Origin of the sequence: Pseudomonas rhizoryzae (assembly GCF_005250615.1) — a bacterium.
In the GTDB taxonomy this organism is placed as follows: domain Bacteria; phylum Pseudomonadota; class Gammaproteobacteria; order Pseudomonadales; family Pseudomonadaceae; genus Chryseomonas; species Chryseomonas rhizoryzae.
In genome coordinates, this window is record NZ_SULM01000018.1 from 1 (window position 1) to 56,693 (window position 56,693).

General features: G+C 64.1%; 54 protein-coding genes and 2 tRNA genes (1 of these 56 running past the window's edge). 17 read left to right on the forward strand and 39 right to left on the reverse strand.

Going from position 1 to position 56,693, the window contains the following annotated elements:
* Positions 1-441: 441 nt before the first annotated feature.
* Positions 442-1,641, reverse strand: a complete 1,200-nt coding sequence (gene tyrS, locus FAZ11_RS22460) for a tyrosine--tRNA ligase (protein WP_058766946.1) — start codon at positions 1,639-1,641, stop codon at positions 442-444.
* A gap of 167 nt (positions 1,642-1,808) precedes the next feature.
* Here tyrS and FAZ11_RS22465 point away from each other — a divergent pair, with 167 nt between their 5' ends.
* Both FAZ11_RS22465 and FAZ11_RS22470 read left to right on the forward strand, forming a co-directional pair.
* A complete protein-coding gene (locus FAZ11_RS22465) occupies positions 1,809-3,248 on the forward strand; it encodes an OapA family protein (protein WP_058766945.1) in 1,440 nt (479 codons plus the stop codon).
* Position 3,249: 1 nt separating this feature from the next.
* The gene (locus FAZ11_RS22470; protein WP_058766944.1) at positions 3,250-4,335 is read left to right on the forward strand and encodes an anhydro-N-acetylmuramic acid kinase; all 1,086 of its coding nucleotides are present in this window, start codon (positions 3,250-3,252) and stop codon (positions 4,333-4,335) included.
* Positions 4,336-4,353: 18 nt separating this feature from the next.
* On the opposite strand, the gene erpA is transcribed toward FAZ11_RS22470, so the two are convergent.
* Positions 4,354-4,704 carry an iron-sulfur cluster insertion protein ErpA gene (erpA, locus tag FAZ11_RS22475; RefSeq protein ID WP_058766943.1) on the reverse strand — a complete coding sequence of 117 codons (351 nt, stop codon included), beginning with the start codon at positions 4,702-4,704 and terminating at the stop codon, positions 4,354-4,356.
* 187 nt (positions 4,705-4,891) lie between these two features.
* Here erpA and hemJ point away from each other — a divergent pair, with 187 nt between their 5' ends.
* The 4 genes from hemJ to coq7 all read left to right on the forward strand — a co-directional run bounded on the left by hemJ (position 4,892) and on the right by coq7 (position 7,248).
* The gene (gene hemJ / locus FAZ11_RS22480) at positions 4,892-5,317 is read left to right on the forward strand and encodes a protoporphyrinogen oxidase HemJ (protein WP_058764254.1); all 426 of its coding nucleotides are present in this window, start codon (positions 4,892-4,894) and stop codon (positions 5,315-5,317) included.
* Between the two features lie 34 nt (positions 5,318-5,351).
* Positions 5,352-6,140, forward strand: coding sequence for an SDR family NAD(P)-dependent oxidoreductase (locus tag FAZ11_RS22485; protein WP_058766942.1), 789 nt, complete (start codon positions 5,352-5,354; stop codon positions 6,138-6,140).
* An 80-nt stretch (positions 6,141-6,220) separates the two neighbouring features.
* Positions 6,221-6,562, forward strand: coding sequence for a histidine triad nucleotide-binding protein (locus FAZ11_RS22490; protein WP_017642985.1), 342 nt, complete (start codon positions 6,221-6,223; stop codon positions 6,560-6,562).
* Positions 6,563-6,600: 38 nt separating this feature from the next.
* A complete protein-coding gene (gene coq7, locus FAZ11_RS22495) occupies positions 6,601-7,248 on the forward strand; it encodes a 2-polyprenyl-3-methyl-6-methoxy-1,4-benzoquinone monooxygenase (RefSeq protein ID WP_058764258.1) in 648 nt (215 codons plus the stop codon).
* 59 nt (positions 7,249-7,307) lie between these two features.
* Here coq7 and pcaG read toward each other — a convergent pair whose 3' ends face one another.
* From pcaG to pcaQ, 3 genes are all read right to left on the reverse strand, one after another.
* Positions 7,308-7,919 carry a protocatechuate 3,4-dioxygenase subunit alpha gene (gene pcaG / locus FAZ11_RS22500; protein WP_058764260.1) on the reverse strand — a complete coding sequence of 204 codons (612 nt, stop codon included), beginning with the start codon at positions 7,917-7,919 and terminating at the stop codon, positions 7,308-7,310.
* Between the two features lie 10 nt (positions 7,920-7,929).
* A complete protein-coding gene (gene pcaH / locus FAZ11_RS22505) occupies positions 7,930-8,655 on the reverse strand; it encodes a protocatechuate 3,4-dioxygenase subunit beta (protein ID WP_058764262.1) in 726 nt (241 codons plus the stop codon).
* Positions 8,656-8,755: 100 nt separating this feature from the next.
* Positions 8,756-9,679 (reverse strand): pca operon transcription factor PcaQ, encoded by a 924-nt coding sequence (gene pcaQ / locus FAZ11_RS22510; RefSeq protein WP_058766941.1) that lies wholly within the window; start codon positions 9,677-9,679, stop codon positions 8,756-8,758.
* Positions 9,680-9,795: 116 nt separating this feature from the next.
* On the opposite strand from pcaQ, the gene FAZ11_RS22515 reads away from it, so the two are divergent.
* From FAZ11_RS22515 to FAZ11_RS22535, 5 genes are all read left to right on the forward strand, one after another.
* Positions 9,796-10,488, forward strand: a complete 693-nt coding sequence (locus FAZ11_RS22515) for a TetR family transcriptional regulator (RefSeq protein WP_058764266.1) — start codon at positions 9,796-9,798, stop codon at positions 10,486-10,488.
* A gap of 98 nt (positions 10,489-10,586) precedes the next feature.
* Positions 10,587-11,087: an urease accessory protein UreE gene (ureE, locus tag FAZ11_RS22520; protein ID WP_058764268.1), complete on the forward strand. Its 501-nt coding sequence runs from the start codon at positions 10,587-10,589 to the stop codon at positions 11,085-11,087.
* Positions 11,084-11,755 (forward strand): urease accessory protein UreF, encoded by a 672-nt coding sequence (locus tag FAZ11_RS22525; protein WP_058764270.1) that lies wholly within the window; start codon positions 11,084-11,086, stop codon positions 11,753-11,755. The genes ureE and FAZ11_RS22525 overlap by 4 nt, the downstream gene beginning before the upstream one ends.
* Before the next feature lie 10 nt (positions 11,756-11,765).
* The gene (gene ureG, locus FAZ11_RS22530) at positions 11,766-12,380 is read left to right on the forward strand and encodes an urease accessory protein UreG (RefSeq protein ID WP_058764273.1); all 615 of its coding nucleotides are present in this window, start codon (positions 11,766-11,768) and stop codon (positions 12,378-12,380) included.
* 173 nt (positions 12,381-12,553) lie between these two features.
* Complete coding sequence (locus FAZ11_RS22535; RefSeq protein WP_058773792.1) at positions 12,554-13,126, forward strand: HupE/UreJ family protein; 573 nt, start codon at positions 12,554-12,556, stop codon at positions 13,124-13,126.
* Between the two features lie 4 nt (positions 13,127-13,130).
* On the opposite strand, the gene FAZ11_RS22540 is transcribed toward FAZ11_RS22535, so the two are convergent.
* Complete coding sequence (locus tag FAZ11_RS22540; protein WP_058773791.1) at positions 13,131-14,387, reverse strand: metallophosphoesterase family protein; 1,257 nt, start codon at positions 14,385-14,387, stop codon at positions 13,131-13,133.
* A 10-nt stretch (positions 14,388-14,397) separates the two neighbouring features.
* Positions 14,398-16,026, reverse strand: coding sequence for an ArnT family glycosyltransferase (locus FAZ11_RS22545; protein WP_058773790.1), 1,629 nt, complete (start codon positions 16,024-16,026; stop codon positions 14,398-14,400).
* 255 nt (positions 16,027-16,281) lie between these two features.
* Here FAZ11_RS22545 and FAZ11_RS22550 point away from each other — a divergent pair, with 255 nt between their 5' ends.
* The 3 genes from FAZ11_RS22550 (at position 16,282) to FAZ11_RS22560 (ending at position 18,127) form a co-directional block, all read left to right on the forward strand.
* Positions 16,282-16,809, forward strand: a complete 528-nt coding sequence (locus FAZ11_RS22550; protein ID WP_058773789.1) for a DUF3455 domain-containing protein — start codon at positions 16,282-16,284, stop codon at positions 16,807-16,809.
* Between the two features lie 83 nt (positions 16,810-16,892).
* Positions 16,893-17,420, forward strand: a complete 528-nt coding sequence (locus tag FAZ11_RS22555) for a sigma-70 family RNA polymerase sigma factor (RefSeq protein ID WP_058764284.1) — start codon at positions 16,893-16,895, stop codon at positions 17,418-17,420.
* On the forward strand, positions 17,417-18,127 hold the full coding sequence (locus FAZ11_RS22560; RefSeq protein WP_058773788.1) for an anti-sigma factor: 711 nt from the start codon (positions 17,417-17,419) through the stop codon (positions 18,125-18,127). Before FAZ11_RS22555 ends, FAZ11_RS22560 begins: the two co-directional genes overlap by 4 nt.
* Here FAZ11_RS22560 and FAZ11_RS22565 read toward each other — a convergent pair.
* From FAZ11_RS22565 to amaB, 9 genes are all read right to left on the reverse strand, one after another.
* Positions 18,124-18,882 carry an SDR family oxidoreductase gene (locus FAZ11_RS22565; protein ID WP_058764287.1) on the reverse strand — a complete coding sequence of 253 codons (759 nt, stop codon included), beginning with the start codon at positions 18,880-18,882 and terminating at the stop codon, positions 18,124-18,126. The two genes, FAZ11_RS22560 and FAZ11_RS22565, sit on opposite strands and share 4 nt — an antisense overlap.
* Before the next feature lie 249 nt (positions 18,883-19,131).
* Positions 19,132-20,853 (reverse strand): cis-3-hydroxy-L-proline dehydratase, encoded by a 1,722-nt coding sequence (gene lhpI / locus FAZ11_RS22570; protein WP_058773787.1) that lies wholly within the window; start codon positions 20,851-20,853, stop codon positions 19,132-19,134.
* A 2-nt stretch (positions 20,854-20,855) separates the two neighbouring features.
* Positions 20,856-21,572, reverse strand: coding sequence for an ABC transporter ATP-binding protein (locus FAZ11_RS22575; RefSeq protein ID WP_058764291.1), 717 nt, complete (start codon positions 21,570-21,572; stop codon positions 20,856-20,858).
* A complete protein-coding gene (locus FAZ11_RS22580) occupies positions 21,569-22,444 on the reverse strand; it encodes an ABC transporter ATP-binding protein (protein WP_058764293.1) in 876 nt (291 codons plus the stop codon). The genes FAZ11_RS22575 and FAZ11_RS22580 overlap by 4 nt, the downstream gene beginning before the upstream one ends.
* Positions 22,441-23,721, reverse strand: coding sequence for a high-affinity branched-chain amino acid ABC transporter permease LivM (gene livM / locus FAZ11_RS22585; RefSeq protein WP_027599108.1), 1,281 nt, complete (start codon positions 23,719-23,721; stop codon positions 22,441-22,443). The genes FAZ11_RS22580 and livM overlap by 4 nt, the downstream gene beginning before the upstream one ends.
* 3 nt (positions 23,722-23,724) lie before the next feature.
* Positions 23,725-24,639: an ABC transporter permease subunit gene (locus tag FAZ11_RS22590; RefSeq protein WP_058764294.1), complete on the reverse strand. Its 915-nt coding sequence runs from the start codon at positions 24,637-24,639 to the stop codon at positions 23,725-23,727.
* 96 nt (positions 24,640-24,735) lie between these two features.
* Positions 24,736-25,857 carry a branched-chain amino acid ABC transporter substrate-binding protein gene (locus FAZ11_RS22595; RefSeq protein WP_058764297.1) on the reverse strand — a complete coding sequence of 374 codons (1,122 nt, stop codon included), beginning with the start codon at positions 25,855-25,857 and terminating at the stop codon, positions 24,736-24,738.
* A 492-nt stretch (positions 25,858-26,349) separates the two neighbouring features.
* Positions 26,350-27,627 carry an L-pipecolate oxidase gene (gene amaA / locus FAZ11_RS22600; protein WP_058773786.1) on the reverse strand — a complete coding sequence of 426 codons (1,278 nt, stop codon included), beginning with the start codon at positions 27,625-27,627 and terminating at the stop codon, positions 26,350-26,352.
* A 26-nt stretch (positions 27,628-27,653) separates the two neighbouring features.
* Positions 27,654-29,144, reverse strand: a complete 1,491-nt coding sequence (gene amaB / locus FAZ11_RS22605; protein ID WP_058773785.1) for an L-piperidine-6-carboxylate dehydrogenase — start codon at positions 29,142-29,144, stop codon at positions 27,654-27,656.
* A gap of 117 nt (positions 29,145-29,261) precedes the next feature.
* Between amaB and FAZ11_RS22610 the strand changes: the two genes are divergently transcribed.
* A complete protein-coding gene (locus FAZ11_RS22610; protein WP_058764304.1) occupies positions 29,262-30,146 on the forward strand; it encodes a LysR substrate-binding domain-containing protein in 885 nt (294 codons plus the stop codon).
* A gap of 326 nt (positions 30,147-30,472) precedes the next feature.
* Here FAZ11_RS22610 and pnp read toward each other — a convergent pair whose 3' ends face one another.
* From pnp to ftsH, 14 genes are all read right to left on the reverse strand, one after another.
* Positions 30,473-32,575 (reverse strand): polyribonucleotide nucleotidyltransferase, encoded by a 2,103-nt coding sequence (gene pnp / locus FAZ11_RS22615; protein WP_058764306.1) that lies wholly within the window; start codon positions 32,573-32,575, stop codon positions 30,473-30,475.
* 174 nt (positions 32,576-32,749) lie between these two features.
* Positions 32,750-33,019, reverse strand: coding sequence for a 30S ribosomal protein S15 (rpsO, locus tag FAZ11_RS22620; protein WP_058764308.1), 270 nt, complete (start codon positions 33,017-33,019; stop codon positions 32,750-32,752).
* Between the two features lie 93 nt (positions 33,020-33,112).
* Entirely contained in the window at positions 33,113-34,027 is a 915-nt protein-coding gene (truB, locus tag FAZ11_RS22625) for a tRNA pseudouridine(55) synthase TruB (protein ID WP_058764309.1), read from the reverse strand.
* Position 34,028: 1 nt separating this feature from the next.
* Positions 34,029-34,412 carry a 30S ribosome-binding factor RbfA gene (gene rbfA, locus FAZ11_RS22630; protein ID WP_058766928.1) on the reverse strand — a complete coding sequence of 128 codons (384 nt, stop codon included), beginning with the start codon at positions 34,410-34,412 and terminating at the stop codon, positions 34,029-34,031.
* A gap of 132 nt (positions 34,413-34,544) precedes the next feature.
* On the reverse strand, positions 34,545-37,103 hold the full coding sequence (infB, locus tag FAZ11_RS22635) for a translation initiation factor IF-2 (RefSeq protein ID WP_058773784.1): 2,559 nt from the start codon (positions 37,101-37,103) through the stop codon (positions 34,545-34,547).
* Positions 37,104-37,129: 26 nt separating this feature from the next.
* Positions 37,130-38,602 carry a transcription termination factor NusA gene (gene nusA, locus FAZ11_RS22640; RefSeq protein WP_058764316.1) on the reverse strand — a complete coding sequence of 491 codons (1,473 nt, stop codon included), beginning with the start codon at positions 38,600-38,602 and terminating at the stop codon, positions 37,130-37,132.
* Between the two features lie 49 nt (positions 38,603-38,651).
* The gene (gene rimP / locus FAZ11_RS22645; protein ID WP_058764318.1) at positions 38,652-39,110 is read right to left on the reverse strand and encodes a ribosome maturation factor RimP; all 459 of its coding nucleotides are present in this window, start codon (positions 39,108-39,110) and stop codon (positions 38,652-38,654) included.
* Positions 39,111-39,238: 128 nt separating this feature from the next.
* Positions 39,239-39,315: transfer RNA gene (locus FAZ11_RS22650), tRNA-Met, on the reverse strand.
* 85 nt (positions 39,316-39,400) lie between these two features.
* Positions 39,401-39,486: transfer RNA gene (locus FAZ11_RS22655), tRNA-Leu, on the reverse strand.
* A gap of 16 nt (positions 39,487-39,502) precedes the next feature.
* Positions 39,503-39,883, reverse strand: a complete 381-nt coding sequence (gene secG / locus FAZ11_RS22660; protein WP_058764320.1) for a preprotein translocase subunit SecG — start codon at positions 39,881-39,883, stop codon at positions 39,503-39,505.
* The gene (gene tpiA, locus FAZ11_RS22665; RefSeq protein WP_058773783.1) at positions 39,883-40,641 is read right to left on the reverse strand and encodes a triose-phosphate isomerase; all 759 of its coding nucleotides are present in this window, start codon (positions 40,639-40,641) and stop codon (positions 39,883-39,885) included. Before tpiA ends, secG begins: the two co-directional genes overlap by 1 nt.
* A gap of 66 nt (positions 40,642-40,707) precedes the next feature.
* On the reverse strand, positions 40,708-42,045 hold the full coding sequence (gene glmM, locus FAZ11_RS22670) for a phosphoglucosamine mutase (RefSeq protein WP_058773782.1): 1,338 nt from the start codon (positions 42,043-42,045) through the stop codon (positions 40,708-40,710).
* A gap of 5 nt (positions 42,046-42,050) precedes the next feature.
* Positions 42,051-42,908 (reverse strand): dihydropteroate synthase, encoded by an 858-nt coding sequence (gene folP, locus FAZ11_RS22675; protein ID WP_058773781.1) that lies wholly within the window; start codon positions 42,906-42,908, stop codon positions 42,051-42,053.
* Positions 42,909-42,915: 7 nt separating this feature from the next.
* Positions 42,916-44,835 carry an ATP-dependent zinc metalloprotease FtsH gene (gene ftsH / locus FAZ11_RS22680; RefSeq protein ID WP_058764330.1) on the reverse strand — a complete coding sequence of 640 codons (1,920 nt, stop codon included), beginning with the start codon at positions 44,833-44,835 and terminating at the stop codon, positions 42,916-42,918.
* 466 nt (positions 44,836-45,301) lie between these two features.
* Here ftsH and yhbY point away from each other — a divergent pair, with 466 nt between their 5' ends.
* Positions 45,302-45,613, forward strand: a complete 312-nt coding sequence (gene yhbY / locus FAZ11_RS22685; RefSeq protein WP_058764332.1) for a ribosome assembly RNA-binding protein YhbY — start codon at positions 45,302-45,304, stop codon at positions 45,611-45,613.
* On the opposite strand, the gene FAZ11_RS22690 is transcribed toward yhbY, so the two are convergent.
* From FAZ11_RS22690 to grpE, 9 genes are all read right to left on the reverse strand, one after another.
* The gene (locus FAZ11_RS22690) at positions 45,601-46,053 is read right to left on the reverse strand and encodes a hypothetical protein (protein WP_058764335.1); all 453 of its coding nucleotides are present in this window, start codon (positions 46,051-46,053) and stop codon (positions 45,601-45,603) included. The genes yhbY and FAZ11_RS22690 overlap by 13 nt on opposite strands.
* Positions 46,031-46,507, reverse strand: a complete 477-nt coding sequence (gene greA / locus FAZ11_RS22695; protein WP_058764336.1) for a transcription elongation factor GreA — start codon at positions 46,505-46,507, stop codon at positions 46,031-46,033. Before greA ends, FAZ11_RS22690 begins: the two co-directional genes overlap by 23 nt.
* The gene (gene carB / locus FAZ11_RS22700) at positions 46,504-49,725 is read right to left on the reverse strand and encodes a carbamoyl-phosphate synthase large subunit (RefSeq protein ID WP_058766923.1); all 3,222 of its coding nucleotides are present in this window, start codon (positions 49,723-49,725) and stop codon (positions 46,504-46,506) included. Before carB ends, greA begins: the two co-directional genes overlap by 4 nt.
* A 21-nt stretch (positions 49,726-49,746) precedes the next feature.
* Positions 49,747-50,403, reverse strand: a complete 657-nt coding sequence (gene leuE, locus FAZ11_RS22705) for a leucine efflux protein LeuE (RefSeq protein ID WP_058764341.1) — start codon at positions 50,401-50,403, stop codon at positions 49,747-49,749.
* Positions 50,404-50,424: 21 nt separating this feature from the next.
* The gene (gene carA, locus FAZ11_RS22710; protein WP_058766921.1) at positions 50,425-51,561 is read right to left on the reverse strand and encodes a glutamine-hydrolyzing carbamoyl-phosphate synthase small subunit; all 1,137 of its coding nucleotides are present in this window, start codon (positions 51,559-51,561) and stop codon (positions 50,425-50,427) included.
* 176 nt (positions 51,562-51,737) lie between these two features.
* Positions 51,738-52,544 (reverse strand): 4-hydroxy-tetrahydrodipicolinate reductase, encoded by an 807-nt coding sequence (gene dapB, locus FAZ11_RS22715; protein WP_026083794.1) that lies wholly within the window; start codon positions 52,542-52,544, stop codon positions 51,738-51,740.
* Positions 52,545-52,598: 54 nt separating this feature from the next.
* Positions 52,599-53,732: a molecular chaperone DnaJ gene (gene dnaJ / locus FAZ11_RS22720; RefSeq protein ID WP_058764348.1), complete on the reverse strand. Its 1,134-nt coding sequence runs from the start codon at positions 53,730-53,732 to the stop codon at positions 52,599-52,601.
* 112 nt (positions 53,733-53,844) lie between these two features.
* Entirely contained in the window at positions 53,845-55,770 is a 1,926-nt protein-coding gene (dnaK, locus tag FAZ11_RS22725; RefSeq protein WP_058766919.1) for a molecular chaperone DnaK, read from the reverse strand.
* Positions 55,771-55,863: 93 nt separating this feature from the next.
* Positions 55,864-56,424, reverse strand: a complete 561-nt coding sequence (gene grpE / locus FAZ11_RS22730) for a nucleotide exchange factor GrpE (RefSeq protein WP_058764352.1) — start codon at positions 56,422-56,424, stop codon at positions 55,864-55,866.
* Between the two features lie 167 nt (positions 56,425-56,591).
* Between grpE and recN the strand changes: the two genes are divergently transcribed.
* Positions 56,592-56,693 carry the beginning of a DNA repair protein RecN gene (gene recN / locus FAZ11_RS22735; protein WP_058773780.1) on the forward strand. 1,566 nt of this gene lie beyond the right edge of the window, so 102 of the gene's 1,668 nt are visible here — the first part of the coding sequence; the start codon lies at positions 56,592-56,594; the stop codon falls past the right edge of the window.

Sequence of the window (56,693 nt, forward strand, 5' to 3'; positions counted from 1 at the left end):
TTCACGAGTTACTTGTGTTGCTGATAATCTTGCGACATCAGACTTATCTCACAAGCACCCACACGAATTGCTTGATTCAACTTGTTAAAGAGCAGTTGGTTGCGACCGTGTCGTCAACCGAGGCGCGCATTCTACGCTAGCCTCACATCTTGTCAAGCGTTGATTTGAACTTTTTCGTTTCAACTCAACCACTTGCACCGCCGTGACCAGATCAACCGATCGCGGCAGCGGGAGGCGAATCCTACAGCATCCTAAGACGCTGTCAACCCCTCCCCTTCACTTCGTCATCGCCCTGAGGCGTTGACCAAGCCGCGAGGACTCCGTGGACCCCTCGCCCGACTCAGACCTAAGTGCTTGATTTTCAAGCCCCTTCAGCGTCTGCGCCGGAAGTGGGGCGCATTATAGGGGAGTTTCGGAGGGCGTCAACAGGTTATTTCAAATTTATTGCTGACGGACGTTGATGCGGGCGAAAGCCTTCTTGCCGGCCTGGCATATATAGGTACGGCCGATCTCGAACTGGAAGCCGCGGTCGACCACTTCGCCATCTACCTTGACGCTGCCGGCAGCCAGCAGGTCGCGCGCCGCGGCAGCGTTCTTTACCAGGCCCGCTTTGTTGAGGACGGCAGCGACCGGCAATGCTGCATCGGTCTCCAGCTCCACTTCAGGCAGATCTTCGGGCAGTTCGCCATCCTTCATACGGTTGCCCGCGGAACGGTGGGCGTTCTGCGCCGCTTCCTCGCCATGGAAACGGGCGACGATCTCTTCGGCCAGCTTGATCTTGATATCGCGGGGGTTGGCGCCCTTCTCGACATCGCCCCGGAATTGAGCGATCTCCTCCAGGCTGCGGAAGCTGAGCAGCTCGAAGTAACGCCACATGAGGGTGTCGGGGATGGAGACCAGCTTGTTGTACATGACGCCCGGGGCTTCCTGGATGCCGACGTAGTTGCCCAGGGACTTAGACATCTTCTTCACGCCGTCCAGACCTTCGAGCAGCGGCATGGTGAGGATGCACTGGGCTTCCTGGCCATAGGCACGCTGCAGCTCACGCCCCATGAGCAGGTTGAATTTCTGGTCGGTACCGCCCAGCTCGACGTCGGCACGCAGGGCAACGGAGTCGTAACCCTGCACCAGGGGATAGAGGAACTCGTGGATGGCGATGGACTGGTTGCTCGCATAGCGCTTGCTGAAGTCGTCGCGCTCGAGCATACGGGCCACGGTGTATTGAGAAGAGAGGCGAATGAAGTCGGCCGGGGACAGCTGATCCATCCAGGTGGCATTGAAAGCCACTTCGGTACGCGCCGGATCGAGAATCTTGAAGACCTGAGCCTTATAAGTCTCGGCGTTTTCCAAGACCTGCTCGCGAGTCAGTGGAGGGCGGGTGGCGCTCTTGCCGCTGGGGTCGCCGATCATGCCGGTGAAGTCACCGATCAGGAAGATGACCTGGTGACCCAGCTCTTGGAACTGGCGCAGCTTGTTGATCAGGACGGTATGGCCGAGGTGCAGATCCGGGGCGGTCGGATCGAAGCCTGCCTTGATGCGCAACGGGGTGCCACGCTCCAGTTTTGTTACAAGCTCTGACTCGACGAGCAGCTCATCTGCTCCACGCTTGATGACCGCCAGCTGCTCCTGGACCGTTTTCATAGGGGCTCTGCCTCTGAATTTCGAAAGCGTGAACCTTATCAAGATGCCCCTAGCAGCCGCCAGCCGGCACGTCAGATCAAGGACCCAAAGGGTTGTGACAGCTAGATTTTGATTATATTTTAGGCAGTTATTCACTTCTTTTAACGTCAGATCATCACTTTAGCTAAATGACGAAGCCAATCGCCAACAGTCCGTTCTACCCCAAAAGCCACCTCGTGGCCGCCAGCGGGGTAGCCGCACTCTTGAGTCTGGCCTTGCTCGTGTTTCCCTCTCAGCAAGTCGAGGCGAAACGTACTTCCATCAACTTGGATGTTGAGCACGATGCCGCGCGCACCGTGCAAGGTCAGGACGATCTAAAGGAGCAAGTGCTCTCCGATACTCAAGCTGCGGATACCCAGACCACCTCCCCTTTCGCTCAGATTGCGCCGGATCAGCCGGCCGAACAGACCGCTGAAGAGACGCCCGCCACGGAAGAGGCCGAGACCGTCGCCGAGACGCCCGAGCCGCAATGGATCACCGAGACGGTACGCAAGGGCGATACGCTCTCGACGCTGTTCGAGCGCGCCGGCCTAGCCGCCGCCGTGGTCCATGAGGTGCTCGCCAGCAGCAAGGAAGCGAAGAAGCTGACCCGCCTGCGGGTGGGCCAGAAGATCGAATTCCAGCGCGAGCCATCCGGCGAGTTGCTGGCGGTGCGTACCAAGCTCACCGCGCTGCAGACGCTGTCGCTGGTCAAGTCGGACCAGGGTTACGAGGTCGAGCACAAGACCATTACCCCCGACATTCGCAAGGCTTATGCACAGGGACGCATCACTAGTTCGCTGTTCGCCTCGGCGCAGAAGGCTGGGCTGTCCCACGACATGACCATGGCCCTGGCCAACATCTTCGGCTACGACATCGACTTCGCGCTGGACATCCAGGAAGGCGACGAATTCGAGGTGGTGTACGAGGACAAGGTGGTCAACGGCAAGCACGTGGGCTACGGCAATATCCTGGCGGCGCGCTTCGTGAACAAGGGCAAGGCCTATACGGCCGTGCGCTACACCGCGAAGAACGGCACCACCAACTACTACACGGCGGAAGGCGGCAGCATGCGCAAGGCCTTCATCCGTACCCCGGTGGAGTTCTCGCGGATCAGCTCGCGCTTCACCATGGGCCGTTTCCATCCGGTGCTGAACAAGATGCGGGCGCACAAGGGGGTCGACTACGCCGCGCCCACCGGTACGCCGATCCATGCCACCGGCGATGGCAAGATCGCCAAGGCCGGCACGGAGAATGGTTATGGCAACGTGGTGATGATCCAGCATGGCAAGACCTATACCACGGTCTACGGCCATATGAGCCGGATCGCCAAGGGCATGCGGGCCGGTGTCGCGGTGAAGCAGGGCCAGGTGATCGGCTACGTGGGCATGACCGGCCTGGCAACCGGCCCGCACCTGCATTATGAATTCCGTATCAACGGTAACCATGTCGATCCACTGGGAGTGAAGCTGCCCATGGCCGATCCCATCGCCAAGAACGAGATCTCGCGCTTCCTGGCGCAGAGCCAGCCGCTCATGGCCCGCATGGACCAGGAGCGTGCTTCGCTCCTGGCGATGAACAAGCGCTAGGATGCAGCGCTACCTGGGGGTGATGTCCGGCACCAGCCTGGATGGGCTGGATATCGCGCTGATCGAACAGGATGAGCGGACCCGTTTCGTCGCGGCACTGGGCATACCCATGCCCGATTCGCTGCGCAGCGAGCTGCTGGCGCTATGCGCCCCAGGGGACAACGAGATCGAGCGCATCGCCCAGGCCGAGCAGGCCTGGGTGAAGCTTGCCGCCCTAGGCATTGCGGAATTGCTGGCTAAGGAGGGACTGACGCCAGCGGATATCCGCGCCGTGGGCAGTCACGGCCAGACCATCCGCCATCTGCCAGCGCAGGGTTATACGCTGCAGATCGGCGATGCCGCTCTGCTGGCCGAGTTGAGTGGTATCGACGTGGTGGCCGACTTCCGGCGCCGCGATCTGGCCGCTGGCGGCCAAGGCGCCCCCTTGGTACCGGCCTTCCATGCCGATCTCTTCGGCCAAGAGCGCCCGCGCGCGGTGCTCAATATCGGCGGTTTCAGCAATGTGACCCTGCTGGCGCCTAGCCTACCGGTGCGCGGCTTCGATTGCGGACCAGGCAATGTCTTGCTGGATGCCTGGATCCAGTACAGTCAGGGGCCCCATTTTGATGCGAACGGCGCCTGGGCGGCGCAAGGGCAGGTCGTGCCGGCGCTGCTGAAGCAGTTGTTGAGCGATCCGTTCTTCGGAAAGAGTGGCCCGAAGAGTACCGGGCGCGAACATTTCAATCTGCGCTGGTTGCAGCAGCAGCTAGCGCAGCTTCCCGCCCTGGCAGCGGTGGACGTCCAGGCCACCCTGGCCGAGTTGAGCGCGCGCAGCATCGCCGACAGCATCCGGACTGCCCAGGCGGTGGACGAGGTACTGGTCTGCGGTGGTGGGGCGCATAACCGCGATCTGATGGAGCGCCTGGCCAGGCACCTGGCACCGGCTCAGGTCGTCAGCACCGAGGTCTATCAGGTATCGCCGGACTGGATGGAAGCCATGGCCTTCGCCTGGCTGGCCCATAGATTCTGCGAGCGGCTGCCCGGCAACTGTCCCGAGGTCACCGGAGCCCGAGGGCTCCGGGTACTGGGTGCGCTCTATCCGCACTAGACGGAGCGCAGTGTCGGCTCAGATGGAGAAGGACTGACCGCAGCCACAGGTAGTGGCGGCGTTGGGGTTCTTGATGACGAAACGCGAGCCTTCCAGACCTTCCTGGTAATCCACCTCGGCACCGGCCAGGTATTGGAAGCTCATGGGATCGACGACCAGATGCACGCCGTCACGCTCGATGACGGTGTCGTCGTCGGCGGAATCCTCGTCGAAGGTGAAGCCGTACTGGAAGCCCGAGCAGCCGCCACCGGTGACGAAGACGCGCAGCTTCAGGCGGGGATTGCCCTCTTCCTCGATCAGGTTCTTCACCTTGGTCGCCGCGCCCAGGGTGAACTGCAGGGGGGTCGGGGTGAAGGTTTCAATGGTCATTGCCGTAGTCTCCCGGCTCGCGCCGAACACAATTCAATGGCGAAATTATCCGCTTGCCCCAGCAAAACGGTCAACTATTGAGCGACCGCGGGATACCAGCCGAGACGACTGGAGTGAATGACTTGCCAGCGGCGCCACTCTAATATCGCGCCGCCTGATGAAGCCAACTGACAAGGAGAATGCCCCGATGCTCTATCTTTGGTTCAAAGCCTTCCACCTGATCGCCATGGTGTGCTGGTTCGCCGGTCTGTTCTATCTGCCGCGGCTGTTCGTCTATCACGCCCAGAGCAGCGATACCGTGAGCCATGAGCGTTTCTGCCTGATGGAGCGCAAGCTGTACCGGGGCATCATGTTGCCGTCGATGATCCTGACGCTGGTGTTCGGCATCGGCATGCTGGTGATCAACCCGAGCTGGCTGACCCAGGGCTGGATGCACACCAAGCTGGCGCTGGTGGTGGTGTTGATCGGTTATCACCATGTCTGCGGCGCCATGCGCAAGAAGTTCGAGCGCGGCGAAAACCAGCGCAGCCATGTGTTCTATCGCTGGTTCAACGAGGTACCCGTGCTCATCCTCATCGCCGTCGTCATCCTGGCGGTGGTCAAACCCTACTAAAGCGGTCGAACGGCTCGCGCTTGGAGAAAGCAGTATGCAGCGTTATGCCCTGGTAACCGGTGCTTCGTGCGGGATCGGCCTGGCCTTGGCCGAGGCCCTGGCGCGACGTGGCCAGCCGCTGATCCTGCTGGCGCGGCGCAAGGACAAGCTGGAAAGCATCGCTGCCGAGCTGGCCCAGCGCTTCGACGTGGAGGTGCTCTATCGCGTCTGCGATCTGTCGGAGCCCTTGCACCTGACCGGCCTGTTGCATGAACTGGAACAGAGCGAGAGAGCCATCGGCCTGCTGGTCAACTGCGCCGGGATCGGCAGTGGTGGCGATTTTCTCGCCGCCGACTGGCCCCAGGTACAGGAGCAGTTGGAACTGAATATCTTGGCCCTCACCCGCCTGTGTCATGCCCTCGGCCAGCACATGGCGATCCAAGGGGGTGGCCAGATTCTCAACGTGGCCTCCACCGCCGCCTTCCAGCCCATTCCCTATATGAGCAGCTATGCCGCGACCAAGGCCTATGTGCTGCATTTCTCCGAGGGTCTGCGCGAAGAACTCAAGGGGCGCGGGGTGGCGGTGTCAGTACTCTGCCCCGGCCCGACCCGCACCGCTTTCTTCAAGAACGCTGGACTGCACGCTGGGCGCATGGAGCAAAGCAAGCTGCTGATGTCCGCCGAGGAGGTCGCGCTGGCGGCGGTCAAGGGGCTGGAGCGACGCCAGGCGGTGATCATTCCCGGCTGGCGCAATCGCCTGGGCAGCCTGTTGCCGCGCTTCTTCCCACGCGCCCTCACCCGCTCAGTGGCGGTGCGGATCGGCAAACTGTTCCAGCCGGCGTAACGGTCCTCCCACCACCGGCACCTGACCCCAGGAGTGGGCGCTGGTACACTCGGGGTCTATCCAGCCAGCAGGAGATCGACGTGGATTGTCTGTTCTGCAAGATCGTCGCCGGGGACATTCCGGCCAAGGTGCTCTACGAGGACGATCAGGTCATGGCCTTCCATGACATCGCCCCGCAGGCGCCCGTGCACTTTCTGGTCATCCCTAAGAAGCACATCGCGACCCTCCACGACCTCAGCGAGGCCGATGACAAGCAGCTCGCCGGGCACATCCTGTTCACCGCCCAGCGCCTGGCCCAGGAGCAGGGCTGCGAAGAAGGCTTCCGCGTGGCGATGAACTGCAACGCCCTGGGTGGCCAGACGGTCTATCACATCCATATGCATGTGCTGGGCAAGCGGCAGATGACCTGGCCACCGGGCTAGGTATCTCCGCCCTTTCATTGCCTGCCAAGGAGATCATCGTGAGATCCAAGCGTCTTTACTCCCCGCTCGATCGGCTGTTGATCCAGGCCGATACCGCCTTGCGTACCCTGACACCCTTCAGTGGCGCCCCGACCCGCAGCTCGCCGGCCATCCCGCTCAAGGAAGCCGAGCTGAGCGACGAGGAACGGCGCCATGCGGCGGGGCTCATGCGCATCAACCACACCGGTGAGGTCTGCGCCCAGGCGCTGTACCAGGGCCAAGCGCTGACCGCCAAGCTGCCGGAAGTCCGCGAGGAAATGGAGCGCGCGGCGGACGAAGAGATCGACCACCTGGCCTGGTGCGAGCAGCGCATCCGCGCCCTGGGTGAAAGACCCAGCCTGCTCAATCCGCTGTTCTATGGGTTGTCGTTCGGTATCGGCGCTGGTGCCGGCCTGATCAGTGATCGCCTGAGTCTGGGTTTCGTCGCCGCCACCGAGGATCAGGTGTGCCGTCACCTGGATGAGCACCTGGAAAAGCTGCCGCCGGCCGACGCCAAGTCTCGCGCGGTACTGGAGCAGATGCGCAGCGATGAGGAGCAGCACGCCGAACACGCCCTGGCAGCGGGTGGCTGGCGCTTCCCCACACCGGTCAAGTACGGCATGAGCCTGGTGGCCAAGGTGATGACCAAGACCACCTACCGCATCTGACCCTGGACCGCAGCCACGAAAAAGCCCTGCCTCGGCAGGGCTTTTTGTTATCCGCAGCTTCAGATGTCGAAGAAGACGGTTTCCTGGGGGCCTTGCAGGTAGATGTCGAAGCGATAGGCCAGGCGGCCGTCGATCTCGCAACGGCGCGCCAGCAAGGTGCCCCGGCGCTCCGGTTCCGGCAGGTTGTAGACCGGGCAGCGGGCGTTGGCTTCGGCTTCGTCGTCGAAGTAGATCCGCGTCTGCAGGTGGATGTTGATGCCGCGGGCGAACAGGGTGACGTTGATGTGCGGCGCCATGGGCTGGCCGCGCTGGTCGCTGACCTGGCCGGGTTTGACGGTGTGCAGCGTCCAGTCGCCGGCATCGAAGGTGGTGGCGGTACGGCCGAAACCGTTGAAGGCCTTCTCGACGTCGTAGACCGGATCGTATTTCCCTTCGTGATCGGCCTGCCAGAACTCCAGGAAGGAATCGCGCACCAGGTTACCGTTGCCGTCGAACACCTGGCCGGTGAGCAGGATGTGCTCGCCGGGAGCGCCGGGCTTGGCCAATTCGTTCCAGATTTCGACGTCGCGGGTGGGGTTGCCGGCCGCGGCCAGGGCCAGGCCGATGTGAACGTAGGGGCCGGCGGTCTGGGAAGGGGTTTCCGGCAGCAGGACTTGTTGGTTGGGCGTCATCTCGGCGTCCTCAATGGTGTTCGAAGAACGTCTGCCGCGCGCCGCGGGTGACGATGTCGAAACGATAGGCCAGGCAGTCCATGGGGTTGGCCATGCTCATGTCCAGGCGGGCGATGAGGGTCTGGACGGCGTCGGGATTGGCGATGGACTTGACGATGGGGCACAGCGGGATCAGCGGATCGCCTTCGAAGTACAGTTGGGTGATCAGCCGGGTGGCGATGGCCGGGCCCATGACCGAGACGTGGATGTGCGCCGGGCGCCAGTCGTTGCTGCCGTTGCGCCAGGGATAGGGACCCGGGCGAATGGTGCGGAAGACGTAGTTACCCTGGCTGTCGGTGCGGGTGCGGCCGACGCCACCGAAGTTGGGGTCGAGCGGCGCCAGGTAGACGTCGTTCTTGTGCCGGTAGCGGCCGCCGGCGTTGGCCTGCCAGATCTCCACCAGGGAATTGGGTACCGGCTTGCCGAACTGGTCGCGCAGGGTGCCGAACAGGATGATGCGCTCGCCCTGGGGCAGTTGGCCGGTGCCGAAATTGAGCAACAGGTCGTTGTCGTGCGGGCCCAGCGGCAGCCGCGAGAAGTCGGGACCGCTGCGTTCGGAGGCGGTCTGGTGCTGCAGGCTGACCAGCGCCTGGCGCGGCGAACGCGGAATCGAGGATTTGTAGGCGGGCGTATAGGCCTGGGGATGCCAGGTGCGATCACGGGCGACGTAGCGTACGTCGTGGGGCTTGTTATGCATTGGAATGCTCCACGGAAGGATCGGAGCCAGAAACTGGCTGCTCTCAGTGTGGCCCAGACCGCCGCCTGGCTGAATTGAAAGCTACGCGAGGAGCCATAACCTATTGGTTATGGCTGAGCTCGCCGGCGACTTCGCGCAGGACGGCGCAGAAGCGCTCGGTGGCCAGGGACAGAGGCACGCTGCCATTGCGGCAGATACCCACCGAACCGCCCGCCTCGCGTACCCCGAGCCTGACCTCGACCAACTCGCCCGTCGCCAGGTCGCGGCGGACCGCATCCAGCGGCGCGATCCAGAGGGCGTCGCTCTGGCGCACGTACTGGCGGCTGAGGGTGGGCGAGAGGGTTTCCAGCCGCTGGGCACTGAGCGGGATGCCACATTGCACGAAGAGGCTTTCAGCGTGACGGCGAATGGTGGTGCCGGGCAGCGGCAACACCAGGGGATAGCGCGCCAGGGTCGCCAGGTCCGCCGGCAGGCTCTGGCTCAACGGATGGCCGGGACGGACCACCAGGGTCAGGGCCTCGGTATAGAGGTGCTCGAAGTCCAGCCCATGGATGTCGGGGCTGTCGGTCATGCGGCCGACCACCAGATCCAGGTCGCCGACGCGCAACTGGCCAAGCAGATAGGCGCTGGGACCGGTGGCGACGTTGACGATGAGCTGGCGATGGCGTTCGTGCAGGCGCGCCAGCACCTCGGGCAGCACCTGGCTTTCCACCGTCGACAGGACGCCGACCCGTACCAGACCGCCGGCCTCGCCACCGCGTACCAGTTGCATACCCTCGCGCAGGGCTTGGACGCAGGGGCCGGCGTGGCGCAGGAACAGCAGACCCGCCTCGGTCAGGGTCACCTCGCCCTTGCCCCGCTCGAACAGGCGCACCTCGAGGATTTCTTCGAGTTCGCGAATGGTCTTGGAAATGGCCGGCTGGGACACGGCAATGGCATCGGCTGCCTTGGCGAAGCTGCGCTGCTGCGCGATTTCCAGAAAGCACAGCAGATGCCGGAACTTGATACGGTTGTCGAGATTCATGGTGCCCTCAAGGCAAGGCTCGGACCAGAGACTACCACCCGGCGGTCAGCCAAAACCCGTGCAGTCAGCAAGGGCATCCTTTGCTACAGTGCCGCCTCGCCCCCTGGAATGCCCCCATGTCCATTCGTGCCCAGCAGAAGCTGCAAACGCGCCAGGCGCTGCTGGAATCGGCACGCCTGCTGATGAACAGCGGTCGCGGCTTCGGCAGTCTCAGCCTGCGCGAGGTGAGTCGCCAGGCGGGGATCGTACCGGCGGGCTTCTATCGCCACTTCGCCGACATGGAAGCCTTCGGCCTGGCGCTGGTGGCGGAGGTGGGCGATACCTTTCGCGATGCCCTGCGCCAGGTCCGGCACCACGAGTTGCAGCAGCGCGGCATGATCGAAGCCTCGGTGGAGATCTTTCTCGGCGCCGTGGGCGATAACCGCGATCAGTTCCTCTTTCTCGCCCGCGAGCAATATGGCGGCTCCCTGGCCGTGCGCCAGGCCATCGCCGACCTGCGCCAGCGCATCACCCAGGACCTGGCCCGCGACCTGCTCACCCTGGGTCGGTTGCCGCAGCTGAGCTCGGCGCAGATCGACATCCTGGCCGATCTGGTGGTCAAGACAGTGTTCGCCACCCTGCCAGAGCTCATCGATCCGCCACCCGCCGCTACGCCACCCCACCTATGGCCGGCAGCGAAGATGGTGCAGCAGCTCAAGCTCATTCTGATCGGCAGCAAGCACTGGCGGCGTACATCAGGCGAAGAAGCACCAAAAGAGAGCATTGATCGTTTGGCAAACGCCATGGCGCACCAAATAAGCGCAACCTGAGCGACTGGTCAGCTTTGCTTGGCCTGGCAGCCGGGGAATCGGCCGATTTGGCAGGCCCCTTGCTGTAATGCTCGGCTATAACTGCCAAGAGTTCTGCCATGCTGGTCATCCATCACCGTTGTGCGGCCCGTGACACCTGGGACGCCGAACTCCATCTCACCTTCGATGCCCGCAGCAAGAGCCGCCTGAGAGCGACGAGCAGCACCGGCGAAGACGTCGGCCTGTTCCTCGAACGCGGGCAACCGCCGCTGGCCGATGGCGACTTTCTCGAAGCCCGTGATGGCCGCATCGTGCGTATCGTCGCCCGGCCGGAAAAATTGTTGCACGTGACCTGTGCCAGCGCCTTCGAGCTGACGCGCGCCGCCTACCACCTGGGCAACCGTCACGTCGCCCTGCAGATCGGTGATGGCTGGTTGCGGCTGCTGGACGACTATGTGCTCAAGGCCATGCTGGAACAGCTGGGCGCCCAGGTCAGCGAGATCGAGGCCGGCTTCCAGCCCGAGCACGGCGCCTACGGCGGCGGCCATCACCACTCGCACCACGGCGAGGAAGGCTTCAACTACGCGCCCAAACTGCACCACTTCGGCGTCCGCACGTGAGTCCGCCCTTCGCCCTGCTACGCCTGGCCAGCCCCCAGTTGCCCATTGGCGGCTACAGCTATTCCCAGGGGCTGGAGCTGGCCATCGACAGCGGCCTGATCCGCACCGCGGCGGAGGCCGAGGCCTGGCTGCGCGACAACCTCGAACTCAATCTGGCGCGCTTCGAGGCGCCGTTGCTGCTGGCCCATTGCGAGGCCGCCGCCGCGGGCGACTGGCCGCGCCTGAGCGAACTGGCTGACCGCCACCGCGCCAGTCGCGAGACCGCGGAATTCCAGCTGGAAAGTCGCCAGACCGGCTATTCCCTGGCGCAATTGCTGCTCGGCCTACCGGAACTGGACGACGAGAGTCGCACCTTGCTGGCCGAGCTGACCCCGACCTTCGCCCTGGGCTGGGCGCTGGCGGCCCGTGCCTGGGATATAGCCCCGCGCGCCGCGCTGGACGCCTGGCTCTGGACCTGGCTGGAAAATCAGTTGGCGGTGCTGATGAAAACCCTGCCGCTGGGCCAGCAAGCCGCCCAGCGCCTCACCACCACCCTGCTGCCGACCCTGGCTGCCACCGCCGAGCACGCCGCCGGCCTGCCCGAAGCGGCCTGGGGCGGTGCCCCCTTCGGCCTCGCCCTCACCAGCATGGCCCACGAGCGGCAATACAGCCGCCTGTTCCGTTCCTAGGAGACCCTTGATGACTACCCAACCCCTGCGCGTCGGTATCGGCGGTCCGGTCGGCTCCGGCAAGACCGCCCTCACCCTGGCCCTCTGCCGTGCCCTGCGCGAGCGCTACAACCTGGCGGTGGTGACCAACGACATCTACACCCGCGAAGACGCCGACTTCCTGGTGCGCAACGAGGCCCTGGCGCCCGAGCGCATCCTCGGCGTGGAGACCGGCGGCTGCCCGCACACCGCCATCCGCGAAGACGCCTCCATCAACCTGGAGGCGGTGGACCAGCTCAATCGCCGCTTCCCTGGTCTGGATCTGATCCTGGTGGAATCCGGTGGCGACAACCTGTCGGCCACCTTCAGCCCGGAGCTGTCCGACCTGACCCTCTACGTCATCGACGTCTCGGCGGGCGACAAGCTGCCGCGCAAGGGTGGTCCGGGTATCTGCAAGTCGGATCTGCTGGTGATCAACAAGGTCGACCTGGCCGACATGGTCGGTGCCTCGCTGGAGGTGATGGATCGCGATACCCGCAAGATGCGCGGCGACAAGCCCTTCGTCTTCAGCAATCAGAAGACCGGCAAGGGCCTGGACGAGATCATCGCCTTCATCGAAAAGCAGGGTCTGCTGACCGCTGCCTAGGAACCTGCTCACGACCTCGCGAGCTAGAGACAAACAAGGCGAAAAGGCCTGAGGAAGCGGAGTTTACAAGTGGTAAATGAGCATTCCGAAGGACTTTTCAACGCCGTTTGGCCGACGCGCAGCAGGTCATGAGCAGGTTCTGAGTCCAGGATTTCATCACTTAAGGAGCCCCCATGAAACACGCCAAGATCCTCGCCACCGCCGCCCTGCTGCTCGCTCCGGCGCTGGCCTTCGCCCACCCCGGTCATGCCGAGAACGGCCTGGCCGCCGGGGTGCTGCACCCCCTGACCGGTCTCGATCACCTGCTGGCCATGGTGGCCGTGGGTCTCTGGGCCGCCCAGCAGCAGGGCAAGGCGCGTCTGGCGCTGCCCTGCGCCTTCGTCGGCACCATGCTGCTCGGCGGCCTGCTGGGCTTCACCGGGCTGGAGCTGCCCTTCCTGGAGACCGGCATCGCCGCCTCGGTACTGGCCCTGGGGCTGCTGGTGGCCCTGGCTGCCCGTCCGCCAGTCGCCGCCGCCGTTGGCCTGACCGCCGCCTTTGCCCTGTTCCATGGCGTGGCCCACGGTCTGGAGTTGCCGGAGATGGGTAATCCCTGGGCCTATGCCGCGGGTTTCGTCGCTGCCACCGCCACCCTGCATGCCCTGGGCTATGCCGTGGTGCGCTACCTGCCGCAGGCCGCCACGCCGCTGGTGCGCCTGGCCGGTGTCGCCACCGCCGTGGCAGGTGGTTGGCTGCTCGCGGCCTGACGGCTCAAGCAATCCCCAGTTGCTGGCGCAGCCGCGCCAGCAACCCTTCCTCGGCCATGGGCTGCACCTGGGCGGTATAGCCGCCGAAGCTGGCGAAGCGGCTGGCGAAATCCACGTCCAGCACGAAGCGGCTGTCGAACTGCGATGAGGCCAGGGGCGCCAGCACCTCGGCCGAGTAGGTGTCGCGCGGATCGCTGCCCAGGCGTACCGGCAGGTCGCCGCTCTGCTGGCGATAGGCGACCCAGGGCGAATAGGTGAAGGCTTCCAGCCGCCCCCGCGCCAGGTCCAGCTCCAGCAGCCGCAGCAGGCCGTTGCCGCCGGCGTATTCGGTCTGATAATTGATCAGCAAGAGATCCACCGGATGGCCGAAGTCGTTGGCCATTCGCAGGTGGGCGCTGCCGTGGTTGTGCCCATTGAGGGTGAGGAAGATCTGGTCGTTACGGCGAATCAGCCGATTCCACAGCCGCACGCCGGTGTCGTTGCGCCGGCTGGAGAGCACCGCCTGGCCATTCACCAGATCGACGATGTTGTGCGAGGCGAGAATGGTCGGCAGGTGCGGATAACGGTCCAGCACCCCCTGAGCCCAGTCCAGGGTCTGATCCGAAGGACTCCAGTCGAGGGTCAGCAGCAGAAAGTCCTGGCCGAGCGCCGAGAAGCGATGCACGGCATTGAGCCCGGTGACGTCGCGTTCGACGAAGCTACTCTGCCGCTCGGCCCGTTCGGGGCCGAAGTACTGGGTGAAGAGTTCTCGGCCATCGCGCAACCGGTCCTGGGTATAGAGCGCGATGACGTCGTGATCGCCGGTCATCACGCTATAGGGCACCCCGGCCCGCTCCAGTCGCGCCATGGCCCGGCTGGCCAGCTTCCATTCGCCGTGCTGCTCGGCGTTTTCCACCAGATCGCCCAGGTGTACCACGAAGGGGATGTTCAGCGCCGCGGCATTGTGCGCGAGCCAATGGGTCTGGGCATGGAAGGCCAGGGCCGGTGGATAACCCAGCCCCGGATAGCGCTCGATGCGCTTGCCGGTGCGGGTCATCTCGAAGTTGTTCTCGCTGTAGTACTGGGTGTCTGGCAAGACGCCGAGTACGAAGCTGCTGGTCGAAGGCAGCGGCGTCACCGGCTTGAACGAATGGGCATCGAACCACTGGCCCCGGTGCTCCGCCAGGCCATAGCCCAGGGTCGGCTTGCAGGCGGCCAGCAGCGGCAGACCGGCCAGGGCCAGGCACAGCCGACGACGATGGAAATCGGGCGAATCGGTCATGACGCGTGCCTCAGGGCAGGTAGTAGGCCTGCCAGCGGTTGTCGTTGAAACGCCCTTCGAGCAGCGGCGGGCGCCCGGCCAACGGAGTGCCCGCCAGGGCCGCTTGGCTGTCGGCATCCAGCAGCACATAGGCGGGTCGGGGGATGTGCTCGAGCTGCCCGGGCTGACCGACGTCGATGAAGGTCGGCATGGGCACGTCGTAGTCGAGATTCATCAGGTAGCGGAAGGCCTTGGTGTCCTGGCCCAGACCGAAGAACACCAGTTGCCCGGGCTGCCCCTGGCGCAAGCTCTCCAGGCGGGTGACGAAGGCGCGGGTGTCGTAGCGCAGCGCCTGCATGGGGTCCAGCGCCAGCACCACCAGCAGCCACTGCGCCAGGGCCGCCGCGGCCAGGGGCATGCCCACCCGGAAGGTACCCCGCCCGCGCCAGACCGCCAGCAAGGCGAGCAGCGCGAGAACGCCGAAGGCCCCCAGCAACAGGCGCAGATCCAGCGGCGGCCACCAGCCGGCCGCCTGGAGCTTCGGTTGCTGCAGCTTGACCAGTACCCCGAGAATCACGGGGAAGAGCACCAGCAACGGCAGGAACAGGCGACGCACCCAAGCCAGGGCGCCCTGCCCCTGCAGCAGCACCCAGGCGCCGAGGGCGGCGCAGGCCGGGATCGCCGGGAGGATGTAATAGGGCTTCTTGAAGGTGGGGATGGACAGGGCCACGACGATCAGCACGGCGAAACCGGCCAGTTGGATCAGCAGCCGACTTTCCACCTGCTGCTGGCGCAATCGCCAGTGGCGCCTCAGCGTCGGCAGGGCGAGCAGCGCCAGGGGGAAGGCCGGGGCGTAGCGATAGAGGCCCAGTTGCAGGAAGTACCACCAGGGATAGCCGGCGCCGTCGGTGTCGTCCAACCGCCCGGAGACCTGCATGCGGATCACGTCCTCGACGAAGGTCATGCCGCCCGTACGCCAGGCCAGGCCGAACAGCACGGCGCAACACAGGGTCAGCAGCAGGGCCCCGACCAGGCCGTAGCCGAAGGTCCGCCGCCAATCGCCCTGCAACAGCCAGTAGACGCAGACCACCCCGCACGGCTCGATCAACCCCAACGGTCCGCGCACGGCGAAGCCCGCCGCCATGCAGAGAAAGACCAGCGCCCGTCGCCGCGGCAGACCGCGCTGGTCGGCGCTCCACAGCAGATAGAAGCAGCCCAGGGCGGCCAGGGTGACAAACTGGTCAAGACAGATGGAGCGGGCCTTGGCGAGAAAGCCGTTGGTGAGCAGCAGCATCAATACCGCCAGCAGCGCCCAACGTCGCGAGTGGCTGGCCAGCAAGCGATAGAGCAGGCCGACGATGGCCGCCGAGGCCAGGGCCGTGGGGATCACCGTGGCCAGGCGATTGACCTCGCCGAACAATTTGGCAAAGACGTCGATCAGCAGGGTCGAGGTCGCCGGATAATCCGGATAGGGCTGGCCGTAGCTGGTCGGGAAGGCGCTGGCGCCATGGCGGAACATTTCCTGGGCGAACAGCGCGAAGCGACCATCGAAGCCAATGAAGGGCTGCTCCCACAGACCCAGGGTGAACAGCGGGACCGCCAGCAGGAACAGCGCCAGACTTTCGAGGCGCAGACGCGCCGGACTTGGGATGGACGACACGCGGCAGGACTCCGGCAGGCTGGGGGACGGGCACAGGCCCGGTGCCACTATCGCCGACCAACCTTAGGAATCGCTGAAACCAGGCTGACGACAAGCTGACAAAGCCGCGTTCCAGAGCGGCTCGCCACGTGGCCGGCCGTCACTATGCGGATGAATTAAAAAATTTTCATGACGGCCGCATCCAAAGCATCCGCTGACGGGTAGAGACAGCACAGTCCAACCGACTGTGCCCCTTCTCAATCCGGAGCAAGCCGCATGAACAATACCTATAGCCGTTGCAGCATCCTGGCCCTGACCGCCTGCCTGAGCACACCACTGCTGGCCCAAGGCGAGTTGCCCGAGGCCGTCCGCGTCCCTGCCGGCAACCGCCTGATGCTGGAAACCGTGGGCAAGGGCACCATCGTCTACGAATGCCGCGACAAGAAGGACATGCCCGGCCAGACCGAATGGTTCTTCGTCGGTCCCAAGGCCGAACTCCATGATCGCCAGGGCAAGTTGGTCGGCAGCTACTACGGACCGCCCGCGACCTGGGAAGCCAGCGACGGCTCCAAAGTGGTCGGCAAGCAACTGGCCATCGCTCCCGCCGGTACCGGCAACCTGCCCTATCAACTGGTGGAGGCCGCGCCCGCCGAAGGCAAGGGCGCCTTCCAGGGCACCACCTATATCCAGCGCACCGCGCTCAAGGGTGGCGTCGCCCCGGCCAAGGCCTGCACCACCGCCAACAAAGGTGAGCGGGAGACGGTGACCTACCAGGCCGACTACCTGTTCTGGAAGAAGGGCTGAGTCCCAGGGGACAGTCGCGAACGGATCGGCTAGGCTCGGTTGATCCGGTCGCCACCCTGGCGTCCCCAGCCTGGCGCGACCTCGTGACTGACCGCTCCTATGATCCTGCCGCGTTGCTCGCCGCCTGTGCCCGGGGCGAGCGCGCCGCCTTGCAGCGGCTCTACCAGGTCGAAGCGCCGCTGTTGTTGGGTATCGTCCTACGCCTGGTACGGGATCGCGGCCTGGCCGAGGACATCCTTCACGATGCCTTTCTGCGCATCTGGCGTGGCGCCGCCGGTTTCGCCCCGGAGCGCGGTTCGGCGCGCGGCTGGATGTGCAGCGTGGCGCGCAACCTGGCCCTCAACGTGCTGCGTGATCGTCAGCGCCTGGTGCCCCTGGCGGACGAGTGGGAGCCCCTGGCCGAACACGCCGATCCACTGCGACAGGCCGAGGGCAGTCGCCTGGAGGGCTGCCTGCAGAATCTGGAGGCGCCGCGCCGGGACGCCATCCTGGCCGCCTACCTGGACGGCTGTTCCCATGGCGAGATCGCCCAGCGCCTGCAGGCGCCACTGGGCACGGTGAAGAGCTGGATCACCCGCGGCCTCAAGGCGCTGAGGGAGTGCATGACATGAACACCGACGGCACCCTGCCCACAGACGACGAAACCGAACGTCTGGCCGGCGAATATGTACTCGGCACCCTGGAAGCGGCTGAACGCCGTCAGGTGGAACGCCGGCTGCTGACCGATGCCTCGCTGCGCGCCGCGATGGCGCGTTGGGAGGCGCGTCTGCAGCCGCTGGCCGAGCGGGTCACGCCGGTCGAACCGAGTGCAAATCTATGGCCGCGTATCGAGCGCAGTCTGGGTGAAGCCGACGCCAAGGCCACCATCCGGCGCGAGTCGCTGTGGCAACGCCTGGCGCTCTGGCAGGGCCTTAGTGCGGCAGGGCTGGCCGCCAGCCTGGTGCTCGCGGTGCTCTTGCTGATGCGTCCGGTACCCACGCCAAGCTACCTGGTGGTGCTGGCGGCACCCAGCGATCGGACGCCCGGCTGGGTGATCCAGACCGCCAGTGCCCATGACCTGCAGCTGATTCCCCTGGGGCGCGACGCCGTGCCGAGCGGCAAGACGCTACAGTTTTGGACCAAGGCCGATGCCTGGCAGGGTCCGGTGTCGCTGGGTCTGGTCCAGCCGGGGCGTACCCTGCAGGTACCCCTGGACCGGCTGCCGCCGCTGGAAGCCAACCAGCTGTTCGAACTCACCCTGGAAGACCAGGGCGGCTCGCCCACCGGCAGGCCCACCGGGCCGATCCAGTTCATCGGCCGGGCGGTCAAGGTGCTCTAGCTCTTGCGGTGGATATTGAAGTTGCTGAACGCCTGGCAGGTCGCCATCAGCTGGATGCGGTTGATGTTGACGTGCTTGGGCTGGTTCAACGCCCAGTGGATGGATTCGGCGATGTCGTCCGGGGTCAGGGGTTCGGTACCGGCATAGACGGCGTCGGCCTTGGCCTTGTCGCCGCCGAAGCGCACCACCGAGAACTCGCTTTCCGACAGCCCCGGTTCAATGTTGGTCACCCGCACCCCGGTACCCAGCAGGTCGGATCTCAGGCTCAGGCTGAACTGCTTGAGGAAGGCCTTGGTGGCGCCGTAGACGTGGCTGCCCGGATAGGGATAGTCGCCAGCCACCGAGCCCAGGTTGACGATGCCGGCGCCGGCGCCATGGGCGATCAGCCGCGGCAGCAGCAGGCGGGTGCAATAGAGCATGCCCTTGATGTTGGTATCGACCATGGTGTCCCAGTCATCCAGATCGCAACTCTGCGCGGGGGTGTTACCCAGTGCCAGGCCGGCGTTGTTGACCAGGGCGCGCAGCTGGTTGAATTCCTCCGGCAGGCCGGCGACCGCCGCTTCCACGGCAGCGCGATCCTGCACATCCAGCACCAGCGGCAGCACCTTGGCCTGGCCGGACAATTCTTCGGCCAGAGCGTGCAGGCGATCCTCGCGGCGGCCGGTGATGACGATCGACCAGCCGTCCTTGGCGAAGCGGCGAGCGGTGGCGGCGCCGAAGCCGGAGGTGGCGCCGGTGATGAAGATCGAAGACATGAAAGATTCCTTCTGCGAGGGAGTTTGGCCGAGCCCCACGATAGCTCAGGGGCATTCGTCAGGCGAATACTCAGATCGCCGGGAATCCAGCGGATCAGTTATAACGCCTTGGTATTGCAGGGTTTCCGCGCACTGGCCAAATTTTGAACAGTTTTCGCCAGACCAGGCGCCCTGGGCCTCACGTCCGGCTATGCCGAGCTTATCCACAGGACGATCCACGGGATTCCTGTACAGAACTCGGACCTGGCTTCAGGTGGATAAGTCCGCCGCCGTGAGCCAGGCAGGCGGTTCGGCCGGCGCCAGTCCGGTGCAGGCTGCCTCGACACAGGCGGCCAGACCGGCGAAGCGCAGGTCGCGGCCCGTTAGGCCCGGTCCATAGTGGGCGAATTTGCCCGAGTTGGTCAGGAGCGTACGGGCAGCGGGCGGCACCAGCGGCTCACCGAGCATGCACCAGCAGGTGTCGCCCACTAGCTCGGCACCGAAGGCCTGCAGTTCGGCCAGGGCGCCGCTCCGCTCGGCGGCGGCGCGTACCTCACGCCCGAGGGTGATCACCAGGGCCACCTGGGGATGCTTGCGCTGGCCACGGCACAGCTCAGCCAGCCGCTGGCATTCCTCGGCGGAGAAATGCGGATTGCCCAGGGCCACCAGTTGCACCTCTCGGGCAGCGGCGCTGTCCAGCTCGGCCCAGGCCTGGCGCAGGTCGGCCAGGCGGATATCTTCGATCTCCAACTCCGGCGCGGCCACCGCCGCCAGGGTTGGCGCCTCGGGCGTCACCCCGACCAGATGGAACAGCGGCGCCGCCGAGGTGGTGGCGAAGGCGGCGCCGAAGGCCTTGAGGTCGTCGCGACTGGGCTGGCTGTTTTCCAGCCCCAGCACCGCCGGAATACGAGTGGGCGAACGCAGGCCGATCCAGTAGCCGAGCAGCGGATAGAGGGCGTCGTCATGACCTTCGGGTACGGTGACCCGGAAGACCTTGGCCGCCTGCCTGCCGCTGTCCAGGTGGCAGCCGGCCAGCGGCGCCCGCCCGGTCAGGGCGGTGCAGATGTCGAGGAAATCGGCGTACTTCTGGGTGCGCGCGCCCAGCACGCTGTTGGCGAAGACCACGGCATTGGATTCGGCCCAGACCACCTGCTCGCCCAGCGCCGGGGCGCTGTCCAGCAGATAGGGGGCACAGGTGAAGGTAGGCCGGCAGCCCAGGGCTACATAGGCCTCGGCCAGGGCGCTGGCCGGCTCGCCCAGCGCAGGATCGACGCCCTGCTCGCGCCAACGGCGCTGGTCCACCGAGACGGCGTTGAGACTGGTGGGCACCCGTACCTTACCGCCCCACTCCACCAGTCGCTGGGCGAAGGCCAGACTGGCCGGACCGGTGTAGATGCAGCCGTCGATATGGGCCTGGGTGATGTCGAGCAACTCAGCCGCGCCCTGCAGATGCGCCATGCGTACCAGGATGCGCATGGCCGCCTGGACGGCGCGACCTTGGGCACCGTCAAGCATGGCCTGGTCGGTCGCGCTCAGCTGGAGTTCGGCGATTTCATGCTGATCGGTCGCAGGAAATAGGCTTCCCGGCGCGCCGATCCAGCCGTCGCTGACCGCGATCTCATCGTGCTCGGCCAGCGCCGCGAAGGCCTCCGCCCCCAGACTGATCACTGGCAAGGACCGACCGAAGAGTTCTTCGGCCACGATGGCGCCCAGGCTGAGGATTTCGTCGGGTTCGGCCAGCAACAGCGCCGCCGGACCACGCCCGGCGAGCAATAGCTCCAGCAGCACGGCGCTGCCGGTGCAGGAGCCGCGTCCGCTGGGAATGGCCAGGACGCGCCCAGCCAGCTCCAGGCCCTGCAACGGGTGGTGGTGATCGATTACCTGGCCACTGGCCGGATCGACGCCACCCCAGAAACTAAGCCCGATGGGCGCCCAGGCCAGTCGACCTTGGGCCCGGCCCGCGACCAGCGTGCGCCCGCGGATCGGGTCCATCGCTAGTGACCGCCCAGATAGGCTTCGCGCACCTGGGGATTGGCCAGCAGCTCCTGGCCGCTACCGGTCATGCGGATCTCGCCGGTGACCATCACGTAGGCGCGGTCGGACAGGCGCAGCGCATGGTTGGCGTTCTGCTCCACCAGGAAGATGGTCATGCCGCTCTGCGCCAGCTCGCGCAGGATCTGGAAGATCTGCTTCACCACGATGGGCGCCAGACCCAGGCTGGGCTCGTCGAGCAACAGCAACTTGGGCCGGCTCATCAGGGCGCGGGCAATGGCCAGCATCTGCTGCTCGCCACCGGACATGGTCATGGCGCGCTGGTTGCGACGCTCCTTGAGCCGCGGGAAGAGGTCGAACATGCGTTGCATGTCCTCGTCCACCCACCGGGTGCCGATGGGGATGGTGCCCATCAACAGGTTTTCTTCCACGCTCATGTCGGGGAACACATGGCGCCCCTCCGGCGACTGGGCGATGCCGTTGGAGGCCACGTAGTGGGCGTTCTTGCGGGTGATGTCTTCGCCCCGGTAGAGAATCTGCCCATTGCGTGCCTGGGGCTGGCTGAAGATGGACATCAGCAGGGTGGACTTGCCGGCCCCGTTGGCGCCGATCAGGCTCACCGTCTCGCCTTCGTTGATGGTCAGGGAGACGCCCTTCAGGGCCTGGATGGGCCCGTAGAAGACGTCGACGTTGCGAAACTCCAGGATCGGCGTGGTCATGCCACCTCCTCTTCTTCGGCGCCGAGGTAGGCGGCGATGACCTTGGGATCGTTGCGGATATCGGCCGGCAGGCCACGGGCGATGACCTGGCCATGGTCCAGCACCACGATGTGGTCGGAGATGTTCATCACCATGCCCATGTCGTGCTCGATCAGCACCACGGTGATGCGGTGCTGGTCGCGCAAGAGGCGGATCATCCCGGCCAGGGCCTCGGTCTCGGCCGGGTTGAGACCGGCGGCGGGTTCGTCCAGGCAGACGATCTCCGGGCGGGTGCACATGGCGCGGGCGATTTCCAGGCGGCGCTGCTGGCCATAGGAGAGTTCACCGGCCAGGCGGTTGGCGTGGTCGACCAGATCCACCACCTCGAGCCAGTAGAAGGCCGTGTCCAGCGCCTTCTCCTCGGCGCGGCGATAGCCGGGGGTGTTGAGGATGCCGGTGATGAGGTTGCGGTTGCACTGCATGTGCTGCGCCACCAGCAGGTTCTCCACCACCGACATTTCCTTGAACAGGCGGATGTTCTGGAAGGTACGGGCGAGACCGGCGCGGTTCACCAGGTGGGTACCGCCGAACATCTTGTACCAGAGCCGGCTGCCGAACTGCACCGGATTGACGAAGTCACTGGCCTGGAAGCGCTCGCCCATGATCTTGCCGACGCGGGTCGAGCGACCGTCGGCGGTGTCCAGACGGATCTCGCCGTCGGTGGCCTTGTAGAAGCCGGTCAGGCAGTTGAACACCGTGGTCTTGCCGGCGCCGTTGGGGCCGATCAGCGCTGTGATGGAGTGCCGTTTGATATCGAAGGACACGTCCGACAGGGCCTTGATGCCCCCGAATCTCATACCCAGACCGCTGACGGTCAGAATGTTGTCGCTCACGGCGCCACTCCCTTGCGAATCGCGAAGCCACTGCGGGCGATACGGATCAGGCCACGCGGCCGCCACATCATCATCACCACCATCAGCACGCCGAACACCAGCATGCGGATGTCGCCGAATTCGCGCAGCAACTCGAACAGCAGGGTCATGACGAAGGCCGAGACCACCACCCCGACGGTGGAGCCCAGGCCGCCCAGCACCACGATGGCCAGCACCAGCACCGACTCGAAGAAGTTGAACGAGGCCGGGTTGATGAAGCCCTGGTAGGTGGCGAAGAACACCCCGGCCAGACCCGCGGTGGAGGCGCCGATCATGAAGGCGGAGAGTTTGACCAGCACGTGGTTCAGACCCATGGCGCGGCAGGCGATCTCGTCTTCGCGCAAGGCCTCCCAGGCGCGACCGACCGGCATGCGGGTCAGGCGGTGCTTGATGTAGAGCACCAGCAGCACCACCAGGAACAGCACGGTATAGATGAAGATCATGGTCGCGTTGGGGTTGTAGCTGATGCCCAGCAGCTCGTGGATGGGCACCCCGCCCTCCTTCGCCCGGCGGCCGAACTCGATGCCGAAGAAGGTCGGCGACGGCGCGGCGATGCCGTTGGGGCCCTTGGTCACTTCCAGCCAGTTGTTGAGCACCAGGCGGATGATCTCGCCGAAGCCGAGGGTGACGATGGCCAGGTAGTCCCCGTGCATGCGCAACACCGGGAAGCCCAGGATCGCTCCCGCCACCGCGGCCATGACCGCCGCGAGCGGCAGCATGGTCCAGAAGCCCAGGCCCAGGTACTGGTAGCCCAGCGCCAGGCCATAGGCACCGATGGCATAGAAGCCGACGTAGCCGAGGTCGAGCAGACCGGCCAGGCCCACCACGATGTTCAGGCCCAGACCCAGCAGCACGTAGATCAGGCAGAGGATGATCACCGTCAGCCAGTACTTGGTGGCCAGGAAGGGAAAGGCGATGGCGACCAGGATGACGATGGGCAGGATGAATCTGAGGTTGGACTTGTGTCCCGGCGGCAGCACGTGGACGCCGCCGTCGTTGCGCTTGAAGGACTCGATCCAGTCGCGGCCCTTGGCGGTCTGGCCGAACAGGCTGAGCAGGAAGCGCCCAGCCATGACCACGGCGACCATGATGCCGACGCGACCGGGCTCGAGGTTGTAGCCATAGCCATCGAGCACGATGCCGACGATGGGGCCGAACAGGATCAGCGAGACCAGCCCCACCATGAGGGTGTCACGCAGCACGACCTTGAGGTCGAAGGAGGAAGACGTCTGACTCATGGATTACACCTTCGTGACCTGGGGTTTGCCGAGCAGCCCCTGGGGCCGGAAGATCAGGATCGCCACCAGCAGCGAGAAGCTGAAGACGTCCTTGTAGTCCGAGTTCACCAGGCTGGCGAACTGGGCCTCGGAGATGCCGAGGATGATGCCGCCGAGCATGGCGCCGGGCAGCGAGCCGATGCCGCCGAGTACCGCCGCGGTGAAGGCCTTGATGCCGATGATGAAGCCGGCATAGAAGTCGAAGGTGCCGTAGTTGAGGGTGATGAGCACCCCGGCCAGCGCCGCCATGGCCGCGCCGATGATGAAGACGTAGGAGATCACCCGGTCGGTGTTGATGCCGAGGATCTGCGCCATCTTGCGATCCTGTTGGGTGGCCCGGCACATGCGGCCGAGGGTGGTCTTCTGGATCACGTAGGTCAGCAGGCCCATGCCGATGATGGACGCCACGATGATGAAGATCTTGGTGTAGGTGATGATCACGAAGCCATCGCCGATGTGCAGCCGCAGCGCGCCGTCGAGCAGCGTCGGTACGCCCTGCTGGCGCGCGCCCTGGGCCAGTTGCACGTAGTTCTGCAGGATCAGCGACATGCCGATGGCGGAGATCAGCGGCGCCAGGCGCGTGGAGTTGCGCAGCGGCTTGTAGGCGATGCGCTCGATGGCCCAGCCGTACACGGAGGTGACCACCACGGTGAAGATCAGGGTGCCGAGGATCAGCACCGGGAAGGAATGCAGGCCGAACACGCTCAGCACGGCGATACCGATGGCGGCGAGATAGGCCGACACCATGTACACGTCGCCGTGGGCGAAGTTGATCATGCCGATGATGCCATAGACCATGGTGTAGCCGATGGCGATGAGTCCGTAGACCGAACCCAGGGTCAGGCCGTTGACCAGTTGTTGCAGGAAGATACCGTCCACGTTTGCAGTCTCGCGTTGGAAGGATGACGAGGGCCGCCGCCCCCCGCCTCGTCCTGGGGCGGAGACGAGACGGGAGCCGGCGGATTCACGCGAGGATCAGGGCAGCTGGTGGTACTTGCCCTTGTCGTCCCATTCGTACATCACGTAGTCGGAGACCTTGAGGTCGCCCTTGCTGTCCCAGCTCTTGTCGCCGAGAACGGTGGGCACGGTGTGGGATTTCAGCCATTCGGCGGCCTTGACGCCGTCGGTGCCCTTGATGCCGGCGAAGGCGGCGGCAAGGGCTTGCAGCGAGGCGTAGGAGTAGAGGGTGTAGCCCTCGGGCTCGTAGCCGGATTTGCGCAGGGTCTCCACCACGGTCTTGCCGGCCGGATTCTGCAGCGGATCGGCGCCGAAGGTCATCAGCACGCCCTTGGTGTACTGCGGGCCACCGGCGGTGGTGACCAGGTCCATGGAGACGATGCCGTCGCCGGAGACGAACTTGGCGGTCACGCCCTGCTCGCGCAGCTGGCGGACCAGCGGACCGGCTTCGGGGTGCAGACCGCCGAAGTAGACCACGTCGGCGCCCGAGGCGCGGATCTTGGTGACCAGGGAGTTGAAGTCCTTCTCGCCGCGGGTCAGGCCCTCGTAGAGCACCTCTTTCACGCCGCGCTTGTTCAGTTGCGCCTTGGTGGCGTCGGCCAGGCCCTGACCGTAGGTGTCCTTGTCGTGAACGATGGCGACCTTCTTGGCCTTGAGCACGTCGACGATGTAGTCGCCGGCGACGATGCCCTGCTGGTCGTCACGCCCGCACATACGGAACACGGTCGCCAGACCGCGCTCGGTGATCTTGGGGTTGGTGGAGGCCGGGGTGATGGAGATGATGCCGGCTTCGTCGTAGATCTCCGAGGCGGGCATGGTGTTGGAGGAGCAGAAGTGGCCGATCACGGCCTTGACCTTGTCCGAGTCCACCAGGCGGTTGGCCACGGCTACGGCCTGCTTGGGTTCGCAGGCGTCATCGCCCTGCACCAGCTTGATCTTCTCGCCATTGATGCCGCCCGCGGCGTTGATATCTTCCGCGGCCTGGCTCGCTCCCTTCCAGAACTGCTCGCCGTAGGCTGCGCTGGCACCGGTGAAGGGACCCGCGACACCGATCAGGATGTCGGCGTGTGCCAGGGAGGAGAGAGTGAACGCAGAACCGATAGCGAGAGCCAGAATGCCTTTTCTGTAAATCTTCGACATGGGAGGTTTGCTCCAGAGGGTGGTTGGCTCTTCGGCTTCAGCAAAGCCTGTGCCAGAGGTCAGTTGTGCGAACTGAGCAAAGGCGATTTGCCTGGGTCGCACACTGGAAAATCAACGCAATGACAGAAGCAGAGCCCGCCGCCAGTGCATTTGGCAGTCTTTTAGACCTTGGTAGCAAACAGCTAACAAGATCGAAGTTTCATTTTTCCGGGTGACAACCAGGCGAGGAAAACGCGGGGTTTGTTACCCCATAGCAACCTGGTTGCACCTGTTTCGCACCAAAACGTAACATCGACCGCACAGCGTGCCAGCAAAGTAACCAGGTAAGGCAAGCTGCAGCGACGCACTGATCGGCACCGCCGAGAGACTATCCGGCGATTTGAGAAAGGCCTGAAGAAACGGCCGATTTGCCAACGCAAGATGCGCAAATCGGCCGCTTTTCCTGCGCCAGGGCGGCGCTGATCCAGCATGGCAGGCACTCGCAGACGGCTGTCAGAGCACGACCCGCAAACACTGCCCGGCGTGATAGAGGGTGAAGCCGGCTTCGTACAGCAGGCTGCGCCACTGCCCGACCGGATTGGCGTCGAGCGAGGCCAGCGGCATGGGCAGCTCCTGGCGATCACCACTGCACAGATAACGGGCAAAGGCCTGCCCCACGACCGTGCCGGTGGTGACCCCGCGTCCGTTGTAGCCGGTGACTGCGAGCAACCCCGGCGCCGGCTCGAACAGCCGCATCAGGTGATCGGGCGTGAAGGCGATCCGACCCGTCCAGGTGCACTCCCAGTCGACGCGACCCAGCGACGGGAAGTAATGCCGTTGGATGCGATCCGCCCAGGCACGGATGAAGCCTGCCGGGCGCCCCGCCATGTTGCCGAGGCTGCCCAGCAACAGGCGCCCCTCGGCATCGCGGCGAATGCTGCTCAGCACCGTGCGGGTATCCCAGGAGCCCCGCCCCTGGGGCAGGATGAAGTCCGCTTCCGGCCCCAGCGGCTGCGAAGCCACTTGGTAGTAGTAGCCGGTGAAGAACTGCTGACGCAGGGTGGTCCATTCGCCTTCCGTGTAGGCATTGGAAGCGATGACCACCTGATCCGCCAAGACCCGCCCCTGGGCGGTTTCCACCAGCCAGCGCTCGCCGACGCGTTGCAACCGGCGCACCGCGGTTCGCTCGAACAACTGGCCACCTTCCTGCCGCAATGCCTTGGCCAGGCCCTGCACATAGCCCATGGGCACCAGGGTGCCCGCCCGGTGATCGAGCAAGGCGCCGCTGATATCGCGCGTCCCGCACGCCGTATAGCAGGCCTCGCCCTCCAGCAGCTCGACTCGGGCACCGCGACGTTGCCACTGCTCCGCGCGCCGCCCCAGGTCGGCCAGCCCCTTGGCGCTGTGCGCCATGTGCAGGGTTCCGGCCCGGCGCGCCTGGCAATCGATGCCATAACGCTCGATGAGGGCGAATACCTGGCTCGGCGCATCGCCCATCACAGACAATAGGCGCTCGCCGACCTCGCTGCCGAGGGTGGCCACCGCTTCATCCGGGGGGATCCACATACCGGCGTTGACCAGCCCGACGTTGCGCCCGGAGCCGCCATGGCCGACGCCCTGGGCCTCCAATACCACCGCCCGGCGACCGGCTTGCGCCAGGTGCAGCCCGGTGGAAAGACCGGTGAAGCCGCCCCCGATGACGCACACCTCGGTGTCGATCTCACCCTGCAGCGGCGCCCCCGGCACCGCCGGATACAGCCGCTCCCACAGGCACTCCTGACGCAACTGCATGCTCTGCGCGCTCCTTGGTGAGCCACTCAGTCGAAGACGATGCCCTGGGCCAGCGGCAGTTCACGCGAGTAGTTGACGGTGTTGGTCTGGCGGCGCATGTAGGCCTTCCAGGCATCCGAACCGGATTCACGACCGCCACCGGTTTCCTTCTCGCCACCGAAGGCCCCGCCGATCTCAGCGCCGCTCGGTCCGATGTTGACGTTGGCGATGCCGCAGTCACTGCCGGTGGCCGACATGAAGGCCTCGGCCTCGCGCACGTCGGTGGTGAAGATGCAGGACGACAGGCCCTGAGGCACGGCATTGTTCAACGCTACCGCCTCGGCGAAGTCGTCGTAGGTCAGCACATAGAGAATGGGCGCGAAGGTCTCGTGGCGCACCGCTTCGCTCTGCTCCGGCATCTCGACGATGGCCGGCGCCACGTAGTAAGCCTGCGGATACTGGTCAGCCAGTTGGCGTTCACCCCCGAAGACCACCCCGCCCTCGCCGCGCGCCTGCTCCAGCGCACCCTGCATGGCGTGGAAACTGGCGGCGTCGATCAGCGGGCCGATCAGGTTGCCCTCCAGCGGATGGCCGATGCGGACTTTGGCATAGGCGGTCTTGAGCCGGGCGACGATCTCGTCCTTGACCGAACGATGGGCGATCAGCCGGCGCAGGGTGGTGCAGCGCTGCCCCGCGGTACCCACGGCGCTGAACAGGATGGCGCGTACCGCCATGTCCAGATCGGCGCTCGGCGCGAGGATCATGGCATTGTTGCCACCCAGTTCGAGGATGCTGCGACCGAAGCGCGCCGCAACCCGCGGTCCTACCTCGCGGCCCATACGGGTGCTACCCGTGGCGCTCACCAGCGCCACCCGTGGATCGTCTACCAGGGCCTCACCGGCCACGCGATCACCGATGATCACCTGGCTGAGATCCGCCGGGGCATCGCCAAAACGCGCCAAGGCTTTTTCGAACAGCGCCTGGCAGGCCAGCGCGGTCAGCGGGGTCTTTTCCGAGGGTTTCCAGATCACCGGATTGCCACAGACCAGTGCCAGCGCGGCATTCCAGGACCAGACCGCGACCGGAAAGTTGAAGGCGCTGATGATGCCTACCACCCCCAGCGGCTGCCAGCTTTCGCGCATATGGTGGCCAGGGCGCTCGGAGGCGATGGTCAGACCATAGAGCTGGCGCGACAGGCCGACGGCGAAGTCGCAGATATCGATCATCTCCTGCACTTCACCCAGGCCTTCCTGGGTGATCTTGCCGGCTTCCCAGGACACCAGCTCACCGAGATCGGCCTTGTGCGCGCGCAGCTCTTCACCGAGCAGCCGCACCAGTTCGCCACGACGCGGCGCCGGTACTGCACGCCAGGCCTGGAAGGCCCGCTCGGCCCGGGAGATCTTCTGCTCCACCTCGGCGGCGCTTTCCAGGGCAACGCTGCCCAGCTGGCTGCCGTCGATGGGCGAATGCACCAGGTGGTCGCCTTGGGTATAACGCTGGGCAGGAACGCCGAGGCGCTCCAACAGGGCCTTGCTCATGCTGAGGTCTCCAGGAAGATCGAAGGAATCGACCTTGAGTATGGTCAGCGTCGCGGTCCCGGACAACCGACCTTTGCTCGGCATATCATTCCCTTTTTTCATGTCGCGAGCCGGGTCATGCAACGTCGCCATCTGCCGTCCATCACCGCCATGCAGTGCTTCGAAGCCGTCGCGCGCCACCTGAGCTTCACCCGCGCGGCCGATGAACTGGCGCTGACCCAGAGCGCGGTCAGCAAGCAGGTCGCCCAGCTCGAGGATCTGCTGCAGCACAGCCTGTTCCGCCGCGTCCGCCGGCGCCTCCAACTGACCCCGGCCGGTGCCCTCTACCTGGCCGAGGTGGACAAGATCCTCAACCAGTTGGAGATGTCGGCACGCTACCTGAGATCCTATGGCGGCGAGACCGAGGTGCTGCGGGTCGCTACCCCACCGACCTTCGGCGAGCGCTGGCTGGTGCCGCGCCTAAAGGGCTGGCGCCTGCGCCATCCCAATATCCACCTGGATGTTTCCAGCGCCCTGGAGCCGGTGGATTTCCGCGATCCGCGGCATGACGTGGCGCTGTTCTATGGCCATGGCAGTTGGCCCGGAGCCGAGTGCGAATTGCTGCTGCACGAGCACATGGTCGCCGTCTGCGCGCCGGATCTGCTGCCCGCCGAGGGCATCGCCGGACCGGAGCAACTGGTGGACTTCGTCCTGCTGCAGAACACCACCCGCCCGGAGTCCTGGCACGACTGGTACGCCAGCCTCGGGCGTGAAGAAGTCCACAGCCACCACGGCCCGCGCTTCGACACCTTCACCCTCTGCGCCCGCGCCGCCCAGGAAGGCTGTGGGGTAGCGCTGCTACCGGAATTCCTGGTCGCCGAAGAACTGGCCTCCGGCCGGCTGGTACTCGCCTGGCCTCATCGCCTGGCCAGTCCCCATGCCTATTGGTTGGCCTATCCGGAACAGATGGCCGAGGTGCCCAAGGTACGTAGCTTCATCGAGTGGATTCGCGAGAAGGCGTAATGCCTGGACCATGGCCCGCTCCTACAGGGGGAGGCATGCCGGTTTATCGCGATCTTGCCGGGGCTAATGGAACTGAACGCCTGCTCGGATAGCCCCCTCTCCCTTTGGGAGAGGGTTGGGGTGAGGGCACGCTCTTGCCACGACATCTCCAGTGGAAAAGGCCGCGCCGTTTTCCACGCTACGGGTGTATTCCTATAGCGGCATCATCCCCTGTAGGAGCGGTCGCTACGGCGCATCGGCATGGCCGCGATCCAAAGGTCTCCGATACCTCCACTAGAAACGAAAAAACCCGGCCAAGGCCGGGTCTTTTCTTACACGAGGTCGTCTCAGACGCCGGAGGCTTCCGCCGCCGCTACGTCCTTGATCGACAGCTTGATACGGCCGCGGTTGTCCACGTCCAGTACCAGCACCTTCACTTCCTGACCTTCCTTGAGGACGTCGGTGACCTTCTCGATGCGCTGATCGCTGATCTGCGAGATGTGCACCAGACCATCCTTGCCCGGCAGGATGTTGACGAAGGCGCCGAAGTCGACGATGCGCTCCACCTTGCCGACGTAGATCTTGCCGATCTCGGCTTCGGCAGTGATGCCCAGCACGCGCTGCTTGGCAGCCTCGGCGGCTTCGCGGGTCTCGCCGTAGATCTTGATGGTGCCGTCGTCTTCGATGTCGATCGAGGCCTTGGTCTCTTCACAGATACCGCGGATGGTGGCGCCACCCTTGCCGATCACGTCACGGATCTTGTCCTGATCGATCTTCATCGACAGCATGGTCGGCGCATTTTCCGACAGCTCGGCGCGCGACTCGGAGATGACCTGGTTCATCTGACCCAGGATATTCAGACGCGCTTCCAGCGCCTGCTCCAGGGCGATCTCCATGATCTCTTCGGTGATGCCATTGATCTTGATGTCCATCTGCAGGGCGGTGACGCCCTTGGCGGTACCGGCCACCTTGAAGTCCATGTCGCCCAGGTGGTCTTCGTCACCCAGGATGTCGGTCAGGACGGCGAACTTCTCGCCTTCCTTGACCAGGCCCATGGCGATACCGGCCACCGGCGCCTTGACCGGCACACCAGCGTCCATCAGCGCCAGGGAGGCACCGCAGACCGAGGCCATGGAGCTGGAGCCGTTGGACTCGGTGATCTCGGAGACCACGCGGATGCTGTAGGGGAAGGCTTCCTGGGTCGGCAGCATGGCCTGGATGCCACGACGGGCCAGACGACCATGGCCGATCTCGCGACGGCCCGGGCTGCCCATGCGGCCGCACTCGCCGACCGAGAAGGGCGGGAAGTTGTAATGCAGCATGAAGCTGTCGCGGCGCTCGCCTTCCAGAGTGTCCAGCAGCTGGGCGTCACGGGCGGTGCCCAGGGTCGCGGTGACCAGGGCCTGGGTTTCGCCACGGGTGAACAGCGCCGAACCGTGGGTCTTCTTCAGGGTGCCGACTTCGATCTGCAGCGGGCGTACGGTGCGGGTGTCGCGACCGTCGATACGCGGCTTGCCGTCGACGATGTTCTGGCGCACGGTGCGGTATTCCAGCAGACCAAAGGTCTCCTTGACCTCGGCTTCGCTGTACTGACCGTTCTCACCGGCCAGCTTGGCGACGGCCTGGTCGCGCAGAGCACCCAGGGCCGCATAGCGGTCCTGCTTGACGGTGATGGTGTAAGCGCGGGACACGGCCTCGCCGACCTCGGCCTTGACGGCTTCGATCAGGGCGGTGTTCTCGGCAGGCGCCTGCCAGTTCCAGCTCGGCTTGCCAGCTTCGGCGGCGAACTGGCTGATGGCTTCGATGGCCACCTGGAATTCTTCGTGGGCGAACAGCACGCCACCCAGCATCTGGTCTTCGGTCAGCTCGTCGGCTTCGGATTCCACCATCAGCACGGCGTCACGGGTACCGGCCACGACCATGTCCAGGCTGGAGCTCTGCAGCTGCTCGTAGCTGGGGTTCAGCAGGTAGCCCAGTTCGCTGTGGTAGCCCACGCGCGCGGCACCGATAGGGCCGGCGAAGGGGATGCCGGAGATGGCCAGGGCGGCGGAGGTGCCGATCATGGCGGCGATGTCCGGATCAGACTTCTTGTTGGTGCTGACCACGGTGCAGACCACCTGGACTTCGTTGAGGAAGCCTTCGGGGAACAGCGGACGGATCGGGCGATCGATCAGGCGCGAGGTCAGGGTTTCCTTCTCGGAAGGACGGCCTTCACGCTTGAAATAGCCACCGGGGATACGGCCCGCGGCGTAGGTCTTCTCCTGGTAGTGCACGGACAGCGGGAAGAAGTCCTTGCCAGCGGCGGGCTGCTTGGCACCGACCACGGTGACCAGCACGCTGACGTCATCGGTGGAGACCAGCACCGCACCGGAAGCCTGGCGCGCGATACGGCCGGTTTCCAGGGTGAAGTTCTGCTCACCGAACTTGAATTGCTTGATTACTGGATTCACAGTCTTTCCTTCTCTTTATTGCCTTGGGGGAAACGGTGGCGACCAGAGGGATTCGGACCCTCGCTGATCTCCGGGTGACGCAGGCCGATTTCGTCAGCCTCTCAAGCAAAAAAGCCGGAGGCCGGCGCGAGCCGACCTCCAGCTTCAGACTGCTTGCAGCAGGTCTGCATCGTCTTAACGACGCAGGCCCAGGCGAGCGATCAGTGCGCTGTAACGAGTGGTGTCCTTGGACTTCAGGTAGTCCAGCAGCTTACGACGCTGGTTGACCATACGGATCAGACCACGACGGCTGTGGTGGTCCTTGCCGTTGGCCTTGAAGTGGCCTTGCAGCTTGTCGATGTTGGCGGACAGCAGGGCAACCTGCACTTCCGGCGAACCGGTGTCGCCTTCGGCGCGCTTGAACTCGTTTACGATCTGGGCTTTGTCTTCAACGCTCAGTGCCATGATAGGGCTCCTCTGAGGAACAGGCCGGGAAATATCCCGTGCTTAAGGAAAGAGGTGTGACCGTGCCTGCTGACAGCCACCCTCGGTATCGGTCTAGGACCGAATCAGTCTACGGGGAGCAACCTGCCCCTCGTCATTCATTTCGCCGATGCCGATGAAACGACCCTGGTCGTCCTGCACCCGCATCAAGCCGAATTTCGGCGCATTGGCCGCCCGCACGGGCTGACCGTGCAACCAGTAGTAGGCGCTGTGCTGGGTCAACTGCACCAGCGGCCAGTGCTCCAGGCCGCTGTCGACCGGCAGCAGGAAGCGATCCAGCGCTTCGGCACCGCCTTCAGCGTGGGCTGCCTCCAACTCTTCCAGGCTCACCGCCTGGGCGAGGCCAAAGGGACCGGCCTGGGTACGGCGCAACTCAGCCACGTGAGCCCCGCAACCGAGACGGGCGCCGAGGTCTTCGACCAGGGTGCGCACATAGGTCCCCTTGCTGCAGGCCACTTCCAGCGTCGCGCGATCTTCTTGCAACGCCAGGAGTTCCAGACGGGCAATAGTAACAGAACGCGCCTCGCGCTCCACTACTTCACCGGCACGTGCCAGCTTGTAGAGCGGCTGGCCATCGCGCTTGAGCGCCGAGTACATCGGCGGAATCTGCTCTATCTCACCGCGAAAGGCTGGCAAGGCCGCCTGGATGGTCGCTTCGTCCACATTGACCGCCCGTCGCTCCAACACTTCACCCTCGGCATCACCGGTGGTGGTGGTGACGCCGAGCTGCGCCACGGTGCTGTAGCCCTTGTCGGCGTCCAGCAGGTACTGGGAAAACTTGGTCGCCTCACCGAAGCACAGCGGCAGCACGCCGGTGGCCAGGGGATCGAGACTGCCGGTATGTCCCGCCTTCTCGGCGTTGAGCAGCCAGCGGACCTTCTGCAAGGCGGCATTGGAGGAAAAGCCGCGGGGCTTGTCCAGTACCAGCACGCCATGCACCTGCCGGCGAATACGCTTGACCTGGGCCACCCTATTCCTCCCCTTCGTGACGACGGTCTTCGGCGACCGCCCGCTCGATCAGGGCCGACAACTGGGCACCGCGACGGATGCTCTCGTCGTACTGGAAGCTCAGTTGCGGGATGGTCCGCAGCTTCATCACCCGGCCCAACTGCTGACGCAGGAAACCGGCGGCGTCCTTGAGAATGCCGAGATTCTGCTTGATCGCCTCGGCGTCGTCGTCCTTGCCCAGGACCGTGATGTGCACCTTGGCATGGGACAGGTCGCGGGCGACGTCCACACCGGTGATGGTCACCATGCCCAGTCGCGGATCCTTGATCTCGCGCTGGATCAGCAGTGCCAGTTCACGCTGCATCTGATCGCCGATGCGCTGGGTACGGCTGAATTCTTTGGCCATGTCGAAACTCTCGTACGAAAGGCCGCAGACACCAGGCCTGCCAGCCATGAATCTTGGAAACGCGAACGGCAAGTCCGAGCCTGGCAACCCTCTGCCAGACCCGCGACCTGCCGTCCTGAGGCGGAGTCGCCGTTACAGCGAACGGGCTACCTGGACCTTCTCGAACACTTCGATCTTGTCGCCGACGCGGACGTCGTTGTAGCTCTTCACGCCGATACCGCACTCCATGCCGGCCCGTACCTCGGCCACGTCATCCTTGAAGCGACGCAGGGATTCCAGCTCGCCTTCGAAGATGACCACGTCCTCGCGCAGTACGCGGATCGGACGGTTGCGGTGCACCATGCCCTCGGTGACCATGCAGCCAGCGACCGCGCCGAACTTGGGCGAACGGAAGACGTCACGCACTTCGGCGATACCCAGGATGTTCTCCCGGACGTCACTGCCCAGCATGCCGGTCAGCGCCTTCTTCACATCTTCGATGATGTCGTAGATGACGTTGTAGTAGCGCATGTCGAGGCCTTCCTGCTCGACGATCTTCCGCGCCCCGGCATCGGCCCGGACGTTGAAGCCGAACAGTACGGCATTGGAGGCCAGCGCCAGGTTGGCATCGCTCTCGGTGATACCACCGACACCGCCGCCGACCACCCGCACCTGGACTTCGTCGTTGCCCAGACCGGACAGCGAACCCTGGAGCGCTTCGAGCGAACCGCGCACATCGGCCTTGAGCACGATGTTGAGAGTCTTCTTCTCGTCCTGGCCCATGTTCTCGAAGATGTTCTCGAGCTTGCCAGCGTGAGCGCGGGCCAGCTTGACCTCGCGGAACTTGCCCTGACGGAACAGCGCCACTTCACGGGCCTTCTTCTCGTCGGTCAGCACGGTGAGTTCGTCACCGGCATCCGGGGTGCCGTCGAGGCCGAGGATCTCGACCGGAATGGACGGACCAGCTTCCTTGATCGGCTTGCCGTTCTCGTCGAGCATGGCGCGGATACGGCCATAGTTGACGCCGACCAGCGCCATGTCGCCCTGGCGCAGGGTGCCGTTCTGCACCAGCACGGTAGCGACCGGACCACGGCCCTTGTCCAGGCGGGATTCGATGACCACACCGCGACCGGGCGCTTCCGGAGTAGCGGTCAGTTCGAGAACCTCGGCCTGCAGCAGGATGGCTTCCAGCAGCTCGTCCACACCGGTACCGGCCTTGGCCGAGACGTGCACGAACTGGGTGTCGCCGCCCCACTCTTCCGGGATGACCTGACGACCGGCCAGATCATGCTTGACGCGATCCGGATCGGCGTCGGGCTTGTCGACCTTGTTGACCGCCACGACGATGGGTACACCCGCCGCCTTGGCGTGCTGGATGGCTTCCTCGGTCTGCGGCATGACGCCGTCATCGGCCGCGACGACCAGGATGACGATGTCGGTAGCCTGGGCACCACGAGCACGCATGGCGGTGAACGCCGCGTGGCCAGGGGTATCCAGGAAGGTGACCATGCCACGCTCGGTTTCCACGTGGTAGGCACCGATGTGCTGGGTGATGCCACCGGCCTCGCCCGAAGCGACCTTGGCGCGACGGATGTAGTCCAGCAGCGAGGTCTTACCATGGTCGACGTGACCCATGACGGTCACCACCGGCGCACGGTGCATGGCCTCACCACCCTCGAACTTGAGGGACTCGGCCAGTTGATCTTCCAGGGCGTTCTCGTTGACCAGCTTGACCTTGTGGCCCAGCTCTTCGGCCACCAGCTGCGCCGTATCACGGTCGAGCACCTGGTTGATGGTGGCGGGAGACCCCATCTTGAACATGAACTTGATGACTTCGGCGGCCTTTACCGACATCTGCTGAGCAAGCTCGGCGACGGTGATGGTTTCGCCTAGATTGACTTCGCGCACTACAGGTCCTGTCGGGCTCTGGAACCCGTGTTGGTTTCGCTTCTTGAGTCGCGACTTGCCACCGCGACCGCCACGCCGGCCGAAGCCCTCCTCCTCGTCGTCGCCAGTGCGTACGGTACGGGGAGCCGCGGCCTTGTCCTTGATGGACGGGCGGTGCTGGGCATTCTTGCGCTCGCGGCGCTCGTCATCGTCACGCTTGCTGCTGGGCGCAGGGTGTACCGGACGACGCGGCTCTTCACGCTTGCGCTCGGCAGTGGGATCCGCTTTCTTCGCTTCGGCGGCAGGCTCGGCAACGGGCGGCTGCTCGGCGACCACGGCCGGCGCTTCCGGAGCGGCAGGCGCAACGGCTTCGGCGGCTACCGCCTGCTGCTCGGCTTGTGCGGCGGCGACTTCGGCCTGCTGCCGCGCAGCCTCTTCGGCGGCGCGCTGAGCTTCTTCCGCGGCCTGGGCCTGTGCGGCGGCCTCTTCAGCCGCGCGCTGGGCTTCCTGCTCGCGGCGCTGCTCGGCTTCGAGCTCGGCCGGGCTACGCTTGACGAAGGTCTTCTTCTTGCGCACCTCGACACTTACCGTCTTGCTGCCGGCCACTTTCAGCGTGGTCTGGGTCTTGCGCTGCAGGGTGATCTTGCTGGGCTCATCGAGCTTCGCCGTCCCCTTCAGATGCGTCAGCAGCGCCTGCTTTTCCGCATCGCTCACCAGCTGCTCGGCACTACTGTGCGTCAGACCTGCCTCGCGCATCTGCTGTAGCAGACGTTCCACCGGCGTATTGACCGTTTGGGCCAGTTCTTTCACCGTGACTTGCGTCATGCACTTCTCTCCTCAGACTGCGCCGCTTACTCGAACCAATGGGCACGGGCAGCCATGATCAGCTTGCCGGCACGCTCTTCGGTCATGCCGTTGATGTCGAGCAGGTCGTCGATCGACTGCTCGGCGAGCTCTTCGCGATTCACCACACCACGCTGGGCCAGCGCATTGGCGAGCTGGGGATCCATGCCGTCGAGGGTCAACAGATCTTCGCTGGGGCTCTTCTGTTCTTCAGTTGCGATGGCACGGGTCAGCAGACGATCTTTCGCCCGCGTCCGCAGCTCATTGACGATGTCCTCATCGAAACCATCGATGTTGAGCATCTCTTCCATGGGGACATAGGCCACTTCCTCAAGGGAGGTGAAGCCTTCTTCCACCAGTACCTGGGCCAGTTCCTCGTCGACATCCAACTCGTCGATGAAGCGCTGGATGATGTCGCCTGTCTCAGCCTGCTGCTTGGCGTTGATGTCCGCTTCGGTCATCACGTTGAGCGTCCAACCGGTCAGTTGGCTGGCCAGGCGAACGTTCTGACCACCACGACCAATGGCCTGGGCCAGGTTGTCCTCGGCCACGGCGATGTCCATGGTGCGGCTGTCTTCGTCGACGATGATCGACGCGACTTCAGCCGGAGCCATGGCATTGATGACGAACTGCGCGGGGTTGTCGTCCCACAGGACGATATCGACCCGTTCTCCACCCAGCTCTCCGGACACCGCCTGGACGCGCGAACCGCGCATGCCGATGCAGGCGCCCTGGGGATCGATGCGCTTGTCCTTGGAGCGAACGGCGATCTTGGCCCGGGACCCGGGATCACGGGCAGCGGCCATCACATCGATCAATTGCTCGGATATCTCCGGCACCTCGATGCGGAACAGCTCGATCAGCATCTGCGGATCGGTACGCGACAGCATCAGCTGAGGACCGCGGTTCTCCGTACGAATCTCCTTGAGCAGCGCGCGCAGACGCACGCCCATGCGGAAGGTCTCGCGGGGAATGATGTGCTCGCGCGGCAGCAAGGCCTCGGCATTGTTGCCCAGATCGACGATCACGCTGTCACGGGTAACCTTCTTGACGGTACCCGAGATGATCTCACCGACCTTCTCACGGTAGGCATCCACCACCTGAGCCCGCTCGGCTTCGCGCACCTTCTGCACGATCACCTGCTTGGCGGTCTGGGCGGCGATGCGACCGAATTCGATGGACTCGATCTTTTCTTCGATCACATCACCGGCCTTGGCGCCAGGATGCTCTTCCTGCGCGTCTTCCACCGTCAGATGCGAATCAGGCAGTTGATAATCTTGATCCTCCACCACGGTCCAGCGGCGGAAGGTTTCGTAGCTGCCGTTGTGTCTGTTGATCGACACCCGCAGATCCACATCTTCTTCGTAGCGTTTCTTGGTAGCCGTGGCGAGTGCCAACTCCAGTGCCTCGAAGATGACGCCGGGTGGAACACCCTTCTCGTTCGAAACAGATTCCACTACCAGCAGAACTTCTTTGCTCATCTTACGCCTCGTATTCGCAATCCTTGGGATCCGCGGTCTCGCGCTCAAATCACTCGAAACGGGGAACGACGTTGGCCTTGTCGATCATCTCGATGGGTAGCAGGTATTCATGCTCATCCACCTGCACCACGACGTCCTGGTCTTCCACACCGCGCAGCAAACCCTGGAAATTACGTCGCCCTTCGAAGGGCGACCGAAGTTTGATCTTCACCTGCTCACCGACGTGGGCTGCGAATTGCTCCAGCGTGAACAGGGGTCTATCCATACCGGGGGAAGACACCTCGAGGGTGTATTCATTGGTGATGGGATCTTCCACATCGAGCACGCCACTGACTTGGCGACTGACCTTCTCGCAATCTTCCACGAGAATGCCGTTGGGATGATCGATATAGACGCGCAGTAGCGAATGCCGCCCCTGGGAGATGTACTCGACACCCCAGCAGACGTAGCCAAGCGCCTCGACGACGGGGGCCAGCAAGGCCTGCAACTGTTCTAGCTTGCTCGACACCTGATTGCCTCGCGTTTTTTGGAGAATAAAAAATGGGCATTACGCCCATCCCTAAGAGGTCTGCACAAGAAAGCGCGACCCGAACTGTCCAGCCAACAAAAAGCCCCTAAAAAGGGGCTTTAAAAAACTGGTTGCGGGGGCTGGATTTGAACCAACGACCTTCGGGTTATGAGCCCGACGAGCTACCAGACTGCTCCACCCCGCGTCAAAGCTGGAGCGAGAGTATATTCAACTGAACTCTAGGAGTCAACCAACTCTCTCGCCGCGTCCTGCAGGACGTCTTTGCTATTTGGTGCCGAAGATGGGACTCGAACCCATACAGCCTGTGGCCACTACCCCCTCAAGATAGCGTGTCTACCAATTCCACCACTTCGGCATGAAACCTTTGAAACTTACTTGGACTCCTGAGGTACGTCCCCGGAAGTACCGCCCTGAGCAGCACGCGGCTGCGTCAAGGGAACATCGTTACCATCCTGCTTCGGCTGAGGAGCCTGTTGGACTGGCTGAGTGGGCAGACCCATCTCACGCAGACCCAGCGCACGATCTTTGGCGTAGTAGCCCAGCGCCAGGCTAGTCGCGAAAAAAACCGCGGCTAGTATAGCAGTAAAGCGACTCAAAAAGGTAGCAGAACCTTGACTACCGAAGACGGTACCCGAGGCACCCGCACCGAAGGACGCACCCGCTTCGGCACCCTTGCCCTGCTGCATCAACACCAGCACGATAAGGCCCAGCGCCATCAGCAGGTGGATCACTACAATTGCCGTTTCCAACATTATCCACGTCCCGCAGCGCGGCAAATCGCACTGAATTCTTCAGCATTCAGGGAGGCTCCACCTACCAGCCCCCCATCGATATCCGGCATGCCGAACAATTCGGCAGCATTGGCGGCTTTTACGCTACCGCCATACAGCAACTGAAGCCCTTCTGCGACTTCAGCATCGGCCTCGCGCACCAGGGCGCGAATTGCCGCATGAACCTCTTGCGCCTGTTCCGGCGTGGCGGTGAGTCCGGTGCCTATCGCCCAAACCGGCTCGTATGCCACGACAGCATTGGCAAAGGCAGCCACACCAGCCGCATCGATGACCGCCTTCAGCTGGCCACCCACCACATCCAGCGTGCGCTCGGCTTCGCGCTCTTCGCGTGTCTCGCCGACGCAGAGCACGGGGATCATTCCCGCCTCTTGAATGGCCGCGAATTTCTTCGCTACCACCGCATCATCTTCGCCCAACAGAGCGCGTCGCTCTGAGTGACCCACCAGCACGTACCGGCAACCGAACTCCACCAACTGCGTCGAGGAAACCTCGCCAGTCAGGGCCTTCTCACCCGCGACAGGAGCACAGGTCTGAGCTCCGATCGCCAGCGATGTCGCCGCCAGCGCTTCAGCCACCCCAGGCAGATGCACCAATGTCGGAATGACCACGACATCGACACCCGCAATACCGTCCAACCCTTTCAAGCCCGTGACCAACGCCGACACACTCTGCAGTGAGCCATGCATTTTCCAGTTACCGGCAACCAGGGAACGACGCATGCGTTTTACCTCAGGGAGCGAAGTGGGCGCAGATATTAATCAATCGAAAACAGGCATGCAAGCAAATCAAGCACATACCTCGGTTATCAATTGAGCCAGGGCTTCGGCATGAGCACGCACCTCGCGCTCGTTCTCACCCTCGACCATCACCCGCAGCAGCGGCTCGGTACCGGACTTGCGCAGCAGGACGCGCCCCTTGCCCGCCATTTTTTCGGTGACTTCGGCACTGGCTTGCTTGACCCGCGGATTTTCCAGGGGGTCCTGGCCGCCACCGAAGCGCACATTGATCAGCACCTGCGGGCACTTGCGCAGGGCCATGCGCGCCTGGGCCAGGGTCTGGCCCGCATTGCGCAGAGCAATGAGGACCTGCAGAGCTGCGATGGTGGCATCGCCGGTGGTGGTGTACTGACAGCAGACCACGTGACCGGAATTCTCGCCACCCAGCACCCAGTTGCGCTCCAGCAGCTCCGCCATGACATAGCGATCACCGACCTTGGCCCGCACGAAGGGAATATCCAGCTCGGCCAATCCCAGCTCGAGACCTAGGTTGCTCATCAGGGTACCGACCACCCCACCCTCAAGCCGACCACGGCGCTTGAGGTCACGAGCGATCAGATAGAGCAGCTCGTCGCCATCCACCGCAGCGCCGGTATGGTCCACCATGAGCACTCGGTCACCGTCGCCGTCGAAGGCGATACCGATGTCGGCATGCTGATCGAGCACTGCCTGCTGCAGGCCGTCGAGATGGGTGGAACCGCAATCCTTGTTGATGTTGAGGCCATCGGGCTGGACGGCCAGCACACTGACGTCCGCACCCAGCTCGCGGAAGACGCTGGGTGCAATCTTGTAGGTGGCACCATTGGCACAATCCAGGACGATCTTCATGCCGGCGAAGCTGGTACCAGCGGGCACGCTGCTCTTGCAGAATTCGATATAGCGGCCGGCGGCATCGTTGATGCGCGAAACCTTGCCGATACGGGCCGAGTCGACCACGGTCATGGGCGTATCGAGCAGCTCCTCGATCATGGTCTCGAGCTCATCGGGCAGCTTGGTGCCGGCGCCAGAAAAGAATTTGATGCCATTGTCGTAGTAGGGATTGTGCGAGGCACTGATGACGATGCCGGCACTGGCCTGGAAGGTCCGCGTCAGGTAGGCGATACCCGGCGTCGGCATGGGGCCGAGCAGCATGACATCCGCCCCTGCAGCAGAGAGACCGGCCTCCAGGGCGGATTCGAACATGTAGCCCGAGATACGGGTGTCCTTGCCTACCAGCACTCGGCAGCCGCCGCGACTGCGGAAGGCGATACCCGCCGCCCAGCCCAGCTTGAGCATGAAATCCGGGGTGATGGGATACTGCCCGACCTTGCCGCGAATGCCGTCGGTTCCGAAATACTTTCTTGCCATCAGTTCTATTCCTGCCTGAAGCCTTCGACCGCGGCGATCATCTTCACCACGTCCACCGTTTCCGCCACGTCATGGACCCTGAGGATCTGGGCCCCCTTGGTCAGCGCCAGAGCCGCCAAGGCCAAGCTACCCGCCAAGCGCCCCTCCACTGACCGTCCAGTGACCGCGCCGATCATACTTTTGCGCGAGACACCCACCAGCAAGGGTAGCCCAAAGGTGAGCAACTCGGGCTGCCGCCGAAATAGCTCGAGATTGTGCTCCAGGGTCTTGGCGAAGCCATAGCCTGGATCCAGTACCAGACGCTCGCGGGAAATGCCTGCTGCCTCACAGCGCGCAACCTGTTCGGCGAGAAAGCATGCAACCTCACCAGCCACATCGCCATAGACGGGCGACTGCTGCATGGTGCTCGGCTCGCCGCGCATATGCATGAGGCAGACCGCCAGATCGGTAGCAGCAGCAGCCTCGAGAGCACCCGGACGGCGCAGCGAGCGCACGTCGTTGATCAGGCCAGCGCCCACCCGCGCACTCTCACGCATGACCTCGGGCGTTGAAGTATCCACCGAGATGACGACATCGAGCTCGCGGGCGATCGCCTCGACCACCGGGACGACGCGATCAAGCTCTTCCGCAGTGGATACCGCCGGCGCACCTGGGCGCGTGGATTCGCCACCGACATCGATGATAGCCGCACCGGCAGCGACCATTCGTTCGGCATGCTGCAAAGCGGCGTCGACCGCTGTGTAGCGACCACCGTCGGAAAAAGAGTCGGGGGTTACATTGAGAATGCCCATGACCTTGGGCACATCAAAAACAAGAACCCGATTGCCGCAAGGCAATCGGGTCGAAGGAAACGGATTGAACATGGAGGTATCAGTGCTCTCCGGCCGGACCGCCGAGGGGTGTTTCAGGACGATCACTACCGCTCTGCGGCGATGCAGGCGCATCCCCAGTCGGACCGCCACGATCATGCCAGTCACGCGGTTCGCGCGGGACCTTGCCAGCCATGATGTCGTCGATCTGGTCGGAATCGATGGTCTCGTATTTCATCAGGGCATCGGCCATGAGTTCGAGCTTGTCACGGTTCTCGTCGAGCATGCGCTTGGCGGTGTTGTAGCAGTCATCGATGATGCGACGGATTTCCAGATCGATGAGCTTGGCGGTTTCACCCGACATGTTGCCGTTGCCACCGCCACCCGAGCGACCCAGGTAGCCTTCGTTCTCTTCCTCGCCATACAGCAGCGGGCCGAGTTTCTCGGACAGCCCCCACTTGGTCACCATGTTCCGCGCCAGGGAGGTAGCACGCATGATGTCGTTGGAAGCACCGGTGGTGACGCCCTCGAAGCCCAGGGTCATCTCTTCGGCGATACGGCCACCGAACAGCGAGCATATCTGGCTTTCCAAGGCTCGCTTGGACAGGCTGTAGCGATCTTCCTCGGGCAGGAACATGGTTACACCCAAGGCGCGGCCACGGGGAATGATGGAGACCTTGTAGACCGGATCATGCTCGGGCACCAGACGACCGACGATGGCATGACCGGCTTCGTGGTAAGCGGTGTTGCGCTTCTCCTTCTCGGACATGACCATGGTCTTGCGCTCGGCGCCCATCATGATCTTGTCCTTGGCCAGCTCGAACTCGCGCATGTCGACGATGCGCTTATTGGCACGAGCGGCGAACAGCGAGGCTTCGTTGACCAAGTTGGCGAGGTCCGCACCAGAGAATCCCGGAGTACCACGAGCAATGACGGCGGCGTCCACACGCTCGCCGACCGGCACCTTGCGCATGTGAACCTTGAGGATCTGCTCGCGACCACGAATGTCCGGCAGGCCGACCACCACTTGGCGGTCGAAACGACCGGGGCGCAGCAATGCCGGATCGAGGACGTCGGGACGGTTGGTGGCCGCGATGACGATGATGCCATCATTCATCTCGAAGCCGTCCATCTCGACCAGCAGTTGGTTCAGGGTCTGCTCACGCTCGTCGTGACCACCGCCCATACCGTTGCCACGATGGCGACCAACGGCGTCGATCTCGTCGATGAAGATGATGCAGGGGGCATGCTTCTTGGCCTGATCGAACATGTCACGGACCCGGCTGGCGCCGACACCGACGAACATCTCGACGAAATCCGAACCGGAAATGGTGAAGAAGGGTACCTTGGCCTCACCGGCGACGGCCTTGGCCAGCAGCGTCTTACCGGTACCGGGCGAGCCGACCATCAGGACGCCACGGGGAATTCGGCCACCCAGGCGCTGGAACTTGCCGGGATCGCGCAGGAATTCCACCAGCTCGGTGACCTCTTCCTTAGCCTCGTCGCAGCCGGCGACGTCAGCGAAGGTGGTCTTGACCTGATCTTCCGAAAGTAGCCGCGCCTTGCTCTTGCCGAAGCTCATGGGCCCACCACGACCGCCCGCGCCTCCCTGCATCTGGCGCATGAAGAACATGAACACCGCGATGATCACCAGGATCGGGAAGCTGGCAACCAGCAGTTGAGTCCAGATGCTCTGCTGTTCAGGCTGCTTGCCGGTGATGGTGACGTTGTTGTTGACCAGATCGCCGATCAGGCCATTGTCCTGGATCGCTGGACGTATGGTCTTGAAGGGATCGCCGTCACGATGCTTGCCAGTGATGACATAGCCATCCACGGTCACGCTCTGAATCTGCCCGTCCTTCACCTGCTGGATGAAGTCGGAGTAGTTGAGCGTCTGGGGTTCGTTGGGGCTGGAGAAGTTGTTCATCACGGTGACGAGCACCGCAGCGATGATCAGCCACAGGATCAGATTCTTTGCCATATCGTTCAATTGACTACCCTCTGCGCCGGTTTCGTGGGTAAACCGTTCGAAGCGAAACCGGCAGTGACCGGTAAGTTACTACACAAAGCCTGGCCCACGGCAGACATCGTCTGTAACGCTATATGAGTCTTCTGCCTTTGACTCTATGCCAAGGCAGATGTTGCGGCCATCAATTCTCTCAATCGCCCCTGAAATCGCGACCCAATAGAGACTGCTCGCGCGACCTGTGGCGTGTTTGGCCCACCGCATTCTGGCCAGTCATATGGGGGCGCCGCGAGAAATAACAAGGCCTGCCGGCGATCGTCGCGGCAGGCGCCCTTCTGCGCTAGCCTGACGCAGGAGGGACCGAAGTGCTCCTTTGGCTCTCGCGTGCCGGTTCGGGATCACGCCAGGGTAAGTTTTCGCGTATCGCTGGGCGGCACAGGACAGCTGGGATAAACTGTGCGGCTTTTATCTGGGGTGAATTATGGCGCTCAACAACGAGCACAAAAAGCGGTTCAAGGCGATTGGTCATCAACTCAAGCCGGTGGTCACCATCAGCGAGAACGGCCTGAGCGAAGGCGTGCTGGGTGAGCTCGACCGCGCCCTGAACGATCACGAACTGATCAAGATCAAGCTGGCCGTCACCGAGCGTGAAGACCGTCGTGCCCTGATCGACGAACTCTGTGCGTCGAGCAAGGCCGAGTTGGTGCAGGTGATCGGCAAGATGGCACTGATCTATCGAAAGGCGCGTGAACAGAACCGCAATCTGTCCAACGTGGTGCGCTATACCGTCTGAGCCCCAGGGGAGCGCCCGGGAACGGGCTGCAGTACCAGGATCAGACCACAGAGCAGCAAAACCACGTAGCCGGCCAGGGCGGTCGGTCCGCTCCACAAGCGCGCCAGCTCGTTTTGCAGGACTACGGCCAGCGCACTGGCCAGCAGCAGTTGGCCGCGCAGGTCACGCCAGAGGGCCGTGAAGCCCGCCCACCATACCAGCACCACAGCCTGGGTGAAGACGCCACCGGCCGCGGCGCTGAGCATCATGCGCAGCAATTCTTCGCGCCCGGACTGGATCAGTAGCGGCGCCCAGCCCGCCTGGGCGAGCGCCACCGGGATACAGAGGTGCAGGGCAACCAGTGGGCCGACCCAGAACACCTGGGCCAGCTGCCAGGCAGCGGCGAGCAGCCTGGCGAGCCAGCCTCCGGTGCGCCGATCAGACGTGGCGGACGGCGACAATTTCGTATTCGACATCGCCACCCGGGGTCTTCACCAGCACCACGTCCCCTTCTTCCTTGCCAATCAGGGCGCGGGCGATGGGCGAGCCCACCGACAGCTTGCCCTGCTTGATGTCCGCCTCGTCGTCACCCACGATCTGGTAGGTCACGGCTTCATCGGTTTCGGTGTTGGCGATCTCCACGGTGGTACCGAAGATCACCTTGCCGGTATGCGGCAAGGCGGTGACGTCGATCACCTGGGCGTTCTGCAGACGCCCTTCGATATCGCGGATGCGCGCCTCGACCATGCCCTGCTGTTCGCGGGCGGCGTGGTATTCGGCGTTTTCCTTGAGGTCACCCAGCTCGCGGGCTTCGGCGATGGCCTGGGTGATCTGCGGGCGCAGCTCGGTCTTGAGGTGCTTCAGCTCCTCTTCCAGGGCGCGGGCGCCCTGGACGGTCATGGGGTACTTGGTCATGCCTTAACTCCTGCATGCAGATCTTGCAGCCGGCGCACGGTCTTCTCGGCGCCGAATTTCAAAGCTTCGCAAATGGCCTGGCCGCCGGCAATGGTGGTTGTGCAGCAGAGCTTGTGCTGCAGCGCGTTGCGACGGATCGAGTAGGAATCGGCAATGGACTGCCGGCCTTCGGTGGTGTTGATGATCAGGGTGACTTCATCGTTCTTGATCATGTCGACCACATGAGGACGGCCTTCGGTCACCTTGTTCACGCGCCGCACCGGCAAGCCGGCGGCCTCGATCACCCGGGCGGTACCGGCGGTGGCGACCACCTCGAAGCCCAGACCGACTAGATCGCGGGCGACCTGCACGGCTTCGGGCTTGTCATCATCACGCACGCTGATGAAGGCGCAACCGGAGTTCGGCAGGATCTCGTTGGCACCCAGCTGGGCCTTGGCGAAGGCTTCGCCGAAGCTGTCGCCGACACCCATCACCTCGCCGGTGGACTTCATCTCCGGGCCGAGGATGGGGTCGACGCCCGGGAACTTGTTGAAGGGGAACACCGCTTCCTTGACGCTGAAGAACGGCGGGATGATTTCCTGGGTGAAGCCCACTTCGGCCAGGGTCTTGCCGGCCATGACGCGAGCGGCCACCTTGGCCAGGGACTCGCCGATGCACTTGGAGACGAAGGGTACGGTCCGGGAGGCGCGCGGGTTGACCTCGATGACGTAGATATCTTCACCCTGCACGGCCATCTGCACGTTCATCAGACCGATCACGCCGAGTTCCAGGGCCATCTTCTTGACCTGCTCGCGGATCTCGTCCTGGATGTGCTTGGGCAGCGAATAGGGCGGCAGCGAGCAGGCGGAGTCACCGGAGTGCACGCCGGCCTGTTCGATGTGCTGCATGATGGCGCCGATCACCACGGTCTGGCCGTCGCACACCGCATCCACGTCCACCTCGATGGCGCAGTTGAGGAAGTGGTCGAGCAGCACCGGGCTGTCGTTGGACACCTTCACGGCTTCGCGCATGTAGCGCTTGAGTTCTTCTTCCTGGTAGACGATTTCCATCGCCCGGCCGCCCAGCACGTAGGACGGACGGACCACCATCGGGTAGCCGATGTTCTTCGACAGGGCCAGGGCTTCGTCTTCGCTGCGCGCAGTGGCGTTGGCCGGCTGGCGCAGGTTCAGGCGCTGCACCATCTGCTGGAAGCGCTCGCGGTCTTCGGCGCGGTCGATGGCGTCGGGGCTGGTGCCGATGATGGGCACACCGGCTTCTTCCAGGGCGCGGCAGAGCTTGAGCGGGGTCTGGCCGCCGTACTGGACGATGACGCCCTTGGGCTGCTCGACGCGGACGATCTCAAGTACGTCCTCCAGGGTCACCGGCTCGAAGAACAGGCGATCGGAGGTGTCGTAGTCGGTGGAGACGGTCTCGGGGTTGCAGTTGACCATGATGGTCTCGTAGCCGTCTTCACGCATGGCCAGGGCCGCGTGCACGCAGCAGTAGTCGAACTCGATGCCCTGGCCGATACGGTTGGGACCACCGCCGAGGATCATGATCTTGTCGCGACCGCTGGGCTTGGCCTCGCACTCTTCCTCGTAGGTGGAGTAGAGGTAGGCGGTGTCGGTGGCGAACTCGGCGGCGCAGGTGTCCACCCGCTTGTACACCGGCAGCACCTTGAGCTTGTGGCGATGGGCACGCAGGTTCTTCTCGGTGACGCCGAGCAGCTTGGCCAGGCGCGCATCGGAGAAGCCCTTGCGCTTGAGCTTGCGCATCAGGTCGTAGTCGAGATCGGCCAGACCCAGGGTCTTGATGCGCTCCTCGTCCTTGATCAGGTCTTCAATCTGCACCAGGAACCAGGGGTCGATACGGGTCAGCTCGAAGACCTTGTCCAGGCTGTAGCCCTGGCGGAAGGCGTCACCGATGTACCAGATGCGATCGGCGCCCGGCACGGTCAGCTCGCGCTTGAGGGTGCCGTCGGCTTCGGGATCGGCCGGATCCAACTTGGGATCGAAGCCGACCACGCCGACTTCCAGGCCGCGCAGGGCTTTCTGCAGGGATTCCTGGAAGGTGCGACCGATGGACATGACCTCGCCCACGGACTTCATCTGGGTGGTCAGACGGGCATCGGCCTTGGGGAATTTCTCGAAGGCGAAGCGCGGGATCTTGGTGACCACGTAGTCGATGGCCGGCTCGAAGGAGGCCGGGGTGCGACCGCCGGTGATGTCGTTCTGCAGCTCGTCCAGGGTGTAGCCGACGGCCAGCTTGGCGGCGATCTTGGCGATGGGGAAGCCGGTGGCCTTGGACGCCAGGGCCGACGAACGCGATACCCGCGGGTTCATCTCGATCACCACCATACGGCCGGTGTTCGGGCAGATGCCGAACTGGACGTTGGAGCCGCCGGTCTCGACGCCGATCTCACGCAGCACCGCCAGGGAGGCGTTGCGCATGATCTGGTATTCCTTGTCGGTCAGCGTCTGGGCCGGAGCCACGGTGATGGAGTCACCAGTGTGCACGCCCATGGGATCGAAGTTCTCGATGGAGCAGACGATGATGCAGTTGTCCTTCTTGTCACGGACCACCTCCATCTCGTATTCCTTCCAGCCGATCAGGGATTCGTCGATCAGCAGCTCGTTGGTCGGCGATAGGTCCAGACCACGGGTACAGATTTCCTCGAACTCTTCACGGTTGTAGGCGATGCCGCCACCGGTGCCGCCCATGGTGAAGGACGGACGGATGATGCAGGGGAAGCCGACCTTCTCCAGCACGCCATAGGCTTCTTCCATGGTGTGGGCGATGCCCGAGACCGGGCAGGCCAGGCCGATGTCCTTCATGGCCTTGTCGAAGCGCGAGCGGTCCTCGGCCTTGTCGATGGTGTCGGCATTGGCACCGATCATCTCGACGCCGAATTTCTCCAGCACGCCATGACGTTCCAGATCCAGGGCGCAGTTCAGCGCGGTCTGGCCGCCCATGGTCGGCAGCAGGGCGTCGGGGCGCTCCTTCTCGATGATCTTGGCCACGGTGGCCCACTTGATCGGCTCGATGTAGGTGGCGTCGGCCATAGCCGGATCGGTCATGATGGTGGCCGGGTTGGAGTTCACCAGGATGACGCGGAAGCCTTCCTCGCGCAGGGCCTTGCAGGCCTGGGCGCCGGAATAGTCGAACTCGCAGGCCTGGCCGATGACGATGGGGCCGGCCCCGAGGATCAGGATGCTCTTGATGTCTGTACGCTTAGGCATGGGCTTCTCGAATGCAGGTAATCAGGTCAGGGTCGCGGTGGCCAACTTCACACCGAACCCCACGAACAGGGCGCCGACGCCACCGGTGGCGCTTGCGCTGAGGCGACGCCGCTGACGGAACCAGGCCGCCAGGCGCACACCACAGAAAATCAGGAACGACAGGTAGCAGAAGCTGATCGCTTCCAGTACCGCGCCCAACACCAGAAAGGACAGCGCCGGATGGGCATAACCGGGGTCCACGAACTGGATGAAGAAGGAGACGAAGAACAGGATCGCCTTCGGGTTCGACAGGCTCAGCAGCAGCGCCTTGCGGAACGGCTGGTGGACGTCTTCGCGCAGGGTCGCCTCGGCCTGGCCCTGAGCCGGGCTGCGCCAGGACTTGAGTCCGCCACGCAGCATGCTCCAGCCGAGGTAGAACAGGTAGGCCGCGCCCAGATACTTGAGGATCTGGAAGAACAGCGGCTCCGCCTTGAGCAGCGATGCCACACCCAGGGCCGAAAGCAGCATCAGCACGGCATCACCGAGAAACACGGCCGAGGCCGCCTGGTAGCCGCTGCGAATGCCGCGCTGAGCGCTGGTGGCGAGCACGAAGAAGGAGTTGGGTCCGGGCAACAGGATGACGAACAGGGTCCCGACCACGTAGGTCCAGAAGTCGATGACACCCAGATTCGCCAGCATGAGCCTTACCCTCCTCCCGTCTTAGCGGCGCGCCGCCATGGCCTGGATGAACTTGTCGAACAGCGGCGCCACGTCGTGCGGACCGGGGCTCGCCTCGGGGTGACCCTGGAAGCTGAAGGCGACCTTGTCGGTGCGCTCGATGCCCTGCAGGGTGCCGTCGAACAGCGACTTGTGGGTGGCACGTACGTTGGCCGGCAGGCTGGCCTCGTCCACGGCGAAACCATGGTTCTGGCTGGTGATCATCACCACGCCACTGTCGAGATCCTGCACCGGATGGTTGGCGCCGTGGTGACCATTGGGCATCTTCACCGTCTTGGCGCCGGAAGCCAGCGCCAGCAGCTGATGGCCCAGGCAGATGCCGAATACCGGGATCTCGGTTTCCAGGACGTCCTGAATGGCCTTGATGGCATAGTCGCAGGGCTCGGGATCGCCCGGGCCGTTGGCCAGGAAGATGCCGTCGGGTTGCAGCGCTAGAGCTTCGCTGGCCGGGGTCTGGGCCGGCAGCACGGTGATGCGGCAGCCACGGGCTACCAGCATGCGCAGGATGTTCAGCTTGACGCCGTAGTCGAAGGCCACCACGTGATAGGGCAGCTGTTCGGCCGGGATCTCGGCATGGCTGTCGGTCTCCAGCGACCAGACGCTGGAACGCCACTCGTAGCGTTCCTTGACGCTGACTTCCTTGGCCAGGTCCATGCCCTTGAGGCCGGGGAAGGCGCGCGCCAGTTCCAAGGCGCGCTCTTCGGTGGCGTCCGCGCCAGTGAGGATGCAGCCATCCTGGGCGCCCTTCTCGCGGAGGATGCGGGTCAGGCGACGGGTATCGATGCCGGCGATGGCGATGGTGCCGTTTTCCTGGAGGTACTCCGGCAGCGACTGCTTGTTGCGCCAGTTACTGGCCAGCAGCGGCAGATCGCGGATGATCAGCCCGGCGGCCCAGACCTGGGCGGCCTCGCCATCCTGCGGCGTGGTGCCGGTGTTGCCGATGTGCGGATAGGTCAGGGTGACGATCTGCTTCGCATAGGAAGGATCGGTCAGGATTTCCTGGTAGCCGGTCATGGCGGTGTTGAACACCACTTCGCCGACCGTGTGGCCGTCGGCACCGATGGATTCACCGCGAAAGATGCTGCCATCGGCAAGTGCGAGTATGGCTGGCTTAGTCAAGAAGACCTCCGAAAATCAAGCCTTGGCGGGCAAACGCAGGGTGCAAAAAAACGGGATGACATCTCGAAGAGTCATCCCGTTTTAATGTTGTGATTTCATTCTGCGCTAGCTTTTAGTGGATACACTAAAGCTGCATTGTACACGAATTGATCACGACTGGCACCCCTGCAGGCCGATCAGCGCAACTCCAACACGTCCTGCATGTCATATAGCGCCGGCTGTTTGTCCTTGAGCCATAGCGCCGCACGGACCGCGCCCTTGGCGAAGGTCATGCGACTGGAGGCCTTGTGGGTGATCTCCACGCGTTCACCTTCGCTGGCGAACAGCACGGTGTGATCGCCCACCACGTCGCCGGCCCGCACGGTGGCGAAGCCGATGGTCTGGCGATCACGGGCACCGGTCTGGCCTTCGCGACCATAGACGGCCACCTCTTCCAGGTCACGACCCAGAGCCTGGGCGACGACCTCACCCATGCGCAGGGCGGTACCGGACGGGGCATCGACCTTGTGTCTGTGGTGCGCCTCGATGATCTCGATGTCGACCTCGTCACCCAGCACCCGGGCGGCGGTATCCAGCAGCTTGAGGCATAGATTGACGCCCACGCTGAAGTTGGCGGCGAAGACGATGGGGATTTCCTTGCTCGCTTCCAACAGGGTCAGCTTCTGCTCGGCGGTGAAGCCGGTGGTACCGATGACCATGGCCTTCTTCGCCTTGCGGCAGAGCGCCAGGTTCTGCAGGGTCACGTTAGGGTGAGTGAAGTCGATGAGGACATCAAAATCATCCAGCACGCGTGCCAGATCGCCTGACAGCATCACCCCATTGCGGCCGATGCCCGCGAGTTCGCCCGCATCGGCACCGACCAGGCTACTCTCTGGCCGATCCACTGCAGCGGTCAGGCCGGCGGCGCCCTGGGTCTGCTGGACCGCTTCGATCAGGGTCTTGCCCATGCGCCCCGCGGCGCCCATTACAGCTATACGTCGCATCATCAGCTCCAGGCTGCTGGCCGGGCGCCGCCTGACGACGACGCCCAAGCCGGGTTAGAGGTCGTCGAAGAAGCGCTTCATGCCGTCGAACCAGCCACTGGCCCGGGGCGAATGGGAGCTGTCGCTCTGCAGGGTGTTGCGGAACTCCTCGAGCAGCTCGCGCTGGCGACGGCTCAGGTTGACCGGCGTCTCCACCACTACCTTGCACATCAGGTCACCGGCACCACCGCCACGCACGGGCGTCACGCCCTTGCCGCGCAGGCGGAACATCTTGCCGGTCTGGGTGCCCTCGGGGATCTTCAGCTTGACCCGGCCATCCAGGGTCGGCACTTCCAGCTCGCCACCCAGGGCGGCGTCGGTGAAGTTGATCGGTACTTCGCAGTAGAGGTGCTTGCCGTCACGCTGGAAGATCGAGTGCTCGCGCACGTTGACCACCACGTAGAGATCGCCGCTGGGACCGCCCAGGGTGCCGGCCTCGCCCTCGCCACTCAGGCGGATGCGGTCGCCGGTATCGACGCCAGCGGGCACCTTGACCGACAGGGTCTTCTGTTCTTCCACGCGGCCCTGGCCATGGCAGGCCGTGCAGGGCTCGGGGATGATCTTGCCGCTGCCGTGGCAGCGCGGGCAGGTCTGCTGTACCGAGAAGAATCCCTGCTGCATGCGCACCTGGCCGATGCCACCGCAGGTGGGACAGGTGGATGCCGAGGTACCCGGCTTGGCGCCATTGCCGTCGCAGACCTTGCACTCGACCAGGGTGGGCACGCGGATGGTGACCGTGGTCCCGCGCACCGCCTCTTCCAGATCCAGGTCCAGGGTGTAGCGCAGATCGGCGCCACGCTGCGGACCGCCCCGGCCACCGGCGCCGCCGCGCCCGCCGAAGAAGTCGCTGAAGACGTCGCCGAAGATGTCGGAGAAGCTCGCGCCGCCGGCCGCACCACCGAAACCACCGCCACCCATGCTCGGGTCGACGCCAGCATGGCCGTACTGGTCATAGGCCGAGCGCTTGCCCGCATCGGACAGCACTTCGTAGGCCTCGGCGGCCTCCTTGAACTGCTCTTCGGCAGCCGCGTCCCCGGGATTGCGGTCCGGGTGGTACTTCATCGCCAGGCGTCGATAGGCCTTCTTGAGCTCGGCTTCGCTGGCGCCGCGCTCGACCCCGAGCACCTCATAGTAATCACGTTTGGCCATAGACTTTCTGCACCTTAAATTTTCTCACCCTCCAGACACGCCAACGCGGGAGCAGGCTCCCGCGTGGCGGATCCGACGGGCCGAAGCCCGTCAGGTGCGGTAAGCACGGAGCTTACTTGTTGTCCTTCACTTCCTCGAACTCGGCATCGACCACGTCGTCGCCGGGCTTCTTGGCTTCACCGTCCGCCTTGGCCGAGGCGCCTTCGGCACCGGCAGCGCCCTGCTCGGAGTAGAGCTTCTGGGCTAGCGGCGCGGAGGCTTGGGACAGGGCGTTCATCTTGGCTTCGATGGCGTCCTTGTCATCGCCACGTACGGCGGTTTCCAGTTCGCCGATGGCCTTCTCGATGGCGCTCTTCTCTTCGGCCGTGGCCTTGTCGCCCGCCTCGGTCAGCATCTTGCGGGTACCGTGCACCAGGGCATCACCCTGGTTGCGGGCCGCGGCCAGTTCTTCGAACTTGCGATCCTCGTCGGCATTGGCCTCGGCGTCACGCACCATCTGCTGAATCTCCTCCTCGGACAGACCGGAGGACGCCTTGATGACGATGGACTGCTGCTTGCCGGTGGCCTTGTCCTTGGCGGACACGTTGAGGATACCGTTGGCATCGATGTCGAAGGTCACCTCGATCTGCGGTACGCCACGCGGCGCCGGCGGGATCTCGGCCAGGTCGAACTTGCCCAGCGACTTGTTCTGCGCGGCCTGCTTGCGCTCGCCCTGCAGCACATGGATGGTCACGGCGCCCTGGTTGTCGTCGGCGGTGGAGAACACCTGCGACTTCTTGGTCGGGATGGTGGTGTTCTTCTCGATCAGCGCGGTCATCACGCCGCCCATGGTCTCGATGCCCAGGGTCAGCGGGGTGACGTCCAGCAGCAGCACGTCCTTGACGTCACCGGCCAGCACGGCGCCCTGGATGGCAGCACCGATGGCGACGGCTTCGTCCGGGTTGACGTCCTTGCGCGCTTCCTTGCCAAAGAAGTCGGCCACACGCTTCTGCACCAGCGGCATGCGGGTCTGACCGCCCACCAGGATGACTTCGTGGATGTCGGAAACATCCAGGCCGGAGTCCTTCAGGGCGGTACGGCACGGCTCGATGGTGCGCTCGACCAGCTCTTCCACCAGGGACTCCAGCTTGGCGCGGGAGACCTTGACGTTCAGGTGCTTGGGACCACTGGCATCGGCGGTGATGTATGGCAGATTGACGTCGGTCTGGGTGGCCGAGGACAGCTCGATCTTGGCCTTTTCCGCAGCTTCCTTCAGGCGCTGCATGGCCAGCGGGTCACCCTTGAGGTTCATGCCGCTTTCTTTCTTGAATTCCTCGACGAGGTAGTCGATCAGACGGATGTCGAAGTCTTCACCACCCAGGAAGGTATCGCCGTTGGTGGCCAGCACCTCGAACTGATGCTCACCATCAACCTCGGCGATCTCGATGACCGAGACGTCGAAGGTACCGCCACCCAGGTCATAGACGATCACGGTGTGGTCGCCCTTGGCCTTGTCCAGACCATAGGCCAGAGCCGCGGCGGTCGGTTCGTTGATGATGCGCTTGACGTCCAGACCGGCGATGCGACCGGCATCCTTGGTGGCCTGGCGCTGGCTGTCGTTGAAGTAGGCCGGTACGGTGATGACCGCTTCGGTCACGGCCTCGCCCAGGTAGTCCTCGGCGGTCTTCTTCATCTTCTTCAGGACTTCGGCAGAGACCTGCGGCGGCGCCATCTTCTGGCCCTTGGCCTCGACCCAGGCGTCACCGTTGTCTGCCTTGACGATCTTGTAGGGGACCATCTGGATGTCTTTCTGCACGACGTTTTCTTCGTAACGCCGACCGATCAGGCGCTTGACCGCGTACAGGGTGTTCTGCGGGTTGGTCACCGCCTGGCGCTTGGCCGGCTGGCCGACCAGGGTCTCGCCATCGTTGGTGTAAGCGATGATGGACGGCGTGGTACGGGTGCCTTCGGCGTTTTCCAGTACCTTGACGTTGCCGTTTTCGAGGATCGCGACGCAGGAGTTGGTGGTCCCCAGGTCGATACCGATAATCTTGCCCATGTAATCTTCTCCAGAAATCTCAGATTCCGCGCGGCCCACTCAGGGGGCCTTTGATGTTCGCTTGCCTACCAGATGGGGCCGAGCGACAGAATTTCAAGCCTTTTCGTCGATGCTCGGCTGCTGCGCTGCAGGGGCCTTGCTGACTACCACCATCGCCGGCCGCAGCAGGCGACCGTTGAGCAAATAACCCTTCTGGAACACCTTGAGTACGCTGCCCGGCTCGGCGGTGGCGCTCTCTTCCATGGCCATGGCCTGGTGGTGTTCGGGATTGAAGGGCGCGCCGTGGGGATCGACGGCCTCGACCTGATAGCGCTTGAGGGTGTCCTGCAGCATTTTCAGGGTCAGTTCCATGCCTTCACGCATGGGCTTGAGGGTCTCGTCCGCGGCATTGGACAGCTCCAGGCCGCGCTCCAGGCTGTCGAGCACCGGCAGCAGATCGCCGGCGAATTTCTCCAGGGCGAACTTGTGCGCCTTCTCCACGTCCTGCTCGGCACGGCGACGCACGTTTTGCAGTTCGGCGACGCTGCGCAGCGACTGGTCCTGGGCAGCGGCCAGTTGCTCTTCGAGCGTGGCGACGCGCGCAGTCAGGTCTTCGTGCGGGGCATCGCCCTGGGCCTCGTGCTCGGGGATCTGGGAGTTCTGTTCGTCGGCCATGGGGTCCTCCTGTAGATAATGCCGGTGGGCGCGCCCTCTAATGGACGACGCCTTGATCGATGGCGCCTATATGGGGCCACCGGCCGACGCTTCAAGAGCTGTATGGATTGCCAGTGCTCGATAGGCACTGTATAAACAACCAGAAAATCGCCCTCGGAGATCGTCGCATGCTGGTGCACCTGTCCGTCCGCAACTACGCCATTGTCGAACACCTCGACCTCGACCTCGAGCGCGGCATGACCGTGATCACCGGCGAAACCGGCGCCGGC

What these genes read in the sequence shown, in the direction of transcription:
- lhpI (WP_058773787.1), bottom strand. Translation starts at nt 20,853, where the DNA reads ATGGACCCGATCCGCGGGCGCACGCTGGTCGCGGGCCGGGCCCAAGGT.
- FAZ11_RS22515 (WP_058764266.1), top strand. Translation starts at nt 9,796, where the DNA reads ATGTCCATTCGTGCCCAGCAGAAGCTGCAAACGCGCCAGGCGCTGCTG.
- yhbY (WP_058764332.1), top strand. Translation starts at nt 45,302, where the DNA reads ATGGCGCTCAACAACGAGCACAAAAAGCGGTTCAAGGCGATTGGTCAT.
- dapB (WP_026083794.1), bottom strand. Translation starts at nt 52,544, where the DNA reads ATGCGACGTATAGCTGTAATGGGCGCCGCGGGGCGCATGGGCAAGACC.
- grpE (WP_058764352.1), bottom strand. Translation starts at nt 56,424, where the DNA reads ATGGCCGACGAACAGAACTCCCAGATCCCCGAGCACGAGGCCCAGGGC.
- secG (WP_058764320.1), bottom strand. Translation starts at nt 39,883, where the DNA reads ATGTTGGAAACGGCAATTGTAGTGATCCACCTGCTGATGGCGCTGGGC.
- rpsO (WP_058764308.1), bottom strand. Translation starts at nt 33,019, where the DNA reads ATGGCACTGAGCGTTGAAGACAAAGCCCAGATCGTAAACGAGTTCAAG.
- tyrS (WP_058766946.1), bottom strand. Translation starts at nt 1,641, where the DNA reads ATGAAAACGGTCCAGGAGCAGCTGGCGGTCATCAAGCGTGGAGCAGAT.
- pcaH (WP_058764262.1), bottom strand. Translation starts at nt 8,655, where the DNA reads ATGCATAACAAGCCCCACGACGTACGCTACGTCGCCCGTGATCGCACC.
- hemJ (WP_058764254.1), top strand. Translation starts at nt 4,892, where the DNA reads ATGCTCTATCTTTGGTTCAAAGCCTTCCACCTGATCGCCATGGTGTGC.
- amaB (WP_058773785.1), bottom strand. Translation starts at nt 29,144, where the DNA reads ATGAGCAAGGCCCTGTTGGAGCGCCTCGGCGTTCCTGCCCAGCGTTAT.
- nusA (WP_058764316.1), bottom strand. Translation starts at nt 38,602, where the DNA reads ATGAGCAAAGAAGTTCTGCTGGTAGTGGAATCTGTTTCGAACGAGAAG.
- glmM (WP_058773782.1), bottom strand. Translation starts at nt 42,045, where the DNA reads ATGGCAAGAAAGTATTTCGGAACCGACGGCATTCGCGGCAAGGTCGGG.
- FAZ11_RS22595 (WP_058764297.1), bottom strand. Translation starts at nt 25,857, where the DNA reads ATGTCGAAGATTTACAGAAAAGGCATTCTGGCTCTCGCTATCGGTTCT.
- FAZ11_RS22560 (WP_058773788.1), top strand. Translation starts at nt 17,417, where the DNA reads ATGAACACCGACGGCACCCTGCCCACAGACGACGAAACCGAACGTCTG.
- FAZ11_RS22485 (WP_058766942.1), top strand. Translation starts at nt 5,352, where the DNA reads ATGCAGCGTTATGCCCTGGTAACCGGTGCTTCGTGCGGGATCGGCCTG.
- infB (WP_058773784.1), bottom strand. Translation starts at nt 37,103, where the DNA reads ATGACGCAAGTCACGGTGAAAGAACTGGCCCAAACGGTCAATACGCCG.
- pcaG (WP_058764260.1), bottom strand. Translation starts at nt 7,919, where the DNA reads ATGACGCCCAACCAACAAGTCCTGCTGCCGGAAACCCCTTCCCAGACC.
- folP (WP_058773781.1), bottom strand. Translation starts at nt 42,908, where the DNA reads ATGTTCAATCCGTTTCCTTCGACCCGATTGCCTTGCGGCAATCGGGTT.
- amaA (WP_058773786.1), bottom strand. Translation starts at nt 27,627, where the DNA reads ATGCAGTTGCGTCAGGAGTGCCTGTGGGAGCGGCTGTATCCGGCGGTG.
- livM (WP_027599108.1), bottom strand. Translation starts at nt 23,721, where the DNA reads ATGAGTCAGACGTCTTCCTCCTTCGACCTCAAGGTCGTGCTGCGTGAC.
- FAZ11_RS22565 (WP_058764287.1), bottom strand. Translation starts at nt 18,882, where the DNA reads ATGTCTTCGATCTTCATCACCGGCGCCACCTCCGGCTTCGGCGCCGCC.
- FAZ11_RS22540 (WP_058773791.1), bottom strand. Translation starts at nt 14,387, where the DNA reads ATGACCGATTCGCCCGATTTCCATCGTCGTCGGCTGTGCCTGGCCCTG.
- dnaK (WP_058766919.1), bottom strand. Translation starts at nt 55,770, where the DNA reads ATGGGCAAGATTATCGGTATCGACCTGGGGACCACCAACTCCTGCGTC.
- FAZ11_RS22610 (WP_058764304.1), top strand. Translation starts at nt 29,262, where the DNA reads ATGCAACGTCGCCATCTGCCGTCCATCACCGCCATGCAGTGCTTCGAA.
- ureG (WP_058764273.1), top strand. Translation starts at nt 11,766, where the DNA reads ATGACTACCCAACCCCTGCGCGTCGGTATCGGCGGTCCGGTCGGCTCC.
- FAZ11_RS22470 (WP_058766944.1), top strand. Translation starts at nt 3,250, where the DNA reads ATGCAGCGCTACCTGGGGGTGATGTCCGGCACCAGCCTGGATGGGCTG.
- greA (WP_058764336.1), bottom strand. Translation starts at nt 46,507, where the DNA reads ATGACCAAGTACCCCATGACCGTCCAGGGCGCCCGCGCCCTGGAAGAG.
- erpA (WP_058766943.1), bottom strand. Translation starts at nt 4,704, where the DNA reads ATGACCATTGAAACCTTCACCCCGACCCCCCTGCAGTTCACCCTGGGC.
- ftsH (WP_058764330.1), bottom strand. Translation starts at nt 44,835, where the DNA reads ATGGCAAAGAATCTGATCCTGTGGCTGATCATCGCTGCGGTGCTCGTC.
- FAZ11_RS22550 (WP_058773789.1), top strand. Translation starts at nt 16,282, where the DNA reads ATGAACAATACCTATAGCCGTTGCAGCATCCTGGCCCTGACCGCCTGC.
- carB (WP_058766923.1), bottom strand. Translation starts at nt 49,725, where the DNA reads ATGCCTAAGCGTACAGACATCAAGAGCATCCTGATCCTCGGGGCCGGC.
- tpiA (WP_058773783.1), bottom strand. Translation starts at nt 40,641, where the DNA reads ATGCGTCGTTCCCTGGTTGCCGGTAACTGGAAAATGCATGGCTCACTG.
- FAZ11_RS22535 (WP_058773792.1), top strand. Translation starts at nt 12,554, where the DNA reads ATGAAACACGCCAAGATCCTCGCCACCGCCGCCCTGCTGCTCGCTCCG.
- FAZ11_RS22575 (WP_058764291.1), bottom strand. Translation starts at nt 21,572, where the DNA reads ATGACCACGCCGATCCTGGAGTTTCGCAACGTCGACGTCTTCTACGGG.
- rbfA (WP_058766928.1), bottom strand. Translation starts at nt 34,412, where the DNA reads ATGGCCAAAGAATTCAGCCGTACCCAGCGCATCGGCGATCAGATGCAG.
- pcaQ (WP_058766941.1), bottom strand. Translation starts at nt 9,679, where the DNA reads ATGAATCTCGACAACCGTATCAAGTTCCGGCATCTGCTGTGCTTTCTG.
- dnaJ (WP_058764348.1), bottom strand. Translation starts at nt 53,732, where the DNA reads ATGGCCAAACGTGATTACTATGAGGTGCTCGGGGTCGAGCGCGGCGCC.
- FAZ11_RS22465 (WP_058766945.1), top strand. Translation starts at nt 1,809, where the DNA reads ATGACGAAGCCAATCGCCAACAGTCCGTTCTACCCCAAAAGCCACCTC.
- leuE (WP_058764341.1), bottom strand. Translation starts at nt 50,403, where the DNA reads ATGCTGGCGAATCTGGGTGTCATCGACTTCTGGACCTACGTGGTCGGG.
- ureE (WP_058764268.1), top strand. Translation starts at nt 10,587, where the DNA reads ATGCTGGTCATCCATCACCGTTGTGCGGCCCGTGACACCTGGGACGCC.